The 52,163-nt window shown below is 71.9% G+C and carries 41 protein-coding genes; 28 read left to right on the forward strand and 13 right to left on the reverse strand.

Translation table 11 applies throughout. The features are described from left to right. The 5 genes from NX794_RS32755 to ispG form a co-directional block, all read left to right on the forward strand. The coding region (locus NX794_RS32755; protein ID WP_258783306.1) for a LuxR C-terminal-related transcriptional regulator at nucleotides 1-1,801 on the forward strand (1,801 nt) is incomplete at its 5' end. Between the two features lie 158 nt (nucleotides 1,802-1,959). Further along, the gene (locus NX794_RS32760) at nucleotides 1,960-3,894 is read left to right on the forward strand and encodes an acyl-CoA dehydrogenase family protein (RefSeq protein ID WP_258783307.1); all 1,935 of its coding nucleotides are present in this window, start codon (nucleotides 1,960-1,962) and stop codon (nucleotides 3,892-3,894) included. A 262-nt stretch (nucleotides 3,895-4,156) separates the two neighbouring features. Beyond that, nucleotides 4,157-5,428, forward strand: coding sequence for a 1-deoxy-D-xylulose-5-phosphate reductoisomerase (gene dxr, locus NX794_RS32765; protein ID WP_258783308.1), 1,272 nt, complete (start codon nucleotides 4,157-4,159; stop codon nucleotides 5,426-5,428). Nucleotides 5,429-5,436: 8 nt separating this feature from the next. Then, nucleotides 5,437-6,729 carry a M50 family metallopeptidase gene (locus NX794_RS32770; protein ID WP_258783345.1) on the forward strand — a complete coding sequence of 431 codons (1,293 nt, stop codon included), beginning with the start codon at nucleotides 5,437-5,439 and terminating at the stop codon, nucleotides 6,727-6,729. A gap of 169 nt (nucleotides 6,730-6,898) precedes the next feature. After that, on the forward strand, nucleotides 6,899-8,056 hold the full coding sequence (gene ispG / locus NX794_RS32775) for a flavodoxin-dependent (E)-4-hydroxy-3-methylbut-2-enyl-diphosphate synthase (RefSeq protein ID WP_258783309.1): 1,158 nt from the start codon (nucleotides 6,899-6,901) through the stop codon (nucleotides 8,054-8,056). A gap of 24 nt (nucleotides 8,057-8,080) precedes the next feature. Here the strand turns inward: ispG and NX794_RS32780 are convergent, their stop codons facing one another. Next, on the reverse strand, nucleotides 8,081-8,518 hold the full coding sequence (locus NX794_RS32780; protein WP_309506055.1) for an ATP-binding protein: 438 nt from the start codon (nucleotides 8,516-8,518) through the stop codon (nucleotides 8,081-8,083). Between the two features lie 117 nt (nucleotides 8,519-8,635). On the opposite strand from NX794_RS32780, the gene NX794_RS32785 reads away from it, so the two are divergent. The 5 genes from NX794_RS32785 to NX794_RS32805 all read left to right on the forward strand — a co-directional run bounded on the left by NX794_RS32785 (nucleotide 8,636) and on the right by NX794_RS32805 (nucleotide 12,969). Beyond that, the gene (locus tag NX794_RS32785; RefSeq protein WP_258783310.1) at nucleotides 8,636-9,466 is read left to right on the forward strand and encodes a helix-turn-helix domain-containing protein; all 831 of its coding nucleotides are present in this window, start codon (nucleotides 8,636-8,638) and stop codon (nucleotides 9,464-9,466) included. Further along, nucleotides 9,463-9,720: a DUF397 domain-containing protein gene (locus NX794_RS32790; RefSeq protein ID WP_258783311.1), complete on the forward strand. Its 258-nt coding sequence runs from the start codon at nucleotides 9,463-9,465 to the stop codon at nucleotides 9,718-9,720. The genes NX794_RS32785 and NX794_RS32790 overlap by 4 nt, the downstream gene beginning before the upstream one ends. A gap of 69 nt (nucleotides 9,721-9,789) precedes the next feature. After that, nucleotides 9,790-10,638, forward strand: coding sequence for a GNAT family N-acetyltransferase (locus tag NX794_RS32795; RefSeq protein ID WP_258783312.1), 849 nt, complete (start codon nucleotides 9,790-9,792; stop codon nucleotides 10,636-10,638). A 20-nt stretch (nucleotides 10,639-10,658) separates the two neighbouring features. Then, a complete protein-coding gene (locus tag NX794_RS32800) occupies nucleotides 10,659-11,192 on the forward strand; it encodes a GNAT family N-acetyltransferase (RefSeq protein WP_258783313.1) in 534 nt (177 codons plus the stop codon). A gap of 73 nt (nucleotides 11,193-11,265) precedes the next feature. Next, on the forward strand, nucleotides 11,266-12,969 hold the full coding sequence (locus tag NX794_RS32805) for a proline--tRNA ligase (protein WP_258783314.1): 1,704 nt from the start codon (nucleotides 11,266-11,268) through the stop codon (nucleotides 12,967-12,969). 358 nt (nucleotides 12,970-13,327) lie between these two features. Here the strand turns inward: NX794_RS32805 and NX794_RS32810 are convergent, their stop codons facing one another. From NX794_RS32810 to NX794_RS32820, 3 genes are read right to left on the reverse strand one after another with little or no spacing between them, the layout of a single operon-like run. Beyond that, complete coding sequence (locus NX794_RS32810) at nucleotides 13,328-14,230, reverse strand: aminoglycoside phosphotransferase family protein (protein WP_258783315.1); 903 nt, start codon at nucleotides 14,228-14,230, stop codon at nucleotides 13,328-13,330. A gap of 58 nt (nucleotides 14,231-14,288) precedes the next feature. Next, on the reverse strand, nucleotides 14,289-14,777 hold the full coding sequence (locus NX794_RS32815; protein ID WP_258783316.1) for a ferritin-like domain-containing protein: 489 nt from the start codon (nucleotides 14,775-14,777) through the stop codon (nucleotides 14,289-14,291). Next, the gene (locus NX794_RS32820; RefSeq protein ID WP_258783317.1) at nucleotides 14,774-15,262 is read right to left on the reverse strand and encodes a hypothetical protein; all 489 of its coding nucleotides are present in this window, start codon (nucleotides 15,260-15,262) and stop codon (nucleotides 14,774-14,776) included. Before NX794_RS32820 ends, NX794_RS32815 begins: the two co-directional genes overlap by 4 nt. A 232-nt stretch (nucleotides 15,263-15,494) precedes the next feature. Between NX794_RS32820 and rimP the strand changes: the two genes are divergently transcribed. The 9 genes from rimP (at nucleotide 15,495) to NX794_RS32865 (ending at nucleotide 27,482) form a co-directional block, all read left to right on the forward strand. Then, on the forward strand, nucleotides 15,495-16,013 hold the full coding sequence (rimP, locus tag NX794_RS32825; RefSeq protein WP_258783318.1) for a ribosome maturation factor RimP: 519 nt from the start codon (nucleotides 15,495-15,497) through the stop codon (nucleotides 16,011-16,013). A gap of 2 nt (nucleotides 16,014-16,015) precedes the next feature. Next, complete coding sequence (nusA, locus tag NX794_RS32830) at nucleotides 16,016-17,005, forward strand: transcription termination factor NusA (RefSeq protein ID WP_258783319.1); 990 nt, start codon at nucleotides 16,016-16,018, stop codon at nucleotides 17,003-17,005. 113 nt (nucleotides 17,006-17,118) lie between these two features. Further along, the gene (locus NX794_RS32835) at nucleotides 17,119-17,415 is read left to right on the forward strand and encodes a YlxR family protein (RefSeq protein ID WP_258783320.1); all 297 of its coding nucleotides are present in this window, start codon (nucleotides 17,119-17,121) and stop codon (nucleotides 17,413-17,415) included. Nucleotides 17,416-17,559: 144 nt separating this feature from the next. Next, complete coding sequence (infB, locus tag NX794_RS32840; protein ID WP_258783321.1) at nucleotides 17,560-20,631, forward strand: translation initiation factor IF-2; 3,072 nt, start codon at nucleotides 17,560-17,562, stop codon at nucleotides 20,629-20,631. Nucleotides 20,632-20,826: 195 nt separating this feature from the next. Then, nucleotides 20,827-21,123 (forward strand): DUF503 domain-containing protein, encoded by a 297-nt coding sequence (locus NX794_RS32845; RefSeq protein ID WP_258783322.1) that lies wholly within the window; start codon nucleotides 20,827-20,829, stop codon nucleotides 21,121-21,123. An 80-nt stretch (nucleotides 21,124-21,203) separates the two neighbouring features. Continuing rightward, nucleotides 21,204-21,656, forward strand: coding sequence for a 30S ribosome-binding factor RbfA (gene rbfA / locus NX794_RS32850; protein WP_258783323.1), 453 nt, complete (start codon nucleotides 21,204-21,206; stop codon nucleotides 21,654-21,656). Then, the gene (truB, locus tag NX794_RS32855; protein WP_258783324.1) at nucleotides 21,653-22,558 is read left to right on the forward strand and encodes a tRNA pseudouridine(55) synthase TruB; all 906 of its coding nucleotides are present in this window, start codon (nucleotides 21,653-21,655) and stop codon (nucleotides 22,556-22,558) included. The genes rbfA and truB overlap by 4 nt, the downstream gene beginning before the upstream one ends. A 315-nt stretch (nucleotides 22,559-22,873) precedes the next feature. Continuing rightward, nucleotides 22,874-26,392, forward strand: a complete 3,519-nt coding sequence (locus NX794_RS32860; RefSeq protein ID WP_258783325.1) for a S1 family peptidase — start codon at nucleotides 22,874-22,876, stop codon at nucleotides 26,390-26,392. A 142-nt stretch (nucleotides 26,393-26,534) separates the two neighbouring features. After that, nucleotides 26,535-27,482, forward strand: a complete 948-nt coding sequence (locus tag NX794_RS32865; protein ID WP_258783326.1) for a bifunctional riboflavin kinase/FAD synthetase — start codon at nucleotides 26,535-26,537, stop codon at nucleotides 27,480-27,482. Between the two features lie 79 nt (nucleotides 27,483-27,561). Here NX794_RS32865 and NX794_RS32870 read toward each other — a convergent pair whose 3' ends face one another. The 3 genes from NX794_RS32870 to eccE all read right to left on the reverse strand — a co-directional run bounded on the left by NX794_RS32870 (nucleotide 27,562) and on the right by eccE (nucleotide 33,261). Then, complete coding sequence (locus NX794_RS32870) at nucleotides 27,562-30,777, reverse strand: SCO5717 family growth-regulating ATPase (protein ID WP_258783327.1); 3,216 nt, start codon at nucleotides 30,775-30,777, stop codon at nucleotides 27,562-27,564. 334 nt (nucleotides 30,778-31,111) lie between these two features. After that, a complete protein-coding gene (locus NX794_RS32875; protein ID WP_258783328.1) occupies nucleotides 31,112-31,927 on the reverse strand; it encodes a hypothetical protein in 816 nt (271 codons plus the stop codon). Continuing rightward, entirely contained in the window at nucleotides 31,924-33,261 is a 1,338-nt protein-coding gene (gene eccE, locus NX794_RS32880) for a type VII secretion protein EccE (RefSeq protein ID WP_258783329.1), read from the reverse strand. Before eccE ends, NX794_RS32875 begins: the two co-directional genes overlap by 4 nt. A 198-nt stretch (nucleotides 33,262-33,459) precedes the next feature. Between eccE and eccB the strand changes: the two genes are divergently transcribed. Together eccB and mycP are read left to right on the forward strand one after the other, a co-directional pair. Continuing rightward, the gene (gene eccB / locus NX794_RS32885) at nucleotides 33,460-34,989 is read left to right on the forward strand and encodes a type VII secretion protein EccB (RefSeq protein ID WP_258783330.1); all 1,530 of its coding nucleotides are present in this window, start codon (nucleotides 33,460-33,462) and stop codon (nucleotides 34,987-34,989) included. A 14-nt stretch (nucleotides 34,990-35,003) separates the two neighbouring features. Continuing rightward, complete coding sequence (gene mycP, locus NX794_RS32890; RefSeq protein WP_258783331.1) at nucleotides 35,004-36,245, forward strand: type VII secretion-associated serine protease mycosin; 1,242 nt, start codon at nucleotides 35,004-35,006, stop codon at nucleotides 36,243-36,245. A 9-nt stretch (nucleotides 36,246-36,254) separates the two neighbouring features. On the opposite strand, the gene NX794_RS32895 is transcribed toward mycP, so the two are convergent. The 3 genes from NX794_RS32895 to NX794_RS32905 all read right to left on the reverse strand — a co-directional run bounded on the left by NX794_RS32895 (nucleotide 36,255) and on the right by NX794_RS32905 (nucleotide 39,810). Beyond that, on the reverse strand, nucleotides 36,255-36,878 hold the full coding sequence (locus NX794_RS32895) for a hypothetical protein (RefSeq protein ID WP_258783332.1): 624 nt from the start codon (nucleotides 36,876-36,878) through the stop codon (nucleotides 36,255-36,257). Nucleotides 36,879-36,882: 4 nt separating this feature from the next. After that, nucleotides 36,883-39,210, reverse strand: a complete 2,328-nt coding sequence (locus tag NX794_RS32900; RefSeq protein WP_258783333.1) for a DUF6571 family protein — start codon at nucleotides 39,208-39,210, stop codon at nucleotides 36,883-36,885. A gap of 81 nt (nucleotides 39,211-39,291) precedes the next feature. Then, nucleotides 39,292-39,810, reverse strand: a complete 519-nt coding sequence (locus NX794_RS32905) for a hypothetical protein (RefSeq protein ID WP_258783334.1) — start codon at nucleotides 39,808-39,810, stop codon at nucleotides 39,292-39,294. A 495-nt stretch (nucleotides 39,811-40,305) separates the two neighbouring features. On the opposite strand from NX794_RS32905, the gene NX794_RS32910 reads away from it, so the two are divergent. From NX794_RS32910 to NX794_RS32930, 5 genes are all read left to right on the forward strand, one after another. Beyond that, nucleotides 40,306-40,749, forward strand: coding sequence for a DUF2563 family protein (locus NX794_RS32910; RefSeq protein ID WP_258783335.1), 444 nt, complete (start codon nucleotides 40,306-40,308; stop codon nucleotides 40,747-40,749). After that, a complete protein-coding gene (locus tag NX794_RS32915) occupies nucleotides 40,749-42,527 on the forward strand; it encodes a WXG100 family type VII secretion target (RefSeq protein ID WP_258783336.1) in 1,779 nt (592 codons plus the stop codon). Before NX794_RS32910 ends, NX794_RS32915 begins: the two co-directional genes overlap by 1 nt. 88 nt (nucleotides 42,528-42,615) lie before the next feature. After that, entirely contained in the window at nucleotides 42,616-43,824 is a 1,209-nt protein-coding gene (locus NX794_RS32920) for a S8 family serine peptidase (RefSeq protein ID WP_428986007.1), read from the forward strand. 112 nt (nucleotides 43,825-43,936) lie between these two features. Then, a complete protein-coding gene (locus NX794_RS32925; protein ID WP_258783338.1) occupies nucleotides 43,937-44,278 on the forward strand; it encodes a WXG100 family type VII secretion target in 342 nt (113 codons plus the stop codon). Nucleotides 44,279-44,315: 37 nt separating this feature from the next. Then, nucleotides 44,316-44,618: a WXG100 family type VII secretion target gene (locus NX794_RS32930; RefSeq protein ID WP_258783339.1), complete on the forward strand. Its 303-nt coding sequence runs from the start codon at nucleotides 44,316-44,318 to the stop codon at nucleotides 44,616-44,618. Nucleotides 44,619-44,800: 182 nt separating this feature from the next. Here NX794_RS32930 and NX794_RS32935 read toward each other — a convergent pair whose 3' ends face one another. The 3 genes from NX794_RS32935 to eccCa all read right to left on the reverse strand — a co-directional run bounded on the left by NX794_RS32935 (nucleotide 44,801) and on the right by eccCa (nucleotide 50,071). Beyond that, entirely contained in the window at nucleotides 44,801-45,286 is a 486-nt protein-coding gene (locus NX794_RS32935; protein ID WP_258783340.1) for a hypothetical protein, read from the reverse strand. Nucleotides 45,287-45,416: 130 nt separating this feature from the next. Next, a complete protein-coding gene (locus tag NX794_RS32940; protein ID WP_258783341.1) occupies nucleotides 45,417-46,106 on the reverse strand; it encodes a hypothetical protein in 690 nt (229 codons plus the stop codon). Next, the gene (eccCa, locus tag NX794_RS32945) at nucleotides 46,106-50,071 is read right to left on the reverse strand and encodes a type VII secretion protein EccCa (protein ID WP_258783342.1); all 3,966 of its coding nucleotides are present in this window, start codon (nucleotides 50,069-50,071) and stop codon (nucleotides 46,106-46,108) included. Before eccCa ends, NX794_RS32940 begins: the two co-directional genes overlap by 1 nt. Before the next feature lie 172 nt (nucleotides 50,072-50,243). Here eccCa and NX794_RS32950 point away from each other — a divergent pair, with 172 nt between their 5' ends. Both NX794_RS32950 and eccD read left to right on the forward strand, forming a co-directional pair. Continuing rightward, nucleotides 50,244-50,387 (forward strand): hypothetical protein, encoded by a 144-nt coding sequence (locus NX794_RS32950; RefSeq protein ID WP_258783343.1) that lies wholly within the window; start codon nucleotides 50,244-50,246, stop codon nucleotides 50,385-50,387. Nucleotides 50,388-50,406: 19 nt separating this feature from the next. Next, a complete protein-coding gene (gene eccD, locus NX794_RS32955) occupies nucleotides 50,407-51,909 on the forward strand; it encodes a type VII secretion integral membrane protein EccD (protein ID WP_309506056.1) in 1,503 nt (500 codons plus the stop codon). Nucleotides 51,910-52,163 lie beyond the last annotated feature (254 nt).

The raw sequence follows: 52,163 nt of genomic DNA on the forward strand, positions 1-52,163 counted from the left end.
TGGGCCCCTCCGGGGGTCCGGCGGCCCGGCCGACGCCTCCGACCGTCACCCGCAGCCGTACGCTGGGCCGGTCGACGCCCTGGATGGGCCCCTCCGGGGGTCCGGCGGCCCGGATGACGCCCCGGATCGGCACCCCCAGGCCTACGCGGGCCCGGGTGATGCCCCCGACCGTCACCCCCAGGCCTACGCGGACCCGGACAACGTCCCCGACCGTCACCCCCGGGCATACGCGGACCCGGACAACGTCCCCGACCGTCACCCCCAGCCGTACGCCGGCCCGGCCGCCGCCCCCGATCGACACCCCACCCCACCCGACACCCCCGAACACCACCTCCAGGCCTACGCCGTATGCGCCGCTGCCGAACGGCTCCTCTGCCGCTACGAGGAAGCCGAGGCCATCGCCCGCGCCGGGCGGGAGTTGCTGCCCCGGCCGCTGCCGTCGGTGCTGTCCGCCGCCGCCACCGACCTGGTCTTCGAGTACGGCCTGGTGCACGTGCTGCGCGGTACCCACGACCAGGTGCTGCCCCTGCTCCGGGAGGCCGCGCGGGCCCGCAGCGAGGCCGCCGCCCCGGTGTCGACGGCGCTGCGCGTCCTGATCGCCTTCTGCGACGTCTTCTCCGGGAACGTGTCCGGAGCCGCCCCCGAGGTGACCCGGTGCGCCCGGCTGGTCGACGCCCTGCCGGACCAGGTCGCCGGGCACACCCCGGACACCCTCGCCCTGCTGGGCTGCGCCGAGCTGTACCTGGAGCGCTTCACCGCCGCCCGCCGCCACCTCGGCCGGGGACTGCGCGCCGCCACCGGGGGCGCCCAGAAACACATCCGCGCCCACCAGTTGCTCGGACTCACCATGATCGACCAGTGGGCCGGCCGGCTGGACGAGTCGCAGCGCGCCGCCCGGGAGGCGGAGCAGCTGGCCCGGCTGGTCGGCGCGCCCGACGTGGTGACCCTCGCCACCGCCATGCGCGCCACCACCCTGGTCTGGGCCCGGGGCCGGCAGCACGCGGACCGCGCCGTCGCCCTCGCCGCGCGCGCGGTCGACACCGTCGCACTGGGCCGGGGCTGGTGGGCCACCTCCGCGATCAGCCTCCTCGCGCACGCCCAGCTCCTCGGCGGGGACGCCGCCGGCTGCCTGCGGACCCTGCTCGACGGCGGCGGCGGCGAGCGGCTGCCCCAGGTGCAGCCCACCTTCCGGCCGTCGCTGCTCGCCCTCATGGCCACGGCCACCCTCGCGGCGCGCGGCGACACGGACACCGCCCGCAGCCTCCTCGGCGAGGCGGAAACGGCGGCCGAACACCTGGGCCTGGCCTTGCAGCGGGCCTGTGTCCGCCGCGCCCGAGCCCAGCTCCACCTGGCACTCGGCGCACCCGGCACCGCACTCGCACTCTACGAAGAGGCCGCCGAGGGATTCCGAGGCGCCGGACTGCCGCTCCAGCAGGCGTGGACCCTGATCGCCGCCGCCCCCTCGGCCCGCGCGGTGCACGGCCCGGCCGCCGCCCTCGCCCTGCTGGAGAGCGCCGAGGCCCTGGCACGCCCGTCCGGCGCGGCCCTGGTCCGGGAACAGGCCCGCCGGGTACGTGCCGAACTGTCCGAGCGCACCGAGGTCCCGGACGCGCTACGGCTGCTCAGCGACCGGGAACGCGAGATCGCCGGACTCGCCGCCACCGGGCTGCGCTCCCGGCAGATCGCCGAGCGGCTCTTCCTCAGCCCGCGCACGGTCGACACCCACCTGGCCCGCGTCTACCGCAAACTGGGCGTCTCCTCGCGGCTCGCGCTGGCCCAGGTCCTCGACCGCGGCGCCTGAACACCGCCTGGCGCGGGCACGGTTGGGCCCGGCGGGCATTCGGCCGATCGGCCGCGCGAGGGGTGGTGTGATCGCCCCGATTCGGGTACGAGTGATCCCGTAGCACTGGTCGGCAACGAACGGTCCGCATTCATCCCTCAGCGGCGAGGTGAGCCTCCATGACCGCCACCACCCCACGCACCAACGTCACCGAGCGCGAGGCACGTCAGGTGGCGGAGGCCGCCCGGCAGCAGGACTGGCACAAGCCGAGCTTCGCCAAGGAGCTGTTCCTCGGCCGCTTCCGGCTCGACCTCATCCACCCGCACCCGCTGCCCGACCCGGAGTCCGTCCGGCGCGGCGAGGAGTTCCTGGACCGGCTGCGCGCGTTCTGCGAGACGAGCGTCGACTCCGCCCGCATCGAACGCGAGGCCCGCATCCCCGACGAGGTGGTGGCCGGGCTCAAGGAACTCGGCGCCCTCGGCATGAAGATCGACCCCAAGTACGGCGGCCTCGGCCTCACCCAGCTGTACTACAACAAGGCCCTCGCCCTGGTCGGCTCCGTCAGCCCGGCTGTCGGCGCGCTGCTCTCCGCCCACCAGTCGATCGGCGTACCGCAGCCGCTGAAGATGTTCGGGACCCAGGAGCAGAAGGACGCCTTCCTGCCGCGCTGCGCCCGCACCGACATCTCCGCCTTCCTGCTCACCGAGCCGGACGTCGGCTCCGACCCGGCGCGCCTGGCCACCACCGCCGTACCCGAGGGCGACGACTACGTGCTGGACGGGGTGAAGCTGTGGACCACCAACGGCGTCGTCGCCGACCTGCTGGTCGTCATGGCGCGGGTGCCCGAGGCCGAGGGGCACAAGGGCGGCATCACCGCGTTCGTGGTGGAGGCGGACTCGGAGGGCGTCACCGTCGAGCACCGCAACGCCTTCATGGGGCTGCGCGGCATCGAGAACGGCGTCACCCGCTTCCACCGGGTGCGGGTGCCGGCCGCGAACCGCATCGGCCCCGAGGGTGCCGGCCTGAAGATCGCGCTCACCACCCTCAACACCGGCCGGCTGTCCCTGCCCGCGATGTGCGCGGGAGCGGGCAAGTGGTGTCTGAAGATCGCCCGGGAATGGGCGGCCGAGCGTGAGCAGTGGGGCAAGCCGGTCGCGCTGCACGAGGCCGTCGGCTCCAAGATCAGCTTCATCGCGGCCACCACCTTCGCCCTGGAGGCCGTGCTCGACCTGTCCTCCCAGATGGCCGACGAGGACCGCAACGACATCCGCATCGAGGCCGCCCTCGCCAAGCTCTACGGCTCCGAGATGGCCTGGCTGATGGCCGACGAACTGGTCCAGATCCGCGGCGGCCGGGGCTACGAGACCGCCGAGTCGCTGCGGGCGCGCGGCGAGCGCGGTGTCCCGGCCGAGCAGATCCTGCGCGACCTGCGCATCAACCGCATCTTCGAGGGCTCGACGGAGATCATGCACCTGCTGATCGCCCGTGAGGCGGTCGACGCCCACCTCTCGGTCGCCGGCGACCTCATCGACCCCGACAAGTCCCTCGCCGACAAGGCGAAGGCGGGCGCGGGCGCCGGTGTCTTCTACGCCAGGTGGCTGCCGAAGCTGGTCGCGGGCCCGGGGCAACTGCCGACGTCGTACGGCGAGTTCAAGCAGGACGTCGACCTCTCGGGCCACCTCCGGTACGTCGAGCGCACCGCCCGCAAACTGGCCCGCTCCACCTTCTACGCCATGTCCCGCTGGCAGGGCCGGATGGAGACCAAGCAGGGCTTCCTCGGCCGGATCGTGGACATCGGCGCCGAGCTGTTCGCGATGAGCGCGGCCTGCGTGCGCGCCGAGCGGCTGCGCGGCGAGGGCGGTCACGGGCGCGAGGCCTACCAGCTCGCCGACGCCTTCTGCCGGCAGTCCCGCATCCGCGTCGAGGAACTCTTCGGCCGCCTGTGGACCAACACCGACGACGTGGACCACAAGGTGGTCAAGGGTGTCCTCGGCGGGGTCTACACCTGGCTGGAGGAGGGCATCCTCGACCCCTCCGGCGAGGGCGCCTGGATCGCCGACGCCACCCCCGGCCCGTCCACCCACGAGAACGCCCGCCGCCCCTTCGGCACCTGATACCCGTCCGGCGCCCGCCGCCCCTTCGGCGTCTGACACCCGTCCGGCGCCCGCCGCCCCTTCGGCGTCTGACACCCGTCCGGCGCCCGCCGCCCCTTCGGCGTCTGACACCCCGCCGGCGACCGACACCCCACCGGCGCCTGACACCCCACTCGCACATCACCCCATAGCTGGACAAACAACACAGAGCGTCCCCCCGCGCACCCACCCGCGTGGGGGACGCGCTGTCCTCGGCGCGGTCGCTTGCGGCAACAATGGGGGGATGACCGACAGTCCCGCCCGTCCGGCGCCCCTCGCCGATCCGCACCTCGTCCACGACCCCCTCGCCGGGGACGGCCCCAAGGACGTGGTGATCCTCGGCTCCACCGGATCCATCGGCACCCAGGCCATCGACCTCGTGCTGCGCAACCCCGACCGCTTCCGGGTCACCGCCCTGTCCGCGAACGGCGGCCGGGTGGCCCTCCTCGCCGAGCAGGCGCGCCGGCTGCGGGTGCGGACCGTGGCGGTCGCCCGCGAGGACGCCGTACCCGCGCTGCGCGAGGCGCTCGCCGCCGAGTACGGCACCGGGGAACCGCTGCCCGAGGTCCTCGCCGGACCGGACGCCGCCACCCGGCTCGCCGCCTCCGCCTGTCACACCGTGCTCAACGGCATCACCGGGTCCATCGGCCTCGCGCCCACCCTCGCCGCCCTGGAGGCCGGCCGCACCCTCGCGCTGGCCAACAAGGAGTCACTGATCGTCGGCGGTCCGCTGGTCAAGGCGCTCGCCAAGCCCGGCCAGATCATCCCGGTCGACTCCGAGCACGCGGCCCTCTTCCAGGCGCTGGCCGCCGGCACCCGCGCCGACGTGCGCAAGCTGGTCGTCACCGCGTCCGGCGGCCCCTTCCGCGGCCGGACCAAGGCCGACCTGGCGGACGTCACCGTGCGGGACGCCCTCGCCCACCCCACCTGGGCGATGGGCCCGGTGATCACGGTCAACTCCGCCACCCTGGTCAACAAGGGACTGGAGGTCATCGAGGCGCACCTGCTCTACGACATCTCCTTCGACCGCATTGAGGTGGTCGTGCACCCGCAGTCGTATGTCCACTCGATGGTCGAGTTCACCGACGGTTCCACGATCGCCCAGGCGACGCCCCCCGACATGCGCGGGCCCATCGCCATCGGTCTGGGCTGGCCCGAACGGGTTCCGGACGCGGCGCCCGCGTTCGACTGGAGCAAGGCCTCCACCTGGGAGTTCTTCCCGCTGGACACCGAGGCCTTCCCCTCGGTGGACCTCGCCCGGCACGTGGGGCGGCTCGCGGGGACGGCCCCGGCGGTGTTCAATGCGGCCAACGAGGAGTGCGTCGAGGCCTTCCTGGGCGGCGCACTGCCCTTCAACGGGATCATGGAGACCGTCACCCGGGTGGTCGAGGAACACGGCACCCCGGTCTCGGGAACTTCTCTCACGGTGTCGGACGTCCTCGAAGCGGAGACCTGGGCCAGAGCCCGGGCCCGCGAACTCACAGCCACGACGGCGACCGCGGAGGCGCGTGCATGACGACCCTGATGTTCATCCTCGGCATAGTGGTCTTCGCCGTCGGCCTGCTCGTCTCGATCGCCTGGCACGAGCTGGGGCACCTGTCCACGGCCAAGCTCTTCGGCATCCGCGTCCCGCAGTACATGGTCGGCTTCGGCCCGACCGTCTGGTCGCGCAAGAAGGGTGACACCGAGTACGGCATCAAGGCCATCCCGCTCGGCGGCTACATCCGCATGATCGGCATGTTCCCGCCCGACACCGAGGGCCGGGTCTCCGCCCGCTCCACCTCCCCGTGGCGCGGCATGATCGAGGACGCCCGCTCGGCGGCCTTCGAGGAACTCCAGCCCGGCGACGAGACGCGCATGTTCTACACGCGCAAGCCGTGGAAGCGCGTCATCGTCATGTTCGCGGGCCCGTTCATGAACCTGGTCCTCGCGATCGCCCTGTTCCTCACCGTGCTCATGGGCTTCGGCACCCAGCAGCAGACCACCACCGTCGCCTCCGTCTCGCCCTGCGTCATCAGCCAGAGCGAGAACCGCGACACCTGCGAGAAGTCCGACCCGGCCTCCCCGGCCCAGGCCGCCGGCATCCAGAAGCGGGACAAGATCGTCTCCTTCGCCGGAAAGCCCACCAAGGACTGGAACGCCCTCTCCGACCTGATCCGGGACAGCGCGGGCAAGAGCGTGCCGATCGTCGTCGAGCGCGACGGCAGGCAGCTCACCCTGCACGCGAAGATCGCCACCAACCTGGTCGCCAAGAAGGACTCCAGCGGCACCTACGTCCAGGGGGAGTACGTCAAGGCCGGCTTCCTCGGCTTCAGCTCCGCCACCGGCGTGGTCAAACTGGGCTTCGGCGACTCGGTGACCTGGATGACCGACCGGGTCGGTGACGCCGTCGACTCCCTCGCCGCCCTGCCCGGCAAGATCCCGGCCCTGTGGGACGCCGCCTTCGGCGACGGCCCGCGCGAGCCGGACTCCCCGATGGGCATCGTCGGCGCGGCCCGCATCACCGGCGACATCGCCACTCTCGACATCCCCGCCTCCCAGCAGGTGGCGATGTTCGTGATGCTGCTCGCCGGCTTCAACCTCTCGCTGTTCCTGTTCAACATGCTCCCGCTGCTCCCGCTCGACGGCGGCCACATCGCGGGCGCGCTGTGGGAGGCGCTGCGGCGGAACCTGGCCCGGGTGCTGCGCCGTCCGGACCCCGGTCCGTTCGACGTGGCGAAGCTGATGCCGGTGGCCTACGTGGTGGCCGGGATCTTCGTCTGCTTCACCGTCCTGGTACTGATCGCGGACGTCGTCAACCCGGTCAAAATCTCCTAGCCATCCGGCGTTCAGGGCGGCCCGGGACCCCGTGTCACGGGCCGCCTACGAACGGGTGTGTTTACCGGGTGTGATGTGCTGGGGCCGGGTCGGGTGCCGTAATCTCGGACCCTGGAGCCCGATGTTGACGGGATCCGGCCTTGATCCACGACTTGGGGTTGCACAGCAGATGACTGCGATTTCTCTCGGCATGCCGTCCGTTCCGACCAAGCTCGCCGAACGCCGCAAGAGCCGGCAGATCCAGGTCGGAAGCGTGGCCGTCGGCGGAGACGCGCCCGTCTCGGTCCAGTCGATGACCACGACCCGTACGTCCGACATCGGCGCCACCCTCCAGCAGATCGCGGAGCTGACCGCGTCCGGCTGCCAGATCGTCCGGGTGGCCTGCCCCACCCAGGACGACGCGGACGCCCTCGCCACCATCGCCCGCAAGTCCCAGATCCCGGTCATCGCCGACATCCACTTCCAGCCGAAGTACGTCTTCGCGGCCATCGAGGCCGGCTGTGCCGCCGTCCGCGTGAACCCGGGCAACATCAAGCAGTTCGACGACAAGGTCAAGGAGATCGCGCGCGCCGCCAAGGACCACGGCACGCCGATCCGCATCGGGGTCAACGCGGGCTCGCTGGACCGCCGCCTGCTCCAGAAGTACGGCAAGGCCACCCCGGAGGCGCTGGCCGAGTCGGCGCTGTGGGAGGCGTCCCTCTTCGAGGAGCACGACTTCCGCGACATCAAGATCTCCGTCAAGCACAACGACCCGGTCATCATGATCGAGGCCTACCGCCAGCTCGCCGCCCAGTGCGACTACCCGCTGCACCTCGGCGTCACCGAGGCGGGCCCCGCCTTCCAGGGCACCATCAAGTCCGCCGTCGCCTTCGGCGCCCTGCTCTCCCAGGGCATCGGCGACACCATCCGCGTCTCCCTGTCGGCCCCGCCCGCCGAGGAGGTCAAGGTCGGCATCCAGATCCTGGAGTCGCTGAACCTGCGCCAGCGCGGCCTGGAGATCGTCTCCTGCCCGTCCTGCGGCCGCGCCCAGGTCGACGTCTACAAGCTCGCCGAAGAGGTCACCGCCGGTCTGACCGGCATGGACGTCCCGCTCCGCGTCGCCGTCATGGGCTGCGTCGTCAACGGCCCCGGCGAGGCCCGCGAGGCCGACCTCGGCGTCGCCTCCGGCAACGGCAAGGGGCAGATCTTCGTCAAGGGCGAGGTCATCAAGACCGTCCCCGAGTCCAAGATCGTCGAGACCCTCATCGAAGAGGCCATGAAGCTGGCCGAGCAGATGCAGGACGAGGGCGTGGAGTCCGGCGAGCCGTCGGTCTCCGTCGCGGGCTGACCCGTACGGCATCGCCGAGTCCCGTCACCCCTCGGTGGCGGGACTCGGCCGTACCTCCGCCCAGACGGTCTTGCCGGGCTGCCTCGGCTCCACCCCCCACTTGTCCGCGAGCGCCTCCACCAGGATCAGCCCCCGGCCCGACTCCCCGCTCGGTGCCCGCCGCTCCGGCAGCCGCTCGGTCAGGGTGTCCGACACCTCCAGTCGGACGACGCCATCGCCCCCGGTGAGCCGCAGATGGAAGTCCCGCCCGGGTACCCGCCCGTGCCGTACGGCGTTGGCGGCGAACTCGGCGGCGATCAGCGTGGCGGCCTCGTTGACCCGCCCGTCGTACGGATGCCCCCACTCGTCCAGCCGCAACGAGACCAGCCGCCGGGCCAGCCGGGCGCCGCGCGGCGTGGAGGTGAAGCGCATCGCGAATTCGTGGGTGGAGATTTCTGATTTCACGCCGTTACGGTCCCGCACGCTCAGTAGCGTTGACCAGCGGCCGCACCAGGACCACCGAGCGTTGTACAAGGCTGGGGTGCCGCTGTACACGAGCGCGCCGTGACCAAGGGTGGCGCAAGGGCATTGGGGGTGTACATGAGCGAGAAAGTGCGGGAAGAGAAGGAAGCGCCGGACTCGGGCATTCCGCTCGTCTTCAGGCGGGTGTTGAAGCGGCTGCGCATCCAAGCGGGCATGGATCGGGCCGAGTTGGGCCGCCGTACGGGCTACTCGGCCGCCACCATCACGTCGTACGAGGTGGGCAGGCGCATCCCCAACGCGAAGTTCATCCGGGAGGCGGATGGCGCGCTGGACGCCGGTGGGGTGTTGATCGACTTCATCGATGACATGGAGAAGGCACAGTATCCTGCGTTCTTCCGGGATGCGGCGGCGCTGGAGAAGAAGGCGCTGGGGCTGCACGTCTTCGCCACGAAGGCCATTCCGGGACTCCTCCAGACAGAGGACTACGCGTTTGCTGTCTTCAGGATGTGGCGGCCACTGCTTGACGAGGAGACCGTCCATAAGAGTGTCGCGGCCCGCCTGGCCCGACAGGACATCTTCGCTCAAGCCCTCTTCCCGACCATCAGCTTCGTGATCGAGGAGCACCTGCTGCACCGGCCGTTGGGTGGACAGGCCGTGATGCGTGGGCAGTTGGAGCAAATCCTACTTCATGGACACCGCCGGAACGTCGAAATCCAGGTGATGCCGACGGCTCGCCAGGTGCACGCTTGCCTTGACGGCCCGTTCACCTTGATCGAGACGAAGGGAGGGCGCAGGATCGCCTATGTGGAGGCGCACAAGCACAGCCGTCTCCACACCGACCGTGAGATGGTCAGGGAACTGGAAGAGCAGTACGGAATCCTGCGCGCTCAGGCCCTGACACCGCACGATTCACTGGCCCTTGTAGAGAAGTTGCTGGGAGCGACATGAAGACCGACGAGCTGTCCCCGCTGGCATGGTTCAAGAGCAGCTACAGCACCGGCCAAGGCGGCGAGTGCCTCGAAGTCGCCCTCACCTGGCACAAGTCGAGCTACAGCACTGGCAGCGGCGGCGAGTGCGTCGAGATCGCCACCTGCCCCACCACCATCCACATCCGAGACTCCAAGCAGCACCCCACCACCGCCCCCACCCTCTCCGTGCCGACCACGGCGTGGTACGCGTTCCTGGGGCTTGTGCAGGCTTGAGGGGAGTACGGCGGCCCGCGCGGCTATAGTGCCAAGACCAGCGCAAACCCCAGGGTGAGGCCCCCGCACTTGTTGACTCAGACCACCTCACGGGTGCTCGATCCGAGCGACCTCGACGCCGCGCTCGCGGTCCTGGACCGCGAGCCGGTGACGAACGCCTTCGTGACCGCCCGTGTCCGGATCGCCGGGCTCGACCCCTGGCGGCTGGGCGGGGAGATGTGGGGCTGGTACGAGGACGGCATACTCACGTCCCTGTGCTACGCGGGCGCGAACCTGGTCCCGATCTGCGCCACCCCCAAGGCCGTACGCGGGTTCGCCGACCGCGCCCGCAGGGCCGGCCGCCGCTGCTCGTCCATCGTGGGCCCGGCGGAGGCCACCGGCCTGCTGTGGAAGCTGTTGGAACCACACTGGGGTCCGGCCCGCGAGGTCCGGGCGCACCAGCCGCTCATGGTCACCGACCGGATGCCGGAGGACATCGCTCCGGACCCGTACGTCCGTCGCGTCCGCAAGGACGAGATGGAGACGATCATGCCGGCGTGCGTGGCGATGTTCACCGAGGAGGTCGGGGTCTCCCCGCTGGCAGGCGACGGCGGCCTGCTGTACCAGGCGCGGGTGGCCGAACTGGTCGGTTCCGGCCGTTCCTTCGCCCGCGTGGACGAGGACGGCAAGGTCGTCTTCAAGGCGGAGATCGGCGCGGCCACGTCCCAGGCCTGCCAGATCCAGGGCGTGTGGGTGGCCCCGGAGTACCGGGGCCGGGGGATCGCCGCCCCGGGAATGGCCGCCGTGCTGCGCTACGCCCTCGCCGATGTCGCGCCCGTGGTGAGCCTGTACGTGAACGACTTCAACACCGCTGCCCGCAGGACGTACCGGCGCGTGGGCTTCCAGGAGGTCGGCGCCTTCATGAGTGTGCTCTTCTGACACCCCTGTACGCTCCCGGCATGGACCTCGTGATCGGTTCCCTGGACCTCGCAGCACACGTCGACGAGGCCTTGGCGGTGCAGGCCGTCGCCTTCGGACTGGGTCCGGAGGAAGTGGCGGTGCGCCGGCAGATCGTCCAGCGCCACATGCAGTTCTCGGGCGCCCGTGCCCTGGGGGCGACCACCTCGGACGGCCGCCTCGCCGGGTTCGTGTACGGCATGCCCAACAGCCGTACCCACTGGTGGTGCACCGTCGTGGAGCCGTACGTGCGCGCGGCGGGCCACGACGCCTGGCTGGACGACGCCTTCGTCATCACCGAGCTGCACGTCCACCCCGACCACCAGAACAAGGGCATCGGGCGGCGCCTGATCACGGCGATCACCGACTCGGCGACCGAGCCGCGCTCGATCCTCTCGGCGATCGACACGGACAGCCCCGCGCGCGGCCTCTACCACTCCCTCGGCTACATCGACCTGGCCCGCCAGGTGCACTTCCCGAGCGCGCCCCGCCCGTACGCCGTGATGGGCGCGCCGCTGCCGCTGCGCAGGCGATAACCGATTTCCGCCCGCGCGGCGGCCCCGGCTAACCTCCTATGCCATCACCCTTACCGGCAGGAGTACGAGAACCATGGCCAACGCACCGGTCCAGCGCATGTCCCAGTTGATGGCGAAGACGCTGCGCGACGACCCGGCGGACGCCGAGGTCCTCAGCCACAAGCTGCTCGTCCGCGCGGGCTACGTCCGCCGCACGGCGGCCGGCATCTGGAGCTGGCTGCCGCTGGGCAAGAAGGTGCTCGCCAACGTGGAGCGGATCGTCCGCGAGGAGATGGACGCCATCGGCGCCCAGGAGGTCTCGCTGCCCGCCCTGCTGCCCCGCGAGCCCTACGAGGCGACCGGCCGCTGGGACGAGTACGGCCAGGAGCTGTTCCGGCTCAAGGACCGCAAGGGCGGCGACTACCTCCTCGGCCCCACCCACGAGGAGATCTTCACCCTGCTGGTCAAGGACCAGTGCACGTCCTACAAGGACCTGCCGGTGATCCTGTACCAGATCCAGACGAAGTTCCGGGACGAGGCCCGCCCCCGGGCCGGCATCCTGCGCGGGCGCGAGTTCCTGATGAAGGACTCGTACTCCTTCGACACGGAGGACGAGGGCCTGGCGAAGTCCTACGCCCTGCACCGCGCGGCCTACCAGCGCGTCTTCGAGCGGCTCGGCCTCGACTACCGCATCTGCGCGGCCACCGCCGGAGCCATGGGCGGCTCCAAGTCCGAGGAGTTCCTCGCCCCGGCCGAGGCCGGTGAGGACACCTTCGCCGACTGCCCCAACTGCGACTTCGCGGCGAACACGGAGGCGGTCGCGTACGAGCTGAAGCCGGTCGACGGCTCGGCCGTGCCCGCGCTGGAGGAGATCCCCACCCCGGACACCCCCACCATCGAGACCCTGGCCGCCTCGCTCGGCGTCCCGGCCTCCGCCACGCTGAAGAACCTGCTGGTCAAGGTGGACGGCGAGATCGTCGCCGTGGGCGTGCCCGGCGACCGCGAGGTGGACCTCGGCAAGGTGGAGGCGCACTTCGCGCCGGCCGCCGTCGAGCTGGTCACCGAGGCCGACTTCGCCGGCCGCCCCGACCTGGTGCGCGGCTACGTCGGGCCGCAGGGCCTGGGCGAGAAGGTGACGTACCTCGCCGACCCCCGCGTGGCCCCCGGCACGGCCTGGATCACCGGCGCCAACAAGGCGCACACGCACGCGAAGAACGTCGTCGCCGGGCGTGACTTCGAGGTCGACGCGTACGTGGACGTGGTCGTGGTCCGGGACGGCGACCCCTGCCCCAAGTGCGGCACCGGTCTGAAGCTGGACCGCGCCATCGAGATCGGCCACATCTTCCAGCTCGGCCGCAAGTACGCCGACGCCCTCAAGCTCGACGTCCTCGGCCAGAACGGCAAGCCGGTCCGCGTCACCATGGGCTCCTACGGCATCGGTGTCTCCCGCGCCGTCGCCGCGCTCGCCGAGCAGAGCGCCGACGACAAGGGCCTGGTGTGGTCCAAGGAGGTCGCCCCGGCCGACGTGCACGTGGTCGCCGCCGGCAAGGCCCTCCAGACCGAGCTGGCCCTCGACGTCGCCGGGAAGCTGGCCGCCGCGGGCGTCCGCGTCCTGGTGGACGACCGGGCCGGTGTCTCCCCGGGCGTGAAGTTCACCGACGCGGAACTCATCGGAGTCCCCCAGATCCTGGTCGCCGGCCGCCGCTCGGCCGAGGGCATCCTCGAACTGAAGGACCGCAAGACCGGCGAGCGCGAGGAACTCTCGGTCGAGGACGCCCTCGCCCGCCTGACGGCGTAACCGCCACGCACCCGGCCGACGGCCCCCCCGGCTCGCCCCGGGGTCCGTCGGCCGCCGCATTTACCGCCGCCCCCGCTGCCTCGGCGGGAGAGACCCGGCTCGAACCCGGACCCGGCTCCGCCACCTCGCCCGGCCCGAAGAGCCCGGCGGGCGCCGCTGCTCCGGCCGCGTCGCGTGCGCGGGCCCGGCCCGGCCCGGCCCGGGAGAGCCTGGCGGAACCCGCTGACGGGGTGGTGCCGCGCGGGCGCGGTCGGCGTCGAAGACCCCGGTGCCCCGGCGGGGGCCGCTCATCCGGCTGGGCCGCCCCCGCGTGCCCCACCCGCGCCCGCCCGCCCGCGCGGGAAGCTTCCGCCAGGTCCTAGAGCCAGCCCGCGTACTCCAGCAACAGTTCGGCGTCCTTCGGGCGGTCCACGCGGAGGGCCCGTACGCCCGATTCCACCGCGCGGAACAGGGTCCAGCCGCGCAGGCGGTCCTGGTCGACCTCCAGGGACTCGGCGAGGCGCTTGATGCGGCGGCGGGTGGTCGCGGCCCCGGACGGGACGGCGATCAGGTCCTCCACCCGGTCGCGGACCAGCCGGGCCAGGTCGAACGCCGACTCCCCGACCACCGGGTCCGGCCCGACCGCGAGCCACGGCACCCGCTCCCCGCCGAGTACCTTGCTCTGCCGGAACGTGCCGTGCAGCAGCCGGTGGTCCGGCGGTGCCGTCAGCAGTTCCTCGCGGGCCGTGAGCGCGGCGTCGACCAGTGGTGCCGTCTCCGGGAACAGACCGGCGCCGGCCCGCATCGCCACCGCCTGCCGCCCGGTGCGCTCGGTCACCGTCTCGAAGGCATGGCCGGCCGGCGGCTCCACCCACAGCCTGCGCAGCGTGCCCGCCGCCTCCAGCAGCGCCTTCGCCTCCGGCAGGGACCGCACCGACACCTCCGGACGCAGCCGCTCCAGCAGCAGCACCCCGTCCTCGGCGTCCTCCTCGGGAAGCAGCTGCACGGCGCCCAGGCCGCCCCAGTGGGCCAGCGCGGCCCGCTCGCCGCCGGGCCGGGCCCGCGACGGGGCCAGCTTCAGCACGGCCGGGGTGCCGTCGGCCCGCCGCACCAGCAGCACCAGACTGCTGCGGCCCCCGGGCACCTGCACCCGTTCGACGGTCAACTCGCGCCGGGCGACGGCCCGTTCGGCCGCCTCGGGCAGCCGTGCCAGCCAGTCGTCCCCGGCCGGCGCGGTCTCACCGAGCGCCCTCACCAGGCGCGAAGGCGGTTCGAAAGCCATGCGCGAGTCGTTCCCTTCCTGTACGGACGTCCGGACGTACGGCCGGCCCGCCGGGTCCCTACCGGGACGCCGAGGCCGTCGGGGTCGTACCCGCGGCGCCCGTGTCCTCCTCGGTGGACCGCTCGGAGAGCCCAGGGAAGGCTACGCTCTCCCCGCTCCAGCGGGCCGCCCGCACCGCGGCCGCCCGCAGCGCCCCGGCCGCCGAACTCCGCCGCGTGCCCGTCGTGGCCCGCACCAGGTCCGCGTACGCCCCGGCCAGCCGCTCCTCCAGCCGGGCCGCCAGCCGCCCGGCCGCCGCCGAGTCCGCCACCGGGAACGGCAGCGCGTACGCGGCGCTCGCGGCGACCGGCTCACCGCCCATATCGCGCACCTCGCGCACCAGCGCGTCCCGGCCGGCCCGGTGCGCGTCGTACGCCGCCCGCGCCTGGGTGCGGCCCTTGCTGCCGATGAGGCCGCCGACGACGCCGTACCCGTACACCGCCGCGTGCTCCGCCGCCAGTGCCCCCTGCAACGCGCTCAGCTCCGCCTCGCTCGCCCGCCCGCTCACTTCGCCCCCTCCGCCAGCAGGTACGCGTGCGCCGCCCCGGCCGCCGCGACCGACGCCAGCGTCCGGGCCACCTCGGCCGGCGCCGTCACCAGGTCCTTGGCCCGCCGGTCGGCCAGCGCCCGCTCGGCCCCGGCCAGCCCGGCGACGGCGTCCTTCGCCACGGCCGGGACGGGGGAGGGGGACACGGGCGCCGGCGTCGCCGTACCGTCCGAGAACGCCTTCACGTGGGCCGCGACCTGCGCGCGCAGCGGGCGCAGCCGGTCCGCGAGGCCGGGGTGCGCCGCCAGCACGGCGTCGTAGTGGTCCAGCAGCCCCCGGCTGTCCCCGGCCGCGCGCGACCGGGCCGCGGCCACGGCCGAGGCACTGTCAGGGCCGGAGCCCGCGCCGGACGAGCAGCCCGTGAGCAGGGCGGCGCCGGCGGCCGAGACGAGTACGGATCTTCTGCGCGGCCCCGCGGGGACGCGCGACGGAGGAGGGTACGGCACGGCAGACGTCCTCGGGGAACTCGTACGGAGGGGAAGCCCGGAGGGAAGCTCCGGAGGGGAAGACGGGAGGCGGGCGGCCCGCCCGTGATCACCGTACCCGCGCACCCCGCGCACACCACCCACCGGCACCGCCCGCACCCGGGTGGACGGCAACACACCCCGCGACCGGATACCCTTTGACCTGACACGCGACCCATCCCACAACAGCACACGCGGCCGAGGAGTCACCCGGATGAGCACCACCCAGAGCGAGAGGCTGCGCGAGCTGCTGGAACCGCTCGTCACCGACCAGGGGCTGGATCTCGAAGAGATCGCCGTGGACTCGGTCGGACGCAAGCGGGTGCTGCGCGTGGTCGTCGACTCGGACTCCGGGGCGGACCTGGACGCGATCGCCGATGTGAGCCGCGCGCTCTCGGCGAAGCTCGACGAGACGAACGCGATGGGCGACGCGGCCTACGACCTGGAGGTCGGCACCCCCGGCGCGGAGCGCCTCCTCACCGAGCACCGGCACTTCGTGCGCGCCGCCGACCGGCTCGTGCGCTTCCAGCTCGCCGAGGACGGCGAAGTGGTCGCGCGCATCCTGGCGGTGGACACCGAGGGCCTCGACGTGGAGGTCCCCGGCGTGAAGGGCCGCAAGCCCACCACCCGCCGGATCGCCTTCCCGGAGATCGAGAAGGCGCGTGTGCAGGTCGAGTTCAACCGCAAGGACAAGGCGGACAAGCAGGACATGACGGAAGAAGAGGAGGCGTAGCCGTGGACATCGACATGAGCGCCCTGCGGGGCTTGGTCAGGGAGAAGGAGATCTCCTTCCCCCTGCTGGTCGAGGCGATCGAGTCGGCCCTCCTCATCGCCTACCACCGCACCGAGGGAAGCCGCCGGCACGCGCGCGTGGAGCTCAACCGGGAGACCGGTCATGTGACCGTGTGGGCGAAGGAGGACCCGGAGGACCTGGAGGAGGGGCAGGAGGCGCGCGAGTTCGACGACACCCCCTCGGGCTTCGGCCGGATCGCCGCCACCACCGCCAAGCAGGTGATCCTCCAGCGGCTGCGCGACGCCGAGGACGACGCCACCCTGGGCGAGTACGCCGGGCGGGAGGGCGACATCGTGACCGGCGTGGTCCAGCAGGGCCGCGACCCGAAGAACGTGCTGGTCGACATCGGCAAGCTGGAGGCCATCCTGCCGGTGCAGGAGCAGGTGCCCGGCGAGACCTACCAGCACGGCATGCGCCTGCGCAGCTACGTCGTCCGGGTCGCCAAGGGCGTCCGCGGCCCCTCCGTGACCCTCTCGCGCACGCACCCCAGCCTGGTGAAGAAGCTCTTCGCCCTGGAGGTGCCGGAGATCGCGGACGGCTCCGTGGAGATCGCGGCGATCGCCCGTGAGGCCGGTCACCGCACGAAGATCGCCGTCCGGTCCACCCGTTCGGGCCTGAACGCCAAGGGCGCCTGCATCGGCCCCATGGGCGGCCGGGTGCGCAACGTGATGGGCGAGCTGAACGGCGAGAAGATCGACATCGTCGACTGGTCGGACGACCCGGCGGAGATGGTGGCGAACGCCCTGTCACCCGCTCGGGTGAGCAAGGTGGAGGTCGTCGACCTCGCCGCCCGCTCCGCCCGGGTGACCGTGCCGGACTACCAGCTCTCGCTGGCGATCGGCAAGGAGGGGCAGAACGCCCGCCTCGCCGCCCGGCTGACCGGCTGGCGGATCGACATCCGGCCGGACACCGAGCAGGTCACCGAGCAGTAGCGGGAATAGATCCGAGCCGCAGGTCGGTTGGTTTACGACAACTGGTTTACGACAACAGCCGTTCGATCGTTACCCCGAACGGGTGGGGTCGCTACGGGGAGGTAGACTTAGACGTGTCTGGCCGGACGCACGCCGGAGCATGCCCCGAACGCACCTGTCTGGGGTGCCGGAAGCGGGCGGCCAAGAACGACCTCCTGCGGATCGTGGAGAGCGAGGGCGCGTGCGCCCCCGATCCTCGCGGTACGCTGCCCGGCCGGGGTGCCTATGTGCACCCCGTCCTGGTCTGTCTCGACCAGGCGGTACGCCGCCGGGCGTTCCCGCGGGCACTGCGCGTCCCGGGAGCGCTCGACACAAAGGCGTTGCGCCGATACGTGGAGCAGACGACAGTTGCCGAGCAGGCAACACCGTAAGACGCGCCGCGCGGAACCCCGTGCGGCCTGGTACCTCGCGAGTCGAAAGCAGGTCGAGATTGCGATGAGCACTCGATGAGTACGCGATGAGTACGCCCATGAACTAGCGACGGTCCGGCTTCACCCGGACCTCAAAGGAGCGAAGTGGCTAAGGTCCGGGTCTACGAACTCGCCAAGGAGTTCGGTGTCGAGAGCAAGGTCGTCATGGCCAAGCTCCAGGAACTCGGTGAATTCGTCCGTTCGGCGTCTTCGACCATCGAAGCGCCGGTTGTACGCAAGCTGACCGACGCCTTCCAGGGCGGTGGCAAGTCCGCCCCCCGCAAGGCTTCCCCCAAGCCCGCCGCGCCCTCCCCGGCGCAGGCGGCCCGTCCGGCCGCGCCGCGGCCGGCGGCTCCCAAGCCGCCGACGGCGCCCGCGGCCGAGCAGCCGGCCGCCCCGGCGGCCCCCGCGGCGTCCGCGCCGGCCCCCGGCCCGCGTCCGGTGCCGGGTCCCAAGCCCGCGCCGCGTCCGGCTCCGGCCGCCCCGGAGTTCACCGCTCCGCCGGCCGCCCCGGCCGCCCAGACCCCGCAGGCCCCGGCCGCGCAGGGTCCGGCCGCGCAGGGTCCGCGTCCCGGTGGTGCCCGTCCGGGCGCTCCCCGGCCCGGTGGCCGTCCGGCCGCCGGTCAGGGCCAGGGTCAGGGCCGTCCCGGCCAGGGTGCCCCGCGCCCCGGCGGCCAGGCCCCGCGTCCGGGCGCTCGTCCGGCCGGTCCCCGTCCGGGCAACAACCCCTTCACCTCCGGTGGCTCCACCGGCATGGCCCGCCCGCAGGCTCCGCGCCCGCAGGGCGGCGCGCGTCCCGGTGGCCCCGGTGCCCCCGGCGGCGGTCCCCGTCCGCAGGCGCCCGGCGCCCAGGGCGGCGGTCCGCGTCCGCAGGCTCCGGGCGGCAACCGTCCGTCGCCGGCCGGCATGCCCCGGCCGCAGGGCGGTCCGCGTCCGGGCCCGGCGGGTCCGCGTCCCAACCCCGGCATGATGCCGCAGCGTCCCGCTGCCGGCCCGCGTCCCGGTGGCGGTGGCCCCGGCGGCCGCGGTCCCGGTGCCGGCGGTCGTCCCGGTGGCGGCGGCGGTCGTCCGGGCGGCGGCGGCTTCGCCGGCCGTCCCGGCGGCGGTGGCGGCGGCGGCTTCGCCGGTCGTCCCGGCGGTCCCGGTGGCGGTGGCGGCGGCTTCGCCGGCCGTCCCGGTGGTCCCGGCGGTGGCGGCGGCGGTCGTCCCGGCTTCGGTGGCCGTCCCGGCGGTCCCGGTGGCCGTGGTGGCACGCAGGGCGCCTTCGGCCGTCCCGGCGGTCCCGCGCGCCGCGGTCGCAAGTCGAAGCGGCAGAGGCGCCAGGAGTACGAGGCCATGCAGGCCCCGAGCGTCGGCGGCGTGATGCTGCCGCGCGGCAACGGCGAGGCCATCCGTCTCTCCCGCGGCGCGTCGCTCACGGACTTCGCGGAGAAGATCAACGCCAACCCGGCGTCCCTCGTCGCGGTCATGATGAACCTCGGCGAGATGGTCACCGCCACGCAGTCCGTCTCCGACGAGACGCTGCAGCTCCTCGCCGGCGAGATGAACTACACGGTTCAGATCGTCAGCCCCGAGGAGGAGGACCGCGAGCTGCTGGAGTCCTTCGACATCGAGTTCGGCGAGGACGAGGGCTCCGACGAGGACCTGGTCGTCCGTCCGCCGGTCGTGACCGTCATGGGTCACGTCGACCACGGTAAGACCCGGCTCCTCGACGCCATCCGCAAGACGAACGTCATCGCGGGCGAGGCCGGCGGCATCACCCAGCACATCGGTGCCTACCAGGTCGCGACCGAGGTCAACGACGAAGAGCGCAAGATCACCTTCATCGACACCCCGGGTCACGAGGCGTTCACCGCCATGCGTGCCCGCGGTGCGAAGTCGACCGACATCGCGATCCTGGTCGTCGCGGCCAACGACGGCGTCATGCCGCAGACGGTCGAGGCGCTGAACCACGCGAAGGCGGCCGACGTGCCGATCGTCGTCGCGGTCAACAAGATCGACGTCGAGGGTGCCGACCCGACCAAGGTGCGCGGTCAGCTGACCGAGTACGGCCTGGTGGCCGAGGAGTACGGCGGCGACACCATGTTCGTCGACATCTCCGCCAAGCAGGGTCTGCACATCGACTCGCTGCTGGAGGCCGTGGTCCTCACGGCCGACGCCTCGCTCGACCTGCGGGCCAACCCGCACCAGGACGCGCAGGGCATCTCGATCGAGTCCCGTCTCGACCGCGGCCGCGGTGCCGTGGCGACGGTCCTCGTCCAGCGAGGCACGCTGCGGGTCGGCGACACGATGGTCGTGGGCGACGCCTACGGCCGCGTGCGCGCCATGCTCGACGACAACGGCAACAACGTCGCCGAGGCCGGCCCCTCGACGCCGGTCCAGGTCCTGGGCCTGACCAACGTCCCGGGTGCGGGTGACAACTTCCTGGTGGTCGACGAGGACCGTACGGCCCGTCAGATCGCCGAGAAGCGCGCCGCCCGCGAGCGCAACGCGGCCTTCGCCAAGCGCACGCGCCGCGTGTCCCTGGAGGACCTGGACAAGGTGCTCAAGGCCGGCGAGGTCCAGCAGCTGAACCTGATCATCAAGGGTGACGCTTCTGGTTCCGTCGAGGCCCTGGAGTCCTCCCTGCTCCAGCTGGACGTCGGCGAAGAGGTCGACATCCGCGTCCTGCACCGCGGCGTCGGTGCGGTCACGGAGTCCGACATCGACCTGGCGATGGGCTCCGACGCCATCGTGATCGGCTTCAACGTCCGCGCGGCCGGCCGCGCGGCGCAGATGGCCGAGCGCGAGGGTGTGGACGTCCGGTACTACTCGGTCATCTACCAGGCGATCGAGGAGATCGAGGCGGCCCTGAAGGGCATGCTGAAGCCGGAGTACGAGGAGGTCGAGCTCGGTACGGCGGAGATCCGCGAGGTCTTCAAGTCGTCCAAGCTGGGCAACATCGCCGGTGTCCTCATCCGCTCCGGCGAGGTCAAGCGCAACACCAAGGCGCGCCTCGTCCGCGACGGCAAGGTCATCGCCGAGAACCTCAACATCGAGGGTCTGCGTCGCTTCAAGGACGACGTCACCGAGATCCGCGAAGGCTACGAGGGTGGTATCAACCTCGGAAACTTCAACGACATCAAGGTCGACGACGTCATCGCGACGTACGAGATGCGGGAGAAGCCGCGGGTGTAACCACCCCGGTTCCTGAAACCGGCCGGCGGGATCTCGGTCCCGCCGGCCGGCTTGCCGTTCGCCGCACCGGTGCGGCGAACGGCGCCCCCGAAACCCTGTCGAGCCATCGGCGGGTACGGGGTACGGTTCTTGGTGACCCCCTCCACACGGACCCGGGGCCACCGATCCCGTACCGGCGGGTGAACCGGCACACACATGTACGTGGGGACTCTGTCCTTCGACCTCCTCCTCGGCGACGTCCACTCGCTGAAGGAGAAGCGCTCCGTCGTCCGCCCGATCGTCGCCGAGCTCCAGCGGAAGTACGCGGTGAGCGCGGCCGAGGTGGACCACATGAACCTCCACCGGCGGGCCGTCATCGGCCTCGCCCTGGTCTCCGGCGACGCGGGGCACCTCACCGACGTACTCGACCGGTGCGAACGCCTGGTCGCCGGGCGCCCGGAGGTGGAGCTGCTGTCGGTCCGCCGCCGCTTCCACGGCGAGGACGACGACTGAGGACCCGGGCAGGCCGGCGGACCCCCGCCGGCGAGCACATGACGAAACGCACGAAGCAGACAAGAACGGGAGCTGGACCAGTGGCCGACAACGCGCGGGCGAAAAGGCTGGCGGACCTCATCCGAGAGGTGGTGGCCCAGAAGCTGCAGCGCGGGATCAAGGACCCGCGGCTCGGCTCGCACGTCACCATCACGGACACCCGGGTGACGGGTGACCTGCGGGAGGCGACCGTCTTCTACACGGTCTACGGGGACGAGGAGGAGCGCACGGCCGCCGCCGCGGGCCTGGAGAGCGCCAAGGGCGTCCTGCGCTCCGAGGTCGGCCGCGCCGCGGGCGTGAAGTTCACCCCGACCCTGACCTTCGTCGCGGACGCCCTGCCGGACACCGCCAAGTCCATCGAGGACCTCCTCGACAAGGCCCGGCAGTCCGACGCGAAGGTCCGCGAGACCTCGGCGGGCGCCGACTACGCGGGCGGCGCGGACCCCTACCGCAAGCCCTCCGAGGACGAGACGGACGGCGACGCCGCGGAATGACCCAGAAGCACACCACGCCCGACGGCCTCGTCATCGTCGACAAGCCGTCGGGCTTCACTTCGCACGACGTGGTCGCCAAGATGCGCGGGATCGCCCGGACCCGCCGCGTCGGCCACGCCGGCACCCTCGACCCGATGGCCACCGGCGTCCTGGTCCTCGGCGTCGAGCGCGCGACCAAGCTCCTCGGTCACCTCGCGCTGACCGAGAAGGAGTACGTGGGCACCGTCCGGCTCGGCCAGAACACCGTCACCGACGACGCCGAGGGCGAGATCACCTCGTCCGCCGACGCCTCCAAGGTGACCCGGGAGGCCATCGACGCCGGCGTCGCCAAGCTGACCGGCGCCATCATGCAGGTGCCGTCCAAGGTCAGCGCCATCAAGATCGACGGCGTGCGGTCCTACAAGCGGGCCCGCGAGGGCGAGGACTTCGAGATCCCGGCCCGCCCGGTGACCGTCTCCTCCTTCGCCGTGTACGACGTCCGGGACGCCGTCGCCGAGGACGGCACCCCCGTGCTCGACCTGGTGGTCTCGGTGGTCTGCTCCTCCGGCACCTACATCCGCGCCCTCGCCCGCGACCTGGGCGCCGGCCTGGGCGTCGGCGGCCACCTCACCGCGCTGCGCCGGACGCGCGTCGGGCCGTACAAGCTCGACGCGGCCCGGACCCTGGACCAGCTCCAGCAGGAGCTGGCCGTGCTGCCGGTCGCCGAGGCCGCCGCGGCGGCGTTCCCGCGCTGGGACGTCGACGGCAGGCGGGCCCGGCTGCTGCTCAACGGCGTCCGGCTGGAGATGCCCGAGGCGTACGCGGGCTCCGGTCCCGTCGCCGTGTTCGACCCCGAGGGCCGCTTCCTCGCGCTGGTCGAGGAACAGAAGGGCAAGGCGAAGAGCCTCGCGGTCTTCGGCTGAGCGCTTCGGCTGAGCGCTTCGGTCGAGCGCTTCGGTCGAGGCTTCGGCTGAGCGGACGCCCCGTGGAGCGGCGGCGGCCCACGGGGTGAACCCCTGCCGCCGCTCCACGTCCCCCTTCGGTTCCCCCACCCCTAGGCTTGTCCAGCCGCCCCCGCCTATTCACCCGTCCGGACGGGCGCTCGGAGTGAACCGGGGGAGCGGAAGGGGGCGCGTTCACCGGGCGCCCTGTCCCGCCGATCTTCACCCGCCTACCGTCGAGGCCAGGGCACGCGGCGAGAGCGGGCGAGGATCGGTCGAGGGCGGGGAGGTACGGCCATGGCGGAACGGGGCCCGCGCCCGGACGGCGAGCGCCGAGCGGCGCCGGACGCGCCAGTCTCGGGCGGGCGTGCGGGCACCCGGCAGACGCCGCTCCCGGCGCCGCGACCGCTCGCCCCCGACACCGTGCTCGTCCGCGTCCACGACCTCGCCGGCCGCCCCCGTGGCACCGGCTTCCTCGCCGACCACGACGGCACCCTGCTCACCAGCCACGAGGCGGTCGACGGCCTGTCCCGCCTGGTGCTGCGCACCCCGGGCGGCCGTACCCAGGTGGTCGGCGCCGACGCCGTCACGCCGCTGCCCCACCTCGACCTCGCCCTGGTCAAGACCGAGGGGCTGGACGTCGAGCCGCTGCCGCTGACCGTCCGGGAGCGGATCGACGCCGGCACCTATGTGCGGGTCCCCGCGGGCGGCTGGCGCGAGGCCCGGGTGCTGGCCGCGACCCGGGTGACGTACACCGCCACCGACCGCTGCCACGACCTCGGCGATGCCCTGGAGCTGGCCATCGGCACCACCGGCCGGGACGCGCTGCGGACCGGCGGCGGGGCGGCCGGGGGACCGGTGCTCGACGCCCGCACCGGCGCGGTCTGCGGCATCCTCGGCACGGCCCTGCGCAGCGCCCGGCGGGACGCCGGCTTCGCGGTGCCGCTGCGGCCCGCCGAGGGTCCCCTCGCCGAGCTGCTGGCCCGCAACGCCGCCACCGTCCCGGCGTACGGCGCCGACCTCAACACCGCGGGCGTTCTCCAGCTCACGGCCACCTCGGTCGCCCAGGACGGACCGCACGGGGGCCGCACGGACACCGTCGAGCCGGTCGAACGGGACGAGGTGGCAAGGGAGTTCACCGCGTTCCGTGAGGGTGAGGCGGCCGTCCTCGGTCTGGTCGGCGCCCCGGGCAGCGGCCGTACGACGGAACTCGCGGCGCTCGCCGCCCGCCGGAGCCGGGGACCGGAGCCCGCCCCCACGCTGTGGCTGCGCGGCGCCGACCTGCACGCCACCGACGACTGCGTGGCCGACGCGGCCCGCCGCACCCTGGAGCGCGCCGCGCGGATCGTCGCCGACTCCCGCGCGGTCCACCCCGACGCCCTCGGCGACCTCGGCCCGGAACGCCTCGCCCGGCACTGCGCCCGCACCGGCCGCCCCCTGCTGCTCCTCCTCGACGGCCCCGAGGAGATGCCCCCGGTCCTCGCCCACCGGCTGCCCGAGTGGACGAGCGCGACCGCCGCCTGGCTGGCGGAGACCGGCGCCCGCCTGGTCGTGGCCTGCCGCGAGGAGTACTGGGAGCGCGCCGCCCCCGGCACCTCTTCCGTGGGCTCGCCGCCCCGCGTCCACCTCGGGGACCTCACCCCCGACGAGGCCCGCCTCGCCCGCGCCCGGCACGGCCTCCCCGAGGGCGTCCTCGGCTACCGGGACGCCCGGCACCCGCTCACCCTGCGCCTGGCCGCCGAGCTGCACGCCGCCGTCCCGGACGCCCTGACCGGCGCGAACGCCGGCCGGCATGACGTCCTCGCCGCCCACCTCGACCTGATGTGCCTGCGCGTCGCGGTCCGGCTGGCCGCCGAGAACGGGCTGCGCGGCACCGCCGTACGACGGCTCGCGGCGCGGGTCGCCGGCCAGGTGCACGAGGCCGCCCGGCGCAGCCTCGGCCCCGGACAGGGCGAGCTGGACCGGGCGTCCTTCGAGGCGCTGTTCCCCTGGGGCCCGGCCCCGGACCGGCTCGGCGGCGGCACCGGCTGGGCCTCCGCCGTCCTCACCGAAGGCCTCCTGGTCCCGGCCGGCACCGGCTACCGCTTCGCCCACGAGGAGGCCGCCGACTGGATCCAGGGCACCCACCTCGACCTGGACGAGGCCCTGCGTGCCCTGCTGCGCCGCCCCCGCGGCACCGGCCCTGACCACCCCGTCCCCGTACCGCACCACCGCGTCGGCCCGGTCGTCCAGGCCCTGCTGCTCCTCGCCCGCCGGCACGGCCCCCGCCAACTCTCCCTCCGCCTGCGGGAGTTCACCGAGGCCCTGGATGCCGACCCCGGCTCCTGGTGGGCCGCCCGGCTGCTCACCCGCACCCTGCTCCAGGTGCCGGACGCCACGCCGTACACCGAGGTACTGCGCCCGCTCGCCGACCGGATCGTCACCTGGCGGCGCGAACAGCGGCCCGTACCGCCCGAGTTGGGGCCGGGCTTCTGGACCGCCGTGCCCGTCGCCGAGCCCGAGCGGCTCGACCTGCTGCGCCGGCTCGTCCTCGCGGACCCGGCGCCCGGCGCCCCTGGCGAGCGGTACCTGGACGCCGTCGCCCGCCTGCTCGCCGCCCGCCCCGAAGCCGTCCAGCCGGAACTGACGCACTGGTTCGAGGACGAACGGCCGCTGCCCGCGACCCCGCACGCCACCGTGGCCACCGCCGCCCAGGCTCTGCTGCACACCCACCGGCGGGCCGCCCTGGACGAGCTGACCGAGCTGCTGGTGGTGAGCGCCCACCGGCGCGCCGACGAACTGCTCACCACCCTCGCCGAGGACGAGCCGGCCGCCCTGTGCCGGGCCGTGGACCGCTGGGCGTACGACGAACGCCCCGCCCGCCGGGCCGCGGCGATCACCTTCGCGCTGCGCACCGCCCCGCACACCCGTGCGGCGGCCGACCGCGACCTGCTGCGGCACGCCGCGCTCACCCTGCTCGCCCGCCCCGCCGACGGCACCCTGCACGGCGGCGCCCTCGCCCTGCTGGTCCTCGACCCGGGCACCCGCGACCGGCACCTCGCGGCGGCCCTCGGCCACTTCACCGACGGCGACCCGCGGCTGCCCCCGAGCGCCCTCGTCCCGCCCCTGACCACCCACCCCGAACCGGTCCTGGACGCGTTCCGCACCCGGCTCGCCGGACCGGACGCGGGGGAGACCCCGTGCACCCTCGCCGACGCCACCGCCCCGGACCTGGCCCGCCGTCTCGCCGCGCTGGTCAGTGAGACGGTGCGGCTGCGCCCGGACACCGCCGGGCGGCTCGCCGCCTACGTCGACCGCGGCCTCGAACAGGGCCCCACCGCCCGCACCGCGCTGCTGCCGCTGGTCACGGGCCTGCTCGACGGCGGTCCCGAACCGGTCCGGGCCGCCCTCGCCACCGTCCTCACCGCCACCGGCACCCCCGCTTCCCGCCCGCTGCGCCGCGAACTGCTGGAGTTCCTGTTCACGCACGAGCGCGAGCCGTCCGTCCTGGACGCGGTCCTGCACGCGGCGGCCGAGCACGGGCACCGCGCCGAGCACGGGCACCGCGCTGAGGACGGGCAGTGCGGCGAGGACGGCCAGTGCGGCGAGCCCGAGACCCGAGGGCTCGTCCACCGCACCGGCCTGCTCCTCGTCCGCACCCCCGAGGGCGCCACCCGCTTCGACCGGGGCCTGGTCGATCTCGGCCGGCACGTGCCCGGCTTCGCCGCCCTGGTCTCCCGCTGGCTGACCGACACCCCGGACGACTGGGCCGCCGTGGTCGGCCCCGGCACCCGCCGCACCCTGGAGCACCTGGCGGGCGTCGGCGTACCGGCCTGACCGGCCGGGACGGCGGTCACCGTCGACGTGCGCCCCGTCACAGCCACCATGCCGATGCCGGTCCGCGGCGCCCGGCATGGCACCCTTAGACCTGCACAAGAGGTCAAGGTAGACACGGACACGGGTTCGAGGAGCGGTCACAGTGCAGCGCTGGCGTGGCTTGGAGGACATCCCCCAGGACTGGGGGCGCAGCGTCGTCACCATCGGTTCCTACGACGGCGTCCACCGAGGCCACCAGCTCATCATCCGGCATGCCGTGGACCGCGCCCGTGAGCTGGGCGTCCCGGCCGTCGTCGTCACCTTCGACCCGCACCCCAGCGAGGTCGTCCGCCCCGGCAGCCACCCCCCGCTGCTCGCCCCGCACCACCGCCGCGCCGAGCTGATGGCCGGCCTCGGCGTGGACGCGGTGCTGATCCTCCCCTTCACCACCGAGTTCTCCAAGCTGTCGCCCGCCGACTTCGTGGTGAAGGTCCTGGTCGATAAGCTGCACGCCAAGGCGGTCGTGGAGGGCCCGAACTTCCGCTTCGGCCACAAGGCCGCCGGCAACGTCGAGTTCCTCACCGAGCAGGGCAAGGTCTACGACTTCGAGGTCGACGTCGTGGACCTCTACGTCACCGGCGAGGCGGGCGGCGGCGAGCCGTTCTCCTCCACCCTGACCCGCCGCCTGGTCGCCGAGGGCGACGTCGCCGGCGCCCGCGAGATCCTGGGCCGCCCGCACCGCGTCGAGGGCGTCGTCGTACGCGGCGCCCAGCGCGGCCGCGAGCTGGGCTTCCCGACCGCCAACGTCGAGACGCTGCCGCACACCGCGATCCCGGCCGACGGCGTCTACGCCGGCTATCTGCACGCGCAGGGCGAGATCATGCCGGCCGCGATCTCCGTCGGCACCAACCCGCAGTTCGACGGCACCGAGCGCACGGTGGAGGCGTACGCCATCGACCGCGTCGGCCTCGACCTGTACGGCCTGCACGTCGCCGTCGACTTCCTCGCCTACGTGCGCGGCCAGGCCAGGTTCGACACCCTGGACGCCCTGCTGGAGCAGATGGCCGACGACGTGCAGCGCTGCCGGGAACTGGTGGCCGCGGAGGCGTAGCGCTCCGCGCCGGGGACGGAAACGGACGAGGGCGGCCGGTGCTTCACGCACCGGCCGCCCTTCGTTCGTCGTCTCCCGCCTACTGCTGCGGCGGGGGCTGCTGCGGCGGGTAGGGCTGCTGGCCCTGGGGATACGGCTGCTGTCCCTGCGGGTGACCGGGCTGGTGCGGGTAGGGCTGTTGCTGCGGCGGGTACGGCTGCTGCGGCTGGGGCTGGTGTGGCTGCTGCTGCGGGTACGGCTGGCCGGCGGGCGGCTGACCGTAAGGCGCCTGACCGGCCGGGGGCTGGCCGTACGGGGCCTGACCGGCGGGCGGCTGGCCGTACAGCGGTTGCTGTCCCGGGGGCAGCGGCTGACCCGGCATCGGGGGCGCGGCCACCGGAGGCGGGTTGCCGTCGCTCGTCCACAGCCCGTGCGCCTGCTGGTGCCGTACGAAGTCCTCGGCGACCAAGGCGGCGAGGTTGAAGTACGCCTCCCGGGTCCGGGGCCGCATCATGTCGAGGTCGACCTCGGCGCCGGCGGCGAGATGCTCGTCGAAGGGCACGACCACCACGCCCCGGGTCCGCGTCTCGAAGTGGGAGACGATGTCCTCCACCTTGATCATCTTGCCGGTCTCGCGGACCCCGGAGATGACGGTCAGCGAACGGGAGACCAGGTCGGCGTACCCGTGCGCGGACAGCCAGTCCAGCGTGGTGCTCGCACTGCTCGCGCCGTCCACGGAGGGCGTCGAGATGATGATGAGCTGGTCGGCGAGGTCGAGTACACCGCGCATGGCGCTGTAGAGCAGACCGGTACCGGAGTCGGTGAGGATGACCGGGTACTGGCGGCCGAGCACGTCTATCGCGCGCCGGTAGTCCTCGTCGTTGAACGTCGTGGAGACGGCCGGGTCCACGTCGTTGGCGATGATCTCCAGTCCGGAAGGCGCCTGCGAGGTGAACCGCCGGATGTCCATGTACGAGTGCAGATGCGGGATCGCCTGGACCAGGTCGCGGATGGTGGCCCCGGTCTCCCGGCGCACCCGCCGCCCGAGCGTGCCGGCGTCCGGGTTGGCGTCGATGGCGAGGATCTTGTCCTGCCGCTCGGTGGCGAGGGTCGAGCCGAGCGCGGTGGTCGTGGTCGTCTTGCCGACACCGCCCTTGAGGCTGATGACCGCGATCCGGTAGCAGGACAGCACCGGCGTACGGATCAGCTCCAGTTTCCGCTGCCGCTCGGCCTCCTCCTTCCGGCCACCGAGCTTGAACCGCGACGAGGCCGCCGTGGGCCGCGAACTCTTCGCCTTCTGCCGCTTGTTGTTGAGCAGCCGGTCCGCGGACAGCTCCACGGCCGCCGTGTAACCGAGCGGCGCGGCACCGGGGTTGGTGGGCTGCCGCTGGTCGTGCTGGATCGGCTGCGGCCAGGCGGCCCCGGACCGCGGGTCGACGACACCGTGCGGCACCGGGCCCTGCGGCCCCGTGGCGTTGGGGGGTGGGGTGTGAGGAGGCGTGGTGCTGGAGGGCGTGGCGCTGGGGGGCGCCTGGGGGAAGCCGTAACCGCCGTCCTGCGCGGGCGGGTTGGGGTTCCCGGCCGGCTGCGGGAAGCCGTAACCGGTGGGTGGGGTGGGGCCGTTGGGGGTCTGCGGGGCGAAACCGGGGCCGCCCGACTGGGGCTGGGGCTGGGGCTGGGGCTGCGGCTGAGTACCGGGGGCCTGCTGCGGGGGCGGGGGCGGGAAGCCGTATCCGCTCGGCTGGGGCCCCGGGGCGGGGAAGCCCGGCTGCGGCTGGGCGCCGGGGTGACCGGGGTACGCCTGCGGGTTCGGCTGCTGGGCTCCGGGCTGGCCGGGGGCCGGCGGCTGGGTGCCCTGGGCCCACGCGGCGGGCGCCGGCTGCGGTGCCTGCGGCTGGAACGGCGGCTGCTGACCGGGCACGCCGAACGGGCCCTGTGGCGCCGGGGGCTGTGCCTGACCGGGCATCGGGCCGGGCTGCTGCGGCACCGCCTGCTGCTGCGCGGGCCACTGCCCCGCCGACGCCGGTGCGGCGGGCTGGTAGGAGGGCGGCAGCGGCGGGACGCCGTCCTGCGGGGCGGCCGGGGGAGTCCAGGCGGGCGGCTGGGGGCCCTGGGGGGCGGGCGGAACGCCGGTCCCCGGTCCTCCACCCGGCCCGGCGGCGTGCACGGCCCCGCTCTCCGGGTCACCCGCCTCCGACGAACCGTCCGCGTCCGCTGCCGGGGCCGTCTGCTCGCCCACGGGCGCGGGGTCGTCCTCGGCCGCGTCCGTTCCGGAACCGGTGTCGTCGCCGGCCTCACCAGCGGGCGCCTCGGCACTCTCGGCACGGTCGTCCGCCGTGGCCTCGGGCCCCGACTCCCCGGCCCTCTCGACCTTCTCGACCTCTTCGGCGTCCGTCCCCTCCTCCACGGCGGCGCGCTCGGCGATCTCCCGCTTCAGTGCGACGGCGGAGAAACGCATGGTCGCCCCGCTCTCCAGGTCCCCGTTGTCCGTCTCCGGCACGACCCGCTCGGAGACGTCCGCCCCCGGCGGCTCGGCGGCCTGCGCCCGCTGGGGCTCGAAGCCCTCGGGCGCCCTCGGCACCGGGACCGGACCGCCGAACGGCGGCACGCCGGGGGCGGCCGGGGCACCGGAGGCGTCCACACCCAGTGGCTCGGTGCCCTGCGCCTGCTGGGGCTCGAAGCCGTCGGGCGCCCTCGGCACCGGGACCGGACCGCCGAACGGCGTCTCCTGCGGCGGAGTTCCCGCAGGCGGGGAAGCCGGTGCTGCGGGCGCGGAGAACGGCGGCACACCGGGGGCGGCCGGGGCACCGGAGGCGTCCGCACCCAGTGGCTCGGTGCCCTGCGCCCGCTGGGGCTCGAAGCCCTCGGGCAGCCCCGGCGCCGGGACCGGACCGCCGTACGGCGACGGAGGCGGCGGCGTGAACGGCGCCCCCTGCTCCCCGGTGAACGGCGTCCCCTGCGGCGGAGTCCCCACGGGCGGGGCCGCCGGCACGGGCGGGACCGGCCCGGGAGCCGGTGCGGGCACGGGCGCGGGGAACTGCGGAACCCCGGAGGCGGCCGGAGCACCGGGGGCGGCCGGAGTACCGGGGGCGGCGGCCGGGACCCCGGAGGTGTCCGCCCCGCCGAACCCGCCGGCCCCCGCTGCTCCACCCGCCGTACCGGCGGCGCCCGACCCGCCGGACGCGTTCTGCGTGTACCAGGCGGGCGGCGCGTAGTCGATGGTGAACTCGCCGGTGGTCTCGACGGCCTCCGCGTCGGGCTGGTCATCGCCGGGCGTGGCCCAGCCCCCGCGCGTCCCGTCCCGATCGCTGCTCACAGTTCCTCCTGGTGTGGTCGAACACCCTCGTGCCGTGCCGGGGCGACCATGTCGTGTTGTTCCGAGTCGTCCGTGGTCGTTCGGGCAGTCCCGTCCGACGGCTCTCCTCCGGGACGTGGGCACCCGGCCCACAGATCCTGTCCTCGGGGCCTGTCCTCGGGTCCTGTCATCCCGCCCGCTCCCAGCCTAATCACCACGAGCCGCACCTCGGCAGGCCCGCCCGCACTCAACGGCGCCCGGCCCACCCCGAGTCGGCCCGGCACTTCGACCATGACCGGAGGAACCGGGCGCAAACCATCAGCGCCCCGCGAACGGAGGCGAACAGGGCGGAGCGTCAGTCCATGCGCCGCGGTGTGCCCAGCAGACCGACCTCGGCGTCGGTGGGCTGGGTCAGCACGTACTGCCGGTCCCGGTCCGTGCACCACAGGGTGACCCCGTCGGGCAGCGCGGGCAGCGACTCCACCTCGGTCCGGGACAGCCCCATGGTGCGGCCCAGTTCGGCCGCCTCGTCCGGCGAGACCCGCTGGATACCCGCGAGCCGTGCCTGTCTCAGCAGCCGGGGCGCCACCGGGCTGAGATACGGCAGCAGCGTGAGCACCGACTGCCAGGGCCCGGCGACCGTTCTGCCCCGAGGGGGCCGCATACCGCAGTCCCGGACCACCAGCACGGGCGTACCCGCGGAGGCGCCTTGCGGGGGCACCCGCCCGACGTCGTACACGGACAGGCCGTTCTGCCCGCCGCCCATGGCGTGGACCATCTGCATCCATGCCTGCGGCCGGCCGGTCTCCACCGCCACCCGGGCACCGGTGGCCGCCGAGCGCAGCGCCAGCACCTGCGCCGTCCACAGGCCGCCGATCAGCACGACGTCGTACGGCGTGGGCCGGTTGATGCCCAGGACGGCCGGCTGGCCCTCGGCGTCGACGCCGGCCACCACGCCGTCGTCCCCGATCGGCAGGGCCAGCGCGTCCAGTTGCCGCACCGGCACGCCGTGCCGTCCGTGCCGGGGCCCGATCAGGCCGAGGCCGTGCAGCAGCCGCCCGCCCGCCCGCCGGAGGCCGGAGGGTTCCGGCGGCCGTGGGCCGCCCGGCGCCGCGGAAGTCGTCGGAGAAGTCGTCGGAGAAGTCGTCGGAGAAGTGGTCGGAATCGTCATCGGGCACCTCCGAGGGGCAGGGTGGCCAGCATGCCCGGCAGCTGTTCACGGTCGAGCCGGGCGAGGCTCGCGCCGGCCTGGCCGGCCGCCGTCTCCAGGGCGCGCCGCGCGGCCACGAGTTCGTCGTCGCTGCGCCCGGTCACCCGCAGGTGTCCGCACAGCGCGACCTCCTGCCGCTCGCCGCGCGCCAGGGTGAGACTGAAGGTGGTGGCGAGGGCCGGTATCGCCGTGACCCGGGCGACGAACTGGGGCAGCGACTCGCCCCGGCCGCCGCCGAGCTGCGGCCACCGCCTGACCCAGTAGGTGGTGTGCCGCCGGTTGTCGCAGCGCCAGCTGCGCCCCGACTCCTCCGTGCGCCGCTCCCGCGCCTCGCTGCGGCCCGCCTCTGCGGTGACCAGCGGGTTGGCGCAGGCCGAGGTGGCCAGCGCGGCGATCAGCTCCTCCTCGTCGAGCAACCGCGCGCGGAACCCGGCGCCGGTCAGCCGGCTCGCCAGATGGTCGGCGGACCGCACGACGCACTTCTGCGCCCCGGTCAGTCCGCCCCCGCGCGCGGCGACGGCCTCGGCGCACAGCTCGGGGTCGAGCTTGAGCGCGATCCAGGTGATGCGCACCGCCGGCGCGCCCGTCTGCTCCTGGAGCGGCAGGTAGTTGGCGACGGCCACGGACTGCTGGGGCAGGTGCAGGGCCGGCGCGGGCTGTGTGTGCAGCACGACCTGAGCCGACTCCAGCCGGATCCCGTCCACCTCCAGGGCGTCCCGCACCAGCCCGAGCGGCAGCGGCTGACGGCTCCGCTCGGCGCGCAGGGCGGTCGCGTCGGCCTCCACCTGGAGGACGGCCGTCAGGAAGGTGCCGTCCCCGACGACACCGACCGGCCGCCGGTCCCGCGCGGCGTACGAGTACGTGCGCAGGGCGGGCTCGCACTCCACCGCCGGGACCAGGCCGGGCTCCGTGCCCGGCGGTATCCGGGTGCTCGCGGCCCGCTTCCGGCGCGCCCGCAACTCCCGGGCGGTGGCGATCCATTCCGGCAGGGAGCGGCCCCGCCGCCGTACGAAGGCCAGCAGGACCAGCGCCACGGCCACGACCGCCGCGGGCGCCATGGCCATCATCCCGAGGGCCCAGCCGACGAGCAGGACCGCGGCCGCCAGCTCCACCAGCGCCAGCCGTTGCAAACGGAACGAACCGGCCTGACCCGGCCGGGACCGCAGGCCGAGCGTGACCGACTGCCGCGCCGGTCCGGGGCCGCCGGAGGCCGCACCCGGGACCGGGTCCGGCCCGGCCGCGCGACCTCCCGCCGCCGACCGGCCGCGCGCTCGCGTCCGCGTACCGGAAGCCATCACTCCATCCCCCCGTTTTGCTCACAACTCACTGGAACCAGGCCACCCGACAAGGCCCTTGAGGGCCCGGGTACCCTACCCGCTCCACGAGACCCGATCCGTACCAGGCATAGTAGGGGCCGGGTCCGACAACGGAGGGCGGGGGAGCGTCGTTCCCCGGGCGCGCTCCGCGTGAGACACGGGGAGAAACGGGCACAGATGGCATCTCGGCGGGACCAACTCAACGCCTACACCTTCGCGAAGCGCCGCATGCTCGCGTCGTTCGTGCAGTCGTCACCGAATGCCTCGGACGAGGGTGCGCCCCGGCCGCTGCGTGCCGTCCTGCCCGGTGCGATCGCCGGCGTCGTCGTCCTCGCGGCCTTCGGGGCCTGGGGCATGTTCAAGCCGACCGCCCCGCAGGGCTGGGACCAGCCGGGCCAGAAGGTGATCATCGCCAGCAAGTCCACCACCCGCTACGTGGTGCTGAAGACGGACCACAAGACCCAGCTGCACCCCGTGCTGAACATGGCGTCCGCCAAGCTGGTCCTCGACTCCCAGAACGACGTGGACGTGGTCACCGTCGACGAGTCGATCCTCGACAACGGCAAGATCCCGCACGGCGTCACCATCGGCATCCCCTACGCCCCCGACCGCCTGCCCTCCGTCAAGGAGGCCGGCGCGGCCAAGAAGTGGGCCGTCTGCGAACGCCCCAGCGGCAGCGGCAGCACCATCCAGAAGGCCGCGTTCGTCCTGGCCGAACGGGACCAGAAGCTGACCGAGGGATCGCAGAAGCTGCACGGCGGCGAACTCCTCTACGTCACCACCCCTTCGGACGGCAAGCGGTACGTCGTCGACGCGCACGGCACGGTCTACCCGGTCGACGCCTCCGACACCCTGCTGCTCCAGACCCTGGTCGGCGCGGACCGCGAGCCGCAGCGGGTGAACAAGGCCTGGATCGACACCCTGAACCAGGGCGACCGGATCAGCATGCCCTCCGTCGAGGGCGTCCCCGGCTCCCCGGCCCACGCGCCCGGCGAACTCGGCGACGCCAACAAGGTCGGCATGATCCTGAGGGCACCGGTCAACGGCGAGGAGCAGTACTTCGTGGTGCTGCCCGGCCGGGTCGCGCCGATCTCGCGCTTCGTCGCCGAACTGCTCCTCGTCAACAGGGACCTCGTCAAGCTCGGCCAGGCCAGTCACCCGAAAGAGGTCAGCGCGGGCGCCATCACCCGGGGCAAGCCGTTCGCCGACGAGCACAAGTGGCCGACCCGGAAACCCAGCGCCGTGAACGACGCCTCCACCGCCGACGGCAGCCGCAACACCATCTGCAACGTCCTGCACCACGTCGACCCCGACAACGGCGCCATGACCCTGACGACCTGGGCGGGCGAGGACTTCCCGGCCGTCCTGCCCACCGGCTCCTCCAGCGCGTACGTCACCGCCGGCTCCGGCCAGCTCTACCGCCAGTTCCAGGGCACCGCGACCAAGGACGGCCCGGTCTTCCTGGTCACCGACACCGGCCTGCGCTACGCCCTGCAGTCCAACGACGACAGCGCCACCACCGGCGGCAAGGGCTACGGCGTCACGGCCAAGCAGCGCAAGCAACTCCAGCAGGAGGCCAAGCTCGCGCAGACCCGCCTCGGCTACGCCGGTGTGCGGCCCGCCCCCCTCCCCGCCCCCTGGTCGGAGTTCCTGCCGACGGGCCCCCGCCTGTCGACGGCGGACGCGCGCCAGCCGCAGGGTTCATGAGGAGGAGTAAGCCGATGCACGACTACTCCCCTCTCCGTCCCCGCACGCCCCTGCTCCTGACACTGGCACTCACCGCATCCCTGGCCGCGGCCCCCGCCGCCGTCGCGGACTCGGCGTCCGACCAGTGCACGTTCTCCAGCACCAACCACAAGTACAGCGGCACCCCGTGGGCCCTCCAGCGCGTCAACCTGGACGAGCTGTGGAGCCAGTCGAAGGGCAGGCACGTACGGGTGGCCGTCATCGACACGGGCGTCGACACCGCCAACCCGCAGCTGACGGACGCGGTCGACGCCTCCCTCGGCGAGAACCTGCTGCCGCCGAAGGTCAAGGGCAAGCCGATCGAGCGCGGCAACACGCACGGGACGACCGACACCGTCGGGCACGGCACCCGGGTGGCGGGCATCATCGCCGCCCGTCCGATGAAGGGCACGGGCTTCGTCGGCCTCGCCCCCGAGGCCACCATCATCCCGATCAAGCAGAACGACGCCGAGGGGCACGGCACGGCCACCACCCTCGCACAAGCGATCAGATACGCGATCGACGTCAAAGCCCAGGTCATCAACATCTCGCAGGACACGACGAACGCCGTACCGCCGGACGACGACCTCCGGAACGCCATCGACGCGGCCCTGGCCCACAAGATCGTCGTAGTCGCCTCGGCGGGCAACGACGGCCTCGGCGGCAACGACAAGAAGACCTATCCCGCCTCCTACGGCGGAGTCCTCGCCGTCGCCGCCTCGGACCGCAACAACGAACGCGCGGCCTTCTCCCAGTCGGGCGACTTCGTCGGCGTCGCCGCACCCGGCGTCGACATGATCTCGACCGTCCCCAAGGGCGGCCACTGCTCCGACAACGGGACCAGCTTCTCCGCGCCGTACGTCGCCGCGGTGGCCGCACTGATCAAGGCCAAGCATCCCGACTGGACGGCCCGCGAGGTCGTCGCCCAGATCGAGCAGACGGCGGAACGCTCGATCACCGGCCACGACAGCCGGGTGGGCTGGGGCGTGGTCGACCCGGTACGGGCCCTCACCGAGGACGACCACCCGATCGAGTCACCCCACCCCGACCCGGGCCTCACCCACGCCCAGGCCCCCACCCCCGCCAAACTGACCCTCGGCGAAACCCCCCAGGAACGCACGGCCCGCATCGCCACCTACGTGGCGATCGGCGCGGCCGTCCTGGTGGCGGCCCTGGGCGGCGGAGCAATCGCCCTCCGCGACGCCCGACGCCGCCGCCCCCTGGAGACCCGGCCATAGAACTCGCACTCAGGTTCCCACCTCGGCGACCACGTCACACTTCGCATTCTGCTGTGCGAACCGGGCGGTACTCCGGGCGAGGGACACCAGCCCGTCCCGCAGCCGCTCCGCGCCACCGCCCCCCTGCTGCTTGAGATGGACGACGACACTCAGGTGCTGCCCGTCGCCACGGGCGACGCAGGGAAGGTAGACGGCGGCGACCTTGTCCGAGGCAACAGCCTTGTCCCCAGCGTCGAACGCCTTCAACGACGACACCGACGCGAACTGCCCCACCACTTCCTCCACCCACTCCTCGGCGTGGTCGTACTGCAACATCTCGGCCGTAGCCGACAGCAGTTGTTTCCCACCCCCGTCGACAAAGCAGGACGACGAGTAACTGACATCCATGTCGTCACGACGCGGATCGGACACGGCGTCGTCGAACGAATAGGCGGACTCACCGGGCAGGACACGACGCAGCGCGACCGCCGAGCCATCCGACGCCCCCAGCGTCCGGCACACCTCGGACGCCTTGATCTCCCCCTTCTCCTCTCCGAACGGCGAAAGCCCGAAGGCGTAGAGAACACCACCGACGAGGCAGAGCAGCAATGCCGTTCCGCCGGCGATCAGGGCCTTGGTACCAGTCGAAGCCAACGTCTCAGTCTTCCGTGTCGAGTTGCCGTGGGATGCCCTCACCGTCGAGGTACTGGTGGATCAGACGGCCGGAGGTGTCGAATCCGTCCTGCGCGGAGGTGGCCACCGATGCCTCGACCATCGGGTAGCGGTGACCGGAGTTCTGGCCCGCCTTCTGAGCGGCGAGTTCCACCATCTTGTAGGTGGAGTCGGAGGTGTCCTGAAAACTTTCGCCGTTCCGGTAGATGATTTCTCCGGAGCTGTCCTTCATGGCTCCCTCGGTGATCTTGCCAATGATCTCGTCGGCGGCTGTTCCGGCCACATCGCCGATGATGGCGCCGCCGGGCCCGGTCATCGGTTCCGTGGCTAGGCCGATGCCGATACCGATGGCCGTACCGCCCCAGTTGCCGGCGTTCTCGATCGCGGCGTTGTACTCGGCGTCCTTCGCGCCGCCGTCCAGCTCACCCTGGTAGGCACGGCCGGCACCGATGAGTCCCTCGATCTCACCAGCGGTTCGGGCGACGTGGTCGGAGCTCTGCTTCAGGTTGTCGGCCTGGGAGAATGAGGGATCCTCGACGTACGCGGACGGATGCGCGAAATGATGTTGCATCAGCTGTGCGGTATAGCTGTGCTGGCCGAGGTTGACCGCGGCGTAGCCTTCGGGATTCTGACCGACCGAGTACAGGAACCTCGTGATGTCCCGCTCGTCGAGTGAGGCCGCCGTACCCGCGATGGGGAACAGCGTCTTCTCGCTGGCACCGCCCGCGTGCAGGCCCCGGTGGATGTCGGGCATGTACTCTGCAGCGATCTGGCCCATACTGTCCGACATGTAACCGTGGCCGGTAAGCCGGTCGGGCTGCTCCGATACCGAGTGGAAGATGTCCTCTACGAGCTTTGCCTGCCCCGCGTTGTGCGGAGGGGTATCCGCCGTGGGCAGTTCGCCGGCCGGATGCCCCGTCGTCGCAGCCTCCAGAGCCAGCGCCAGGTTGTTCTGACCCGTGATGATGTCGTCGCCGTGCAGGTCCGCTTCCTTGGGCCAGTCCCGCTCCTCGAAGAGGTACTGGAAGTTGGTCAGCGACACCTTGCCCTTCTTGCCGTTGCCTTCGGTGTCCCGCTCGAAGGGATTGTCCGAGTCGTCCTTGGACACGTACTGCTGGTTGAGGAAGTCGGTGGCCGCGTCGGGGCTGTTGGACAGACCCTTGAGATAGCCGGTGAGCGGGTCGTTGCCGCTGTCGTCGCCGATCCGGTTCAGCCAGGAACTCATGCCGGTGTGCTGCCAGATCGGGTTCCCGTGCGCGCCGTTGCCGGTCATCTTCCGCTCGGTGGCCATGAGCTTGGTTCCGTAGTCCTTCAGGAACTGGTCGTCGTAGTCACCGGTCCGCATCAGGTTGCTCATGACCTGGAAGCCCATGGGGCCGCCTCGGTCGCCGTAGAGCGGCTTGTCGCCGAGGTCGATCATCTTGCGCTTCCACTCGGTCATGTCGGTGGAATCGCTCTGCGTGGCGTGGGCCAGCGTCAGCCCGAGGTTCCGCTGGAGGTCGTCGAACTGGTCCAGGCGTTTGTGCCCCAGCTCGTAGTTGCCCCGGCTGGGATCGCTGATCCCGGTCCAGAACTCCAGGGTCTTCTGCGGTCCCAGGCTGGAAGCGAAGCGCTCGGCGAACAGGGGGTCGTCGGCGTACTTCTTCAGCCCGGCGTTGAGCCGGTCGAAGTCCGCCACGGACAGGTCGTCCGGGTTCTTCGCCGCGACCTTCGCCAGTTCGTCGGCCTCCTTGACCGCGTCCGCCGCGGCGTCGCGGTCCTTGTAGCCGGCGTTGGAGAAGCCCATCCTGGTCTGGTCGACGAGCGCCATGAGAACCGTCCTGGCCGTGTTGTCGCTCTCGGTGGCCTTGCCGAGGATGCCCTGGATCTCGTCGCGGAGGTCGTCGGCGTCCTTCTGGCTGTTCGCACTCTTGTTGCCGCTCGGGTCCGAGCTCCAGTCGGGCCGCGTGTTGCCCACGACCGTGAACTTGCCCTGGCCGGCGTCGACGACGGTGAGGTTCTTCTTCTGGCCGCGTGAGACCGCGTCCTTGAGCTGCTGGTGATACGACTTCAGCTCGCCCTGGGTATCGACCAGGATGTTGTGGATGGTGGTGGCCTGTGTGTGGGCATCGCCGAATTCGCCGGCCGTCTTGCCGACGAACTCCCGGGACACCTGCGCGTTCACCCCGGCCCAGTCGGCCTTGAGAGCAGCTTTGTGCAGGTCGTCCTCGGCGTCCTTCTTCAGGTCCGCGAGGTGCTTCACGAGCGTCGACCAGTCGGTGACGGCGTCGTCGAAGAGCTTGAAGTTGGCGTGGTACAGGGCGTTGAAGTCCACGGGATGTCGTCGTCCTCTGGGGTGGCGGGCAGCGGTATCGGCTGACATGAGGGGAGGCGCCGTCGGCCCCTCCCGGTGCCGCTACTCCTTCTTCTTGCCCTTGTCGTTCTCTCCGTAGATGGAGTTCTTCTCGCCCGGGGCCCCGACCCGTTCGTCGAACCCGTCGTCCAGGGCGTCGATACTGCTCATCTGCCGCTGGATGTAGTTCTCGTCGTCGGCGTGCACCTTTTTGGTGGTCTGCATGTGGTTCGAGATCTGGGCACAGGCGTCCATGAGGGACTTCAGCTGCTCTTCCCAGCGGTCCGAGACGTGCTGGAGTCCGGCACCGAGGGCGAAACCCTGCTGGGAAAGATCGCCGGCCGCCGTGTCGCTGCTGGGGGTCGCCACACGGGCCTTGTCCCACAGCTGGTCGTAGAGGTGGTGTGCGGAGCTGCCGATCTTCTCCAGGTCCTCGTGGCCCACCTTGAGGTCACCGGTCTTGCTCGGTACGACGTAGGGGCCATAGGTGCCGCCGCCAGGGTCGACGTGGTTGAGCTGCATGTGCGCCGACTGTCCTTCGGCGGCTTGCGTCTTGAGTTGTTCCCACTCGTCCCAAGCCATGAAACGGCCCCTTCCCCCGTGACTACCGCAGTGCCGTAGAGCAATGCGAGGGCCAAGCTAGCAACCCGGGTTGGGAAAAGTTTGCTCCATGTCCGCTATGGACGAACTCGCGGCTGTGAAAGTTCGACGGAGAGAGCCCGCCTGTCTCCACCCGTCACATGGGCGGACCTCTTGACGGCAAGATGCCGCGTTGCGGAGCGGGGAACTTCCTGGTTGCAAAGCTGGGACCGGGACCGCTCGACGTCGATGGAGCGATGGCGTGATGTGAACCTTCTGTGCAGATGCCGGGTCTGCTCTGTCGTTGATGGCCGCTTTGCGGCCTATGTGATGCCGATGGCTGGCCGCTCCCGAGCCTCACTGCAACTGGGCTGTTGCAGAGTTCGGTTGGCCGCGATTTACACAGTGACTACAGTGGTCAGGGATGGATCGGGGGCGGGCTGCCCGCTGCCTGGTTCGTTGAGAGCTGTACAAACGGGGAACGGGGAAGGAGTCGCAGTGAGTAACGGCGGCGGCTCGGATCTGAGGCGCGGACTTGAGGCCCTGAAGATCTTCCAGAAACGCGTGAACGACGCGCTGAAGACTTTTGACGACTCACCGGGCGCTTCGTCCAGCATCGCACAGCACGCCATCAGTCGGGCGTCGTTCAGTGGTACGGGGGTGGCATTCAGCGAGGCGGCCGACCTGCACGGCCAGTACGAACGCGTGCATGAACGCCTGACACATCTGTCCCAATCACTGGGCATGCAGATCGAGGCCCTGGGAATCGCGGTCAAGGCGGCCGATGTCGGCTTCGACAACGTCGAAGAGGGAGTGCGTCAGCGCTTCTGGGCGATTCAGTCGCAACTCGACCGGGAGTACAAGAAGGCGATGCCGCACGAGAAGCCACACCAGGCGCATCCGGCACCCGCGCCCTCGAAGTCGAACAAGGCAGGGCTCTGATGAGTGATGACAACTGGCAGCACAAGTCTGAGTACAAGCCCGGCGTGGAGGAGGCGGGTCAGCAGATCGACAGGGTCGACGCCGTCGAGGGCTTGCTGGCCTTCATGCCGTTCGGCTTCGGTAGGCACGTCAACGCCTTCGGTTCGACGGACTTCGAGAACCACGATCTGAACGACATGATCGACCTTGTCGAGCATGCCCAGCCGGAGCATCTGGAAGCGGCAGGCAAGGCTTTGTGGGATGCCCACAAGGCCATCTCCGAGGCCGCGACAGACCTGAGGACCCATCTGAAGCAGGTCGACTGGCAGGGACAGGCCGCGACCGACTTCCACACCTGGGCTGGTGGCCTGGCCGACTGGAGTGACGAACTCGCCACGTTCGCCGACAAGTCGGCCACCCAGATCTCCGCGGCGAGCATGGGCCTGGCCACAGTGAAGAAGTCCATGCCGCCTCGTGATTCCCGTCCGCACGCGGATCGGAAGCTGCCCACAGAACTGCCCAAGGCCAAGCAGGTCGACAGCAACCCGGACTACGTGGCAGCCAAACAGGCCGAGAAGCACCGGCAAGAGGCCATCAACCAGATGAACAAGCTGGCCTCGTACTACGCGGTGTCGGCCGGCAGCCTGGAGGGGGAGGAGGGGCCGAAGCCGTACCAGGCGATGCCCTCGGTGGGAGTGCCGAAGCCGTCCCTGCAGGGTAGTGACGACAGGGCATCCGGGGCGTCGGAGCGGTACGGGTCGACGCACTCGGCTCCGATCGTTGCCGGTGCGGTGAGCCATCATGTGCAGGCGGACACGACCGACGTGCGCCCCGCACACCACAACTCTCCGGTCAAAGAGGTGCACCCCCCGGTCCTCCATCCCGGCCATCAGGTCGGCACGGAAATCAACGCGACGGGGACGTTGCCTCCTCCGGTGCACACCGCACAACCCGCGCCTTCCGCGCCCACCCTTCCGGCCGCCGGCGGTGGACAGACGCCTCCGATGACCAGCGGCCCAATGGCGCCACCGATCGCGCCGACCGTCGGTCGTGCCGCGGCCAGAGGCCCTGCGGGTCGGCTCCCGATCTCGGCACAAGGCCGCACTGGAGCTTCGGGAGCCGTAGGTGGGCGAGTTCCTCAGGGATCCGAGAGCCAGACGGGGCGGGCCGCCACCGGCGGCCGGGTGCCTCAGGAGCCGATGGGGCAGGCGGCTCGCGCCACCGGTCGCAGCTCGGCCCCGACGGGGCAGTCACCCGTCCGCGGCTCCACCCCCCAGGGCGGCCGTTCACCATTGGGGCGAGGTGTCACCGGGGGAACGCCTCGGATGACCAACACGCCAGTCGGCCGTGCGGGAGCCGGACCTGTGAGTGCGGCTCGCAACGGGGTCGTAGGGGGGAAGCCGGTCACCGGTCGCACAGCAGGAACGGGGCCGAAACCTCGCGTTCCGCGCGGTACGGTCGTTGGCGCCGAGGAGCCGACCTCCTCGCAGCAGCCACGGAGCGGTCTCGGGCAGCGAGGGGTGGTCGGCGCTCAGGCGGCGAAGAGGAGTCCTCGCACCGGTCAGTCCCTGCTTCGTTCGGCCGGCAGCCCCGAGGGAGCCATCGGCACGCCGCGCAAGAACGGAGGCTTCGCGTCCGGGGATGCCGAGAGCGGCACCACAGCGGGTCTCGGACGAGGTGCTGTAGGTGAGCGCCAAGCCCCGGACGGAGGCACAGGACGCGCCGGGGGGCCGATGGAAAAGGAACAGCGTCGTTCGTCGCGGAAGAAGCGGCGTGACGGTCAGCAGAAGAGCGACTGAAAGAGCGAGGACGTACGCAGTCATGAAGCAGGGGACAAGCCGACGTGGCTCACAAGCTTGGCGTCTGACACGGCGTGGGGGGACGCGCCTGTCCGTCCTCTGCTCCTCACTGGGCGCGTTGGCCATTGTCTCCACCTCCCTGGCTCCGGGCGCTGCGGCCTTGGACATTCAGTCGAAGCAGTGGTACCTGGCTCCGATGAAAGCCGACACCATGTGGAAGACGAGCACCGGTAAGGGGATTAAGGTCGCCGTCATCGACACGGGCGTAAATCCCGCCACACCATCTTTGAGGGGGCAGGTACTCGTCGGCGAGGTGGCGAAGTCTGTGTCGTATCACGTGACCAAGGACTTCAATGGGCATGGCACGAGCATCGCCGAGCTGATCGCTGGAACGGGGACTGGCGGAGGCATCAAGGGCCTCGCTCCAGATGCGAAAATCATTCCGTATCGCGTGCAGCTCGATTCCCTGAAGGGGAAGACTGAAAAGACGAAGACCGCCACGCTCGCTGCGGATATCAGGGCTGCCGCAGACAGTGACGCGAAAATCATCAATATGTCCATTGGTGGTCCCTTGTATGATCCGGACGAGGAGAAAGCCGTCAAGTACGCGGCGTCCAAGGGTAAGTTGCTGTTCGCCTCAGTCGGTAATGAAGCGCAGACCAAGAATAATCAAATCGAGTATCCAGCCTTCTACCCTTACGTCAACGGCGTCTCCGCAGCGGACCGCTCCGGCACCGTAGCCAAGTTCGCCGAGCACGGAACCTATGTGGATCTCGCAGCCCCCGGAGTCGACGTCCCAACCTGGTGCGACAACACGTTCACCGAGTACTGCAAAGGCAAGGGGACTAGTCCCGCAACCGCCATTGTCTCCGCCTCCGCCGCCCTCATCTGGTCCGCACACCCCGACTGGACCGCCAACCAGGTGCTCCGCGTGCTGGTGGACACGGCCGGCCGCACATGGGCCAAGGGGCAACGGAGCATCTACCTGGGCTACGGCCTCGTGCGGCCACGCAAGGTTCTCGAAAACCCCAAGATCAACCCCGGCCCGGCCAACGTAGACCCGCTCGCCGCCGACAACTACACCGGCGACGAAGCCACCCCCACCCCCACACCCTCGGCCTCCAAAGACGGCCCGGCGAAGGGGGCCGGTGCCACTAGTGCGCCCAGCACCGTAGCCGCGCAGGACCCCGACTCCGGCACCAGCGCCACGACTTGGGTGACCCTCGGTGCCGCAGCGGCCGTACTGGTCGTCGGAGGTGTCGGTTACGGCGTGCTGCGGGCGCGGCGTAGCCGCTGATCGGTCTCCCGTACACCTGCTCGCTCGCCGAGTGAGCAGCGGTCCCCGCTTGCCGGGGTGCCGAGTCCGACTCGGTGCCCGGCAAGGTCAGTCCACGAAGAAAGGCATCGCAATGGCCGCAGGCACTCAGAAGATCACCAAAGATCAGGTTGCCGGCCTGGAGAAGGAACTGCTGGGCCAGTTCGACGACATCAAGGGCCAGCTCGGGCGCCTCCAGCACATGATCGACACCCTCGAAGGACACTGGAAGGGTATCGGCGCTGGCGCGTTCAACACCAAGCAGACCGAGATCAACGAGCGCATGGTCCGGATGGGCAACATCCTGGTCAAGTTCATCGAGGCCATGAACACGACCATGAAGATCAACGACAACACCGAGGACGAGATTCGCGCCAAGGTGCAGAGCATCGACGTGGACCTGGGTGGTTCGCACTCGGCGCTCACCAACTACTGATCCCGGCCGAATCACACTTCTCAGCAACGGAGGAATCATGGGCGTTCACGACGGTGGCGTGACAGAGGTCCACTACGACCGTCTCGACGAGATGGCGACCCAGATCGGCCAGCAGGCCCAGAAGCTGGAGCAGGGCCTGGAGGCCATCAAGAGCAAGGTGCAGAGCGTCTCCAGCATGTGGGAGGGCGAGGCCCACAACACCTACGTGCAGGAGCAGGCCGCCTGGGACCGCGAGGCCCGCGGCATCCACGAGGCCCTCGTCGCCATCGGCAAGGTCGTCCATGCGGCCGGCGGTGACTACATGGGCGGCGACAAGAAGGCCGCGAGCTACTTCCAGTAGGTGGCCGGGACCATCGCACCATCGCGGTAGCGGGGTGGACACGCACGGAGGGTGTCCACCCCCAGCCTCGTCGAACGAGACGCGAAGCGCCTATGAGTTGGGAAAGCGTGCGGGGAGAGCCGCTTGAGACGCGCACCCCAGTTCAACGGCCATCGCCCTTGAAACCGAGTTGAGCACGGCCATCAGATCTGATCCCGTCGCATTGTGGGCAACCTGGCCCGGAGTGCTGTAGAGGTCCCCGTGGACGTACGGAGTCGAATCCTTTCCCTTGCCGGCTTCTCGGGTTGAGCACGCGAAATAGAGCGTGGCGCCGTTGCGGCCGTGTGTTTGGCGTAGACGCCGATCGGGTAGAAGGTGTTCTCTCCTTCTTGACCCGGCGAATTCTCCAGTCCGGGGTGGTCTTGCGTGGCGGAGAAGTCCACCTGGATCAATGAGTGCCCGGTCTTGTCCCCTGCCTTGAAGACATCGCACTGGTTCCGCTCGGTCACTTCGTCGTGAAGGGTGCTCGCCGCACGCTTCACCGAGAACCTGCCCGACTGCTCGGTGGCCGTGGAGCCGGGTGATTCGCTGAACTCCTCGGTGCCGCCCATACGTTGCAGGGCCTTCACCGCCGACGAGTCGAGCGTCGCCCCGCACACCTGGGAGGCCTTGAGGGTCGGCTCGTCCACCGCGTCGTCACTTGAGCTGCACGCGGAGACCCACGCGAGGAGCACTGCCGCCGCAAGTGCCGGACGCGGGGCTCCGACTCTGTTGGTCCGCTGCTTCGATGGTTCGTTTGTCCGCTGCACAGATCAACCCTTATGCGGAGTCCGGCCACGATGGCGACATCGGCAGGTCCGCCTCCGAAGCGCAGCCGGCCTTTTGCGCCACCAGCCGGGAGACGGAATTGAGCACCGTTATACGGTCCCGGGCCGCACTGTCGCCCCGTATTTTGCCGGCGGGTGAGAAGAGCTCCGCTTTCACATACTTCGTGTCACCGACGTATGCCCCTGCGGACGGCGCCTTCGTGGAACACCGGAAGAACAGATCAGCTCCGCTGGTACCCACCCGTGCATAGACACCCACGGGAAAGCTGACACCCTCGACTGCCGATTCCTCGGCGGAAGCGGTCGGATAGGTGCGGGACGCCGAGAAGCGGATCTCGAGAAGCGGGTCCCCGCTGTCGTCCCCGCTCTTGTACACCCAGCACGCCTCTCGCTTGCTGTACTCGTCGTGCAGGTGACCGACGACGTTCTGCACGGAGAACGTGCCGGATCCGCCCGCCTCGTTCGCTCCGCCGGACCCGTCGAAGCGATCCGCGTCGGCCAAGCGTCGCAGTGCCTTCGAGGCAGCGGAGTCGAGTGCTCCGCCGCATACCTTGCTCGCGTCGACACCGCTGCTCGGGGCTGCCGCGGTGTCCTTCGAGGAGCCACCGCCGCAGCCGCCGGCAAGGAGCGCGGCGGCTACGACGGCCAAGGCGCCCGGCGCGGTGAAACGGTGCACGAGCATCAGTACTCCACCTCCACCAACCCCGTCTGAACCAACGGCTTCCCCCGCTTCCGCGACACGAAGACGCCCCGCCCCGCCGGCATCGGCCGGGGCCGGACGCCGCCGAGGATGTCGCCCTCGGCCGGGTCGCCGGTGAGGACGATGCCCTGGGCGCCGAGTTCCTTCATGCGCTGCATGAACGGCTCGTAGGCGGCGCGGCCGGCGCCCGCGGAGGAGCGGGCGATGATGAAGCGGACGCCGACGTCGCGGGCGAAGGGCAGCATCTCGGTGAGGCCGCCCAGGGGGTTGCCGCTGGAGGTGGACACCAGGTCGTAGTCGTCGATGACGACGAACACCTGCGGGCCGCGCCACCAGCTCCGGTCCCGGAGTTGCTGCGGGGTGACGTCGGCCGTGGGCGTGCGGCGCTGCATGAGGTCGGCCAGGGCGACCATGTGGTGGTCCATCTGGCTGGACATCGGGATGTACTCGGCCAGGTGGGACGCCGGAGTGACGTCCAGCAGCGAGCGCCGGTTGTCCACGACGAAGAACTTCGCCTCGTCGCCGCCGTACCGCAGGGTCAGCTGCCGGATCAGCAGGCGCAGCAGGTTCGACTTGCCGGACTCGCTCTCGCCGAAGACGAGGAAGAACGGGTCCTGTTCGAAGTCGAGGTACACCGGCTCCAGGTTCTCCTCGTCCAGCGCGAAGGAGACGCCCCGCTTCGGGAAACGGTCGCCGGGCGGCAGTTCGGTCGCCTCCAGCCGGCGCGGCAGCAGCCGTACCTTCGGGGCGCCCGGGGCCTGCCAGTGGCGGCCGACCTCGGTGGCCAGCGCGGCCGTCGCCTCGGCGAGGTCGGTGTCGGAGGTCAGGCCGTCGATCCGCGGGACCGCTGCCATGTAGTGCAGCTTCTGCGGGGACAGACCGCGGCCGGGGACGCCCGTGGGGACGTTGGCGGCCACCTTGCGGTCGATCTCGGAGTCCATGACGTCGCCCAGGCGCAGCTCCAGGCGGTTCATCAGGTGGTCCTTGAGGTTAGCGCGGACCTCCATCGAGCGGGACGCCGTGATGACCACGTGGATGCCGTAGCCGAGGCCGCGCGCCGCCATGTCCAGGACGGCCGGTTCCAGTGCCTCGTAGTCGGTGCGGAAGTTGCCCCAGCCGTCGATGACCAGGAAGACGTCACCCCAAGGCTGGTCGGTGACCGAGATCTGGCCCCGGGCGCGGCGGTTGCGGTAGTCGGCGATGGAGGCGATGCCCGAGGCGCGGAAGTACTCCTCGCGGCGGGTCAGCACGCCGTAGACCTCGGAGACCGTGCGGCGCACCCGCTCGGGGTCGAGGCGGGAGGCGACGCCGCCCACGTGCGGCAGGCCGTCCACCGCGGCCAGGCCGCCGCCACCGAAGTCGAGGCCGTAGAACTGCACCTCGTGGGGTGTGTGCGTGAGCGCGAAGGCGCAGATCAGGGAGCGCAGCAGCGTCGACTTGCCGGACTGCGGGCCGCCGATGATCTGCATATGGCCGGCCGCGCCCGAGAAGTCGAGCGTCAGGCGGTCGCGGCGCTGCTCGTACGGCTTGTCGACCAGGCCGACCGGGACGACCAGGCGTCCGGCGCCCTCGTAGTTCGGCTGGGTCAGACCGCGGCCCTGCACCGCCGCGAGGCCGGGCAGCAGCGCGTCCAGCGAGGGCGGGCTCTCCAGCGGGGGCAGCCACACCTGGTGGGCCGCCGGGCCCTGCGCCTCAAGCCGGCGCACGATCACGTCCAGGACCGTGTCGGCCAGCGCCTCGTCGACCTCGGGGGAGGACTGGGTGCGCTGCCGGGGGATGGCCGTGTACTGGACCGGCACCTCGGTGGCCGTGAAGAGCACCGGCCGCCGGTCCACCGGCAGGGGCCCGCCGCCCAGGGCCGCGCGGTGCGGGCCGGAGCGGTGGACGCCGGAGACGTAGGCCGCCTTGAAGCGCAGCATCTCGTCCGTGCCGAACTTCAGGAAGCCGGAACCGGGGACGTTCGGGAGTTCGTAGGCGTCGGGGACACCGAGCGCGGCCCGGGACTCCGCCGCCGAGAAGGTCCGCAGGCCGATGCGGTACGACAGATACGTCTCCAGGCCGCGCAGCCGGCCCTCCTCCAGGCGCTGTGAGGCCAGCAGCAGGTGCACGCCGAGCGAGCGGCCGATCCGGCCGATCTGCACGAACATCTCGATGAAATCGGGCTTGGCCGTCAGCAGTTCGCTGAACTCGTCGATGACGAGGACGAGGGAGGGGATCGGCTGGAGCGGGGCGCCGGCCGCGCGGGCCTTCTCGTAGTCGTGGATGTTGGCGTAGTTGCCGGCGTCGCGGAGCATCTCCTGGCGGCGGTTCAGCTCGCCGCGGATCGAGTCGCCCATGCGGTCGACCAGGGTGAGGTCGTCGGCCAGGTTGGTGATGACGGCCGCCACGTGCGGCATCTGGGCCATGCCGGCGAAGGTGGCGCCGCCCTTGAAGTCCGCGAGGACGAAGTTCAGCGTCTCGGAGGAGTGCGTGACGGCGAGGCCGAGCACCAGGGTGCGCAGCAGCTCCGACTTGCCGGAACCGGTGGCGCCGACGCACAAGCCGTGCGGGCCCATGCCCTCCTGCGCGGCCTCCTTGAGGTCCAGCATGACCGGACGGCCGTCCTCGCCGAGGCCGATCGGCACGCGCAGCCGCTCGGCGAGCGCGCGGGGCCGCCAGGTGCGCTTGGTGTCCACGGACGCCGCGTCCCCGAGCCCCAGCAGGTCGGTGAACTCCAGGTTGGCGAGCAGCGGCTGGTCGTCGTCGCCACCGGAGGCCATGCGCAGCGGGGCCAGTTGCCGGGCCAGTGCCTCGGCGGACTCGTGGGAGAGACCGTCCGGGGTGCCCTCGTAGACCTCGCCGTGCCCGGACTCCAGGCGCAGCACGCCCGGCTGGACGACGACGGACAGGTCGCCGCCCGCCGTGGTGAGTTCCCCGGGGACGACCTCGACGACCGTGACGCCCTGGAGGCCCTCGGGGTTGGCGAGCACCGAGTCCGGCAGCAGGGAGACGTCGTCCAGGACGAGCACGATGTGCGGCTCGTCCAGCAGCGGGGACGCGGCGGGGTGGAAGCGCGGCCGGCCGGTCAGCCGGGTGGCGAGCAGGTCCTCCAGCTCGCGCGGGTCGGTGCCGATCAGCCGGCGGGAGCCCGCGCCGTCCACCTCGCCGGCGAGCTGCGCGTGTGGGAGCCACTTCGCCCAGTCCCAGTGCGGCAGCGCCTCGCGGCCCGCGGCCACGGCGACGACCAGGTCCTCCGGGGAGTGCAGCGAGGCCAGCGAGCCGACCAGGGCGCGGGCCGAGGACCGTACGGAGTGCGGCTCGCCGCTCACGGTGACGTGGGAGAAGGCGCGCAGCGACACCGCCATCGGCAGGTCGCCGACCGTGTTGTGGGTGGCGAGGAAGCGCTGCATCGCGCCCGCGGTCAGCGGCTCAAGCTGCTCGACGGGACCGGTCTCCGGGGCGATGAGCGCGGTGGCCAGCGGCTGCGGGCCCAGGCCGACGCGTACGTGCGCGAAGTCCTCGTCGCCGGGCCGCCGCTCCCACACCCGGCTGCCCTCGGCGACGAGCGCCCACAGCTGTTCGGGGGAGGGGTGCAGGTAGTACTGCGCGTCCCGCTGCCGATTCGCCGTCTCGACGGCCGAGGTGCGCGCCTGGGAGAGGTAGCTGAGGTAGTCGCGCCGCAGGTCGGCGAGCTGCCCCTGGGAGCCGCGGCGGAAGCGGACCACCATCGCGACGGACATGGCCACCGTCGAGGCGATCATGATCATGCCCATGATCTTCATGAACGGCTGCCCGTTCGTGAAGAAGAACACCACCGAGCCGCCCATGCCCAGCGTGGGCAGCAGCTGCATCAGCACGCTCTCCTGCGCCCCGCGCGGCAGTTCCGGCGGCGGCTGGACCGCGATCTCCTCCGTGGGCACCTCGGACGGCAGCGCCCGTGGCGGGCGCTTGACGACGATCTGGCTCACTGCTCACCAATTCCCTTGCCCGACCCAGGCTTTCCACCCACCGCCCCGTGTCGGCGAGCGCGGGCCGCCGCGTGATCCTACTGAGTTCACCGCGCGCGGGTGAGCGGTAGGGTGCCGGATGTTCGCGTGAGCACACGCCGCGCCGGCCGGACATAGGCGGTCAACCCGCCCGATGTCGGAGCAGGAGGGCCCCGGAATTCCGGCCGCCGGCACCTTCGCGGCCGTGGCCGGCGCGAACGGGCACGAGACCTTCACGACACAGCCGTACCACCACCACCGCAACACGATCACCGAGACACAGACGCACCACCACTGAGGGGGAACAGCAGGTGAGCATGACGGCCGCCGCCACCGGCGGACCCGGGACGGGCGCGCCTTCCGGGTCCGGCAACGGACTCGGCTTCTGCCGGGTCACCATCGTCGCGCCGGACAGCCGCATCGACGTGGCACTGCCCGACGACGTCCCGGTCGCCGACCTCTACCCGGAGATCCTCCGGCTGTCGCGGCAGAGCGCCGAAGCGGGCGCCCCGGTCGGCTACCACCTGGTCCGCACCGACGGCACCGTGCTGGACAGCGCCCGCTCCTTCGCCGCGCAGCGCATCCTCGACGGCGAACTGCTCACCCTGCGCCCGTTCGCGGAATCCCTGCCCCCGGCCGTCTTCGACGACGTCGCCGAGGCCGTCGCCTCCGCCGTCACCAAACAGCACACGCTGTGGAGCGGCGACCTCACGCGCGCCGCGGGACTCGTCGGCGGTGGAGTGCTGCCGGCGCTCCTCGCGTTCGTCGCCTGGACCGCCGACCCGCGCCACGACATGCACGGCCTGGCCGGCGTCCTCGCCGCCGTCACCGGCATCCTCCTGGTGGTGCTGTCCGCGGTCCGCGCCCGCGTCTACGACGACCGCGGCTCGGCCGTCGCCCTCGGGCTCGGCGCGCTGCCGAACATCGGGGTCGCGGGCAGCGGACTGCTGCCCCTGAGCGGCGGCGAGGGCGTCGGCAGACTCCAGTTCCTGCTGGCCTGCGCGGCGGTCCTGGTCGCCGCGCTCGTCCTCGCCCTGTGCTCACCGCAGGGCGACGGGCCGTTCGTGGCCTTCGTGTTCGCCTCGGCGGTCGCGCTGGTCGTCGTCTTCGTCGCGACCCTCACCCACTGGGCCCCGGTCGAGATGGCCGGCCTGTGCGCGCCCGTCTCCGTCGGCGCCCTCGCCTTCCTGCCCGGCATGTCGATGCGCTTCGCGCGGCTGCCGATCGGCTTCGAGAACCCCAGCAACGGCGCCACCCGCTCCGCGTACGGCGTCGAGACCGCCGGCCCCGAGCCCGTGGACACCGGACGCGTCGCCGCGCAGGCCCGGCGCGGCCACGAACTCCTCGTCGGCCTGGTCGGCGGCTGCGCGCTCCTCGCCGTCGGCGCCTCGGCGGTCCTGGGCTTCTCGGACGACGTCTGGGCCCAACTGCTCGCCCTCGCCACCGGCGTGGCGATGCTGATGCGCGCCGGCCTCTTCCGCTACACCGCCCAGGTCGCCCCCGTCCTGGCCGCCGGCCTGGGCTCGCTGGTCCTGCTGGGCCTCGGCCTCGCCCTCAACCCGCCGCAGCTCATCGTCGCCGCCGCGCTGGACGGCCACCGCACCGACCTCGCGATCCGCACCGTCTGGCTGATCGCGGCCATCGCCGCCGCGAGCGCCCTGGTGACGGCGCTCGGCCTGATCCTGCCCCGCGGCGGACCGACCCCGTTCTGGGGCCGCTTCCTGGAGATCAGCGAGGGCTTCGTCCTGCTGACCCTGATCCCGCTCACCCTCGCCGTCTTCGACGTGTACGCGACCGCGCGCTCGATGACGAGCAAGTAGACCGCCGGTACGGCGGCGCGGTCGATGACCGGCAAATCATCGCCCTGATCACCTTGATCGCCCGTACGCCCGTACGCCCGTGCGGTCGTGCGGTCGGCGACCGGCGACCGGTGACCGAGCCGAAGCCGAAGGCCGACACCGGCCGCCGGGGGACCCACCACCCCGGCGGGCGCGCCCCGCCACCCCACCGCGCCGCCCCCCGCCACCGCCCCCCCCCCCCCCCCCCCCACCCCCCCCCAAAGACCCGCAAGCCG

The organism is Streptomyces pyxinicus (assembly GCF_024753135.1).
Taxonomy (GTDB): Bacteria; Actinomycetota; Actinomycetes; order Streptomycetales; family Streptomycetaceae; genus Streptomyces; species Streptomyces pyxinicus.

What these genes read in the sequence shown, in the direction of transcription:
- NX794_RS32760 (WP_258783307.1), top strand. Translation starts at nt 1,960, where the DNA reads ATGACCGCCACCACCCCACGCACCAACGTCACCGAGCGCGAGGCACGT.
- dxr (WP_258783308.1), top strand. Translation starts at nt 4,157, where the DNA reads ATGACCGACAGTCCCGCCCGTCCGGCGCCCCTCGCCGATCCGCACCTC.
- NX794_RS32770 (WP_258783345.1), top strand. Translation starts at nt 5,437, where the DNA reads ATGTTCATCCTCGGCATAGTGGTCTTCGCCGTCGGCCTGCTCGTCTCG.
- ispG (WP_258783309.1), top strand. Translation starts at nt 6,899, where the DNA reads ATGACTGCGATTTCTCTCGGCATGCCGTCCGTTCCGACCAAGCTCGCC.
- NX794_RS32785 (WP_258783310.1), top strand. Translation starts at nt 8,636, where the DNA reads ATGAGCGAGAAAGTGCGGGAAGAGAAGGAAGCGCCGGACTCGGGCATT.
- NX794_RS32790 (WP_258783311.1), top strand. Translation starts at nt 9,463, where the DNA reads ATGAAGACCGACGAGCTGTCCCCGCTGGCATGGTTCAAGAGCAGCTAC.
- NX794_RS32800 (WP_258783313.1), top strand. Translation starts at nt 10,659, where the DNA reads ATGGACCTCGTGATCGGTTCCCTGGACCTCGCAGCACACGTCGACGAG.
- NX794_RS32805 (WP_258783314.1), top strand. Translation starts at nt 11,266, where the DNA reads ATGGCCAACGCACCGGTCCAGCGCATGTCCCAGTTGATGGCGAAGACG.
- NX794_RS32810 (WP_258783315.1), bottom strand. Translation starts at nt 14,230, where the DNA reads ATGGCTTTCGAACCGCCTTCGCGCCTGGTGAGGGCGCTCGGTGAGACC.
- rimP (WP_258783318.1), top strand. Translation starts at nt 15,495, where the DNA reads ATGAGCACCACCCAGAGCGAGAGGCTGCGCGAGCTGCTGGAACCGCTC.
- NX794_RS32845 (WP_258783322.1), top strand. Translation starts at nt 20,827, where the DNA reads ATGTACGTGGGGACTCTGTCCTTCGACCTCCTCCTCGGCGACGTCCAC.
- truB (WP_258783324.1), top strand. Translation starts at nt 21,653, where the DNA reads ATGACCCAGAAGCACACCACGCCCGACGGCCTCGTCATCGTCGACAAG.
- NX794_RS32860 (WP_258783325.1), top strand. Translation starts at nt 22,874, where the DNA reads ATGGCGGAACGGGGCCCGCGCCCGGACGGCGAGCGCCGAGCGGCGCCG.
- NX794_RS32875 (WP_258783328.1), bottom strand. Translation starts at nt 31,927, where the DNA reads ATGACGATTCCGACCACTTCTCCGACGACTTCTCCGACGACTTCTCCG.
- eccE (WP_258783329.1), bottom strand. Translation starts at nt 33,261, where the DNA reads ATGGCTTCCGGTACGCGGACGCGAGCGCGCGGCCGGTCGGCGGCGGGA.
- eccB (WP_258783330.1), top strand. Translation starts at nt 33,460, where the DNA reads ATGGCATCTCGGCGGGACCAACTCAACGCCTACACCTTCGCGAAGCGC.
- mycP (WP_258783331.1), top strand. Translation starts at nt 35,004, where the DNA reads ATGCACGACTACTCCCCTCTCCGTCCCCGCACGCCCCTGCTCCTGACA.
- NX794_RS32905 (WP_258783334.1), bottom strand. Translation starts at nt 39,810, where the DNA reads ATGGCTTGGGACGAGTGGGAACAACTCAAGACGCAAGCCGCCGAAGGA.
- NX794_RS32915 (WP_258783336.1), top strand. Translation starts at nt 40,749, where the DNA reads ATGAGTGATGACAACTGGCAGCACAAGTCTGAGTACAAGCCCGGCGTG.
- NX794_RS32925 (WP_258783338.1), top strand. Translation starts at nt 43,937, where the DNA reads ATGGCCGCAGGCACTCAGAAGATCACCAAAGATCAGGTTGCCGGCCTG.
- NX794_RS32930 (WP_258783339.1), top strand. Translation starts at nt 44,316, where the DNA reads ATGGGCGTTCACGACGGTGGCGTGACAGAGGTCCACTACGACCGTCTC.
- NX794_RS32940 (WP_258783341.1), bottom strand. Translation starts at nt 46,106, where the DNA reads ATGCTCGTGCACCGTTTCACCGCGCCGGGCGCCTTGGCCGTCGTAGCC.
- NX794_RS32950 (WP_258783343.1), top strand. Translation starts at nt 50,244, where the DNA reads ATGTCGGAGCAGGAGGGCCCCGGAATTCCGGCCGCCGGCACCTTCGCG.
- eccD (WP_309506056.1), top strand. Translation starts at nt 50,407, where the DNA reads ATGACGGCCGCCGCCACCGGCGGACCCGGGACGGGCGCGCCTTCCGGG.